We start from the raw sequence: 57,671 nt of genomic DNA on the forward strand, positions 1-57,671 counted from the left end.
TAAAGTCTTCACTGACTCTGATTGTTGGGACTTGCAAGATGTAATTACAGATATTCACAGTGTATACTGTACTGGCTTGTTAAGGGGGATTTGAGGAGGATAGATATTAATATCGCGGACACGTCACATGCTCCTTGTTATTTTAGAGATTATTTTGATTACGATCTAAATCTCGAAAAATCATGAAAACATTGAATCATTAAAGCATTTATTTATATTTTTCTTCATCGATGTGAAATACACTATTTAAAGGCAATTAAGAGAGTTTATTTTGATTTTTTTAAAATTCTAAATAACGGCTTATTATGATTAAGTAATAGTAGGTATACAACATTAACTAGTGCGGATTCGATGTTAAAGGATTACCTAGTTGGACCGATGATTTTCCTATAATTGAGGGATAAAATCTTACAATGTATTTAAAAGCCATCTTAAATTTTCAAAATCACTCAAAAGCCTTACTCCAGCTTCTCTCTAAATTATTAACGCGACTATTTAAATTAATGATTAATGCCAGCTACCCTTAATGCGTTAAGATAGGAGAGGAATTATCCATTAAGAAAGCTTTATGTAAGACATACCCTAAACCGTCGAACACGTAATCGATAAGGGAAACTAAAAGCTCATTGATCCTTTGAATTTCCAATGTTTTTAATGTCAAATTGATTAACTATAATTGGATTATATAAGTTGTGTATACATAGAAAGAAATTTCTGCATGTGTTCGGTGACTTGGCATTGATGAATAGCGCCTTTCCTAATAAAAGTTTTGGAGCTGGAGAAAGCGAACTCAAAATTTTATCCAAACTAAACTGTGAAGGACACAGGTTGTATTTTACAAACATTCACCTGGTGCCAGCACGGTTGACACCAGGGATTTTAAATCAAATTTAAGGTTTTTGGAATTACATGGCAAAAAAAAATTATATTTTTTATGTTATCTCAATTTTATCTAGTCCAAGATGGTAAGAGGTCAAAAAAGACAAATAAAAATTGGAAGATCTGTTAAGTTTATTTTTGATAGGGATAGGTATTAAAACGTTTTTTGAGTAGCTATAATGAGTAGCATCAATGCGGAATCTATGTAATTTAGTTGGTTAATGGTATATATATCAGTAGAAATAGCTATTTTACAGCAGGCATTATTTAAATTTAGGTATTCTGGTTATAGATTCATCTCTGAAATACAATCTTTTTTCTTGGCTGATTCTATCAGGTATTCGATGTTGATGAAGTAAGGATCGCGATCTCTTTGAGCAAATAGTAAAATTTAGTTTAAACAAGGTTAGGGATTACCTATCTATCTTACAAAATATCCACTTCAATGGTTTTTAAAATAGTGAAGTTCTTTGATTTTTCGTTTACCTTGTACAATTCCAATCACTTTGATTTATTGTAAAAGTTGTTTTGTATTTAATCCCAGAGTAATGCTCAGGATATTTAAATGGATCAGTTAGTTATATTATATTTTATCGCAACGAATCTGTAAGAGATAGAGAATTGATATACGTTTGTTCCCATATACCATTCTGCAGAGAATGAAAAATTACCTTTGAAAAATGCATCACTTCAAGTTTGTGATCGACAGATGGAGTTGGAAGGTCAGTTGCCTTTGAAAGAACTTCCCCGTATAGTACTTCGTTAAAAAAAGCTGTTTTTTAGACATTTTCTAGAAAGGGAGAATGGGTACGTTGATTTAAAGGACATGGAAAAGACAATACAGTGCTGATATATCAGCGTTGTAGCCACCCCATGAGCTGTGATATAAACATAGGGCCTGCCCCAGTGGTGGACAGATACAGGAGCGAAGCAGTTTCTAAATTTGTACACCTCTTCTAGTAACTGATGAAAAGATGATCATTGCAGCAATTTGGTAAAGGAAGCATTATTACTTGGCTTATAAATACCTCTAAGGCATGAACAAGAGGGATTTTTGTTAATATTGGAGTAAAGAGAATGGCAGTACAAAAAAGTCGTAAAACACGTTCAAGACGCGGTATGCGTCGTTCGCATGATGCACTCCGCAGCTCAGTGACTCTATCAAAAGATCCAGTAACGGGCGAAATGCATTTGCGTCACCATGTTAGCCCACAAGGTTATTATAAAGGTCGTCAGGTCATAACGCCAAAAGAATCTTACGAATAACCAAGAGTAAGCCCGATGGTAAAGACGATTGCGCTTGACGCTATGGGGGGGACCACGGGCCCAAAGTCATTGTGATTGCTGCATTACATATTTTAGAAAGGCATCCAAATGTCAATCTCATCTTTGTTGGAAAGAAAAATAAATTAGGGCCACTTTTACAAGAAACAGGAAAGTCTTTTGAAACTCGTTGGGAGATTGTTCACGCTAGTGAAGAAATAGCCATGGATGAATCACCTTCTCAAGCATTACGTAGTAAAAAAGATTCTTCCATGCGCGTTGCGATTAATTTAGTTAAAGAAGGAAGAGCGAAAGCTTGTGTAAGTGCAGGCAATACTGGTGCTTTAATGGCGACCGCGCGTTATGTATTAAAAACTCTTCCAGGAATTGATCGACCCGCGATTATCGCTTCTTTTCCTACGAAGAATAAAAATCAAGTACGGGTGCTGGATTTGGGAGCAAATGTCGATTCGGGCCCTGAAAATTTGTACCAATTTGGTGTAATGGGTTCTATTTTGGCTTCTGCAGCGGATAATATTTCAAATCCGAAAGTAGGATTGTTGAATGTCGGTGAAGAAGAAATTAAGGGTAACGAACTAGTAAAAAAAGCAAATGAGCTTTTTGAGAAAAGTAAAGCCATTAGTTATATTGGTTATGTGGAAGGAGATACTATTTTTGATAATGTCGCTGATGTCGTTGTTTGTGACGGATTTGTAGGTAATGCGGTCTTAAAAGCTACTGAAGGCGTGGTAAAAATGATCGCACAATATGTGAAAACGGCTTTTAAAGAAGCCTGGTGGGTAAAATTAGCCTTGCTTCCCGCTTTTCCTATTCTTAGACGCTTGATTAAGCAACTCGATTCCGAGCGCCATAATGGAGCAACATTGTTGGGGCTAAATGGGATTGTAGTTAAAAGTCATGGCAGCGCCAATGTTAACGCGTTTTCTTTTGCTGTGGAAGAAGCGATCTGCGAGGTTGATAAAAATATTCCGCAATTAATTAAGGATAAAGTCAGTAACGTTTTAAAGGAAGATCAATGAATTATTCGCGTATTCAAGGTATCGGCAGTTATATACCTGAACAAATACTAAGTAATGCAGACTTGGAAAAATTAGTCGACACCTCGCATGAATGGATTATGCAGCGGGTTGGTGTCTGTAAGCGTCATATTGTTGCTAACAGTACCGATAATACCACCACGATGGCAGTCGCCGCGTCGCGACGAGCTATTGAAATGGCGGGAATTGATTCAAAAGCTATCGATAAGGTAATCGTTGGCACAGCGACTGCAGAATATTTTTTCCCAGCACTGCTTGCTTAGTCCAGCGGCATTTAAATTTAAGAAACGATATTCCTGCATTCGATTTGAACGCGGCCTGTGCAGGCTTTGTATATGGTTTGAGTGTTGCCGATCAATATATTCGTACAGGTGGAGCCAAAACGGTGCTTGTTATTGGGGTTGATACGTTGTCCAAGGTGGTCGATTGGAAGGATCGCAGCACATGTGTTTTATTCGGTGATGGCGCAGGGGCTGTTATCTTACAGGCAGACAAAAAACCTGGAATTTTAAGAACTATTTTACGTGCCAATGGCAATTACGCTGATTTAATCACTTCAAAAAATACTATGTGGGATCGGAAATTTTCATCTTTCTATCTCAAAATGTATGGCAGTGAAGTATTTAAAACGGCGGTTACCAAATTAGGCGAAATTGTAGATGAAATTATCGAGAAAAGTGGTGTCAAAAAGTCTGATATCGATTGGTTAATTCCCCATCAAGCTAATATGCGTATCATTAAAGCGACAGCTAAACGATTAGATTTACCATTGGAACGCGTTATTTTAACTATCGAAGAACATGGCAATACCTCTGCCGCTTCGATTCCCCTGGCTTTGGATGCTGGATTTCGGGAAGGTAAAGTAAAACGCGGTGAAATGTTATTGCTCGAAGCATTTGGAGCGGGCCTCGCATGGGGAGCGGTGTTATTAACTTTTTGATATAGAGAGACCCAGATGTTGGAATCATTTGCTTTTATATTTCCTGGTCAGGGATCGCAGCAGGTAGGTATGCTATCTGAGCTGGCAGCGCAACCTATAGTTAAAGAGACCTTTCAGGAAGCCTCTGCTTTGCTAGGTTATAATATTTGGGAATTAGCTCAAACAGGACCGAAAGCGAAACTCGATCAGACTGAATTTACTCAACCGGCTTTGCTTGTGGCAGACGTTGCTATTTTCCGTTGTTGGGAAGGATTGGGTGGTAAAAAACCAAAGATGATGGCGGGACATAGTTTGGGCGAGTATGTCGCCTTAGTGTGTGCTGAAGCCTTAGCGTTTGAAGATGCAGTCCTACTGGTGGAAAGTCGAGGGCGCTATATGCAAGAAGCGGTCCCTCTTGGCGGTGGCGCGATGGGCGCCATTATTGGGATGAGCGAATCGCAGGTTGAAGTTGTGTGTGAGCGATCAGAGAAAGGAAAGATTGTGAGACCGGCGAATTTAAATTCTCCAGATCAAGTCGTAATATCCGGTCATGCCGATGCGGTCGATCGTGCTCTTACATTAGCGAAAGCGGAAGGAGCAAAAATAGCGATCAGGATCCCAGTTAGTGCACCTTCCCATTGCCCATTGATGCAACCTGCAGCTGATCGTTTGGCTCAAGATCTCGAAAAAATTACGATTGCTTCACCCGCAATACCGGTTATCCACAACATGGATGCGACCCTCCATTTAAAGCCTGAAGCAATTCGTAAAGCTTTAATCCAGCAATTAATAGGCCCTGTTCGTTGGGTAGAGACCATCCAGGTGATGATAAAACAGGGAATTAAGCTATTCATAGAATGTGGGCCAAATAATAAATTGGCTAGGCTAAATAAACGAATCAATCAGCATACTGAAGTCCTACCGCTAAGAACAATAGAACTGATTTCAGCAATTGTTCGACGTTTAAGCTGATAATGGACGAGTGGTTATAAAGTGTCTGTTCAAGGAAAAATTGTTTTTGTAAGTGGGGCATCCCGAGGTATTGGAGCTTCTATCGCAGTGGAATTGGGTCGTCAAGGGGCAGTAGTTTTGGGTACCGCGACGACAGAGTCAGGAGCAGAGAAAGTGACACAAATGTTAAATAAGGAAGGCGTCCAAGGCAAAGGCTATCTACTGGATGTTTGTGATAAAGAAGCAATAAAAACTACTTTAGCAGCAGTACAAGCAGACTTCGGATCACCGGAAATTTTAGTGAATAATGCTGGCATAACTCGCGATAACATCATGCTCCGAATGAAACCGGAGCAGTGGGATACAGTCATTGAGACGAATCTGAGTGCTATTTTTCATCTGACCAGAACCTGCTTAAAATCAATGATCAAGGCTCGTTTTGGACGAATTATTAATATTAGTTCTGTAGTTGCCGTCACGGGCAATATAGGACAAGCCAATTATGTTGCGGCAAAGGCAGGGATAATTGGCCTTACCAAAGTTACTGCTATGGAGCATGCTGCTTATGGCATTACCGCTAACTGTATAGCTCCAGGGTTTATTGAGACTGAAATGACAGGAAACTTGTCTCAGAAACAGAAAGAAACCATTCTTGTTCGAATACCTATGCAACGGATGGGGTATTCCCAAGAAATCGCCCAAGCAGTGGCTTTTTTAGCTTCTAGAAACGCAGGGTATATCACTGGGGAGACATTGCATATTAATGGTGGAATGTGTATGTTATGACGTTTGAGTTAGGGATTTTTAGGTAGAAAAGGTGTCACACTATACTTGTCTACTATTGTTGAATAGTAGTGACAAAATGTTACTATTGATCAAGTCAATTTTAAGTTAAAAGGGGAGCCAAACATGGCAACAGTTGAAGAACGAGTCAAGAAGATCGTCATTGACCAATTAGGTCTAAGTGTTACCAAGGAAGATCAGGTATCTAATGATGCTTCCTTTGTTGATGATTTAGGGGCAGATTCCTTAGATACTGTAGAATTAGTAATGGCATTGGAAGAAGAATTTGAAACAGAGATCTCTGATGAAGAAGCGGAAAAAATAACAACGATCCAGCAAGCGATCGATTATATTAAGGCGCATTCGGCGAACGTATCAACTGACTAGTTAATGAATTTGGTGATTTTGGAGAAAACGACTTGATTTTAAAGTCGCCTTCCCTTAGTATCCCACAGCAAGCCCTTGGTGGATTGTGGAACAGTAGCCGTGTTGTTTGAGCGGTTTTTCCCGTCAAATTAGCGAATATATTTTCTACATATGCTTTGAGGAGTACGGTGTTAGAGGGCCGACGCGTCGTTATTACTGGCTTGGGAGCAGTCACCCCTCTGGGGAACACTGTTTCTGATACATGGCGTTCGCTTTTGGAAGGCAAGAGCGGCGTGGGGCCAATCACCCGTTTTGATACTTCTGTTTTCCCCACCAAAATAGCAGCTGAGGTAAAGAATTTTAATCCTACCTTAGCGTTAACACCGAAAGAAGCGCGTAAAAATGACATTTTCGTACAATTTGCAGCAGAAGCTTCTCGGCAGGCGCTTGAAAACTCAGGATTAGTGATTGACGATGAAAATACACATCGGGTTGGCGTTGCGATTGGCTCAGGAATTGGTGGTATGCCGTGGATTGAGGAAAGCCATCAAAGACTCTTGGAATCAGATCCTCGAAAAATTTCTCCATTTTTTATTCCTGGTGCCATTATCAACATGGCTCCAGGAATAGTTTCAATAAAATATAATCTTAAAGGACCTAATATTTCGATCGTTACTGCTTGTGCCACTGGTCTTCATAACATCGGACATGCATCGCGAATTATTGCCCATAATGATGCAGACGCAATGATTGCTGGTGGCACTGAAATGGCGACTACACCTTTAGGTATCGGTGGTTTTTCGGCAGTACGCGCTTTATCTTGCCGGAACGATGAGCCGAAAAAAGCGAGCCGACCATGGGATAAAGACCGTGACGGATTTGTGTTAGGAGAGGGGGCAGCTTGTATCGTTCTTGAAGAATTAGAACATGCGAAAAAACGCAATGCGACGATTTATGCTGAAGTGATTGGCTTTGGAATGAGTGGAGACGCTTATCATATAACCGCACCTGATCCGAACGGCGAAGGTTTTCGAGCTTGTATGGAAAATTCTCTTACAGATGCCGGTATTTCGTTAGAGGTTATTGATTATGTCAATGCACATGGTACTTCAACTCCAGCAGCAGATCCTCTCGAAGCTCTGGCAATCAAAAAAACCTTTGGGAATCATGCCTATAAGTTAGCTATCAGTTCTACAAAATCTATGACAGGACATATGCTGGGAGCAGCAGGAGCCATCGAAACGGTCATTTCTGTTTTAGCTATTTTGAATAATGTCGCTCCACCAACTATCAATCTTGAATGTCCAGCTGACGATTGTGATTTGGATTTTGTTCCTAAAGAAGCACGTCAAATGAGAATTGATACAGTGATGTCCAATTCGTTTGGATTTGGCGGAACTAATGGGACCATTATATTAAGAAGAACATAAGCGTGATCTACACTTCAGTATTCTCATTTTTATTTGGTTAGCCCAATTAACAAGAGATGCTCCGCTGTTCAAAACAGGAAAATATCAAAATAACTCTCGAAGCACGACACCGCGGGTTTGCTTGATAATGTTGCAGCAGAAAAGGTAAAACAGAACAGCATTACTTTATTGAGAGTTACATTCCGTCGGATATGAGACTTTACATGTTAAATATACAATCACTAGCTTAACGGGTTAACAAATTACGACCCAATTAGTTTACCTCAATCAGCGCCCGGAAGGATTATTTCCTAATACGTATTTTTTACTTGAGGTGATAGTGACATTAAAATACTCTGTGAATCTTACCAACACATACAAAGCTTTAAATGTCTTAATGACATCAGCGCAAAATTAGCTTATAAAATATTTATCAGGCTTTAATTGTAGCTTTATTAGTAGAAACAGAAACCGTGCTACCCGAGAAGAGTGATCTGAAATTTCTGGCGTTATTGTACGCCGTTTAAAAAGAAAATGCTGTTACAAGTGGCAAGTAGATCCGACGGTCGTATAATACGGTTTGGGTAACCCTGGTCATAGTCGAATTACAAAGAAGATTGAATGACAAATACCACCTACAATACTTTTCCAGCATTATGGATTACCACCAACATCTATTGACATGCTGTTGTTACAAGAATCTATTCTTGCTGCGCTTAATCCGGCAGGAGGTAACGCATTATATTATATGGTTGAGAGGATGATGGGGCCATATTTTTCAAAAACTTATAAAGGCCCCAGGCAAGTGAAAAAATCAGATAAGAAGAAGCTCTCTATAGTACTGCAGTTTTTTGGGTATGATGTCGTATTTAAAATTGACTGGAGAAAGAGATGGAAACTAGACGGGGTCGTTTTATTTCGTTTGAGGGAATTGAAGGGGTTGGGAAAACAATAGCACTTGACTATGTACGCGAAAAACTCGATGCGGCAAGTATTCCTTATATCGTCACGCGAGAACCGGGGGGACACCGATTGCGGAAGCAATTCGTCATATCTTATTGGATCATTATACGGAAATGATGTGCCCTAATACAGAATTGTTGCTGATGTTTGCAGGACGTGCACAGAATATTGCTCAAGTAGTTTTGCCTGCCTTACGAAGAGGGAAGTGGGTATTATCAGATCGTTTTACTGACGCCAGTTTTGCGTATCAAGGTGGCGGACGTGGAATTCCCGTTGCACATATCGAAGCATTAGCTCAGTGGGTACATGGCAATTTAAAACCAGACATAATATTATTGCTGGATGCGCCAGTTTCAGTAGGATTAAGTCGGATTGATAGTCGAGGGGCTAAAGATCGAATTGAAGCTGAAGATTTAGAATTTTTCAAACGTGTACGAGAGAGCTATTTAACAATGGCCAGACGGGAGCCTCAGCGTTTTCGAGTAATTGACGCTGATCAAGAAGTGTCTTTAGTCAAAGAACAGATATCAAGAACGATTAAACCGTTATTAACAATATGTGACGTGAGGAAATGTGATGTATCCTTGGCAACGAAAACAATGGAATGAAGTAAGATCTTCTTATCTACAAGGACGATTACCACATGCACTACTTTTAGTAGGCAATCGTGGTTTAGGTAAAGTTGATTTTGCAAAAAAAGTAGCAGAATTTATACTCTGTGAAAATAAAAAGGAAGTGGCTTGTGGTGATTGTCGCAGCTGTCATTTATTTTGCGCTACTAGTCATCCTGATTTTTTTATTTTGACCCCGCAAGAAAAAAGCAAAATAATTAAGATTAATCAAATTAGGGATCTTATACATGATCTTAATCAAACATCTCACTGTAGCCATTATCAAGTAGCTATTATTCATCCTGCCGAAGCAATGAATCGTGCATCTTCTGATGCTTTTCTGAAAACATTAGAAGAACCTAGTGGGCAGGTATTACTACTTCTAGTCAGCCATCGGATTGGTGTATTATTACCCACTATAATTAGCCGTTGTCAACGGTTAACATTTACTCCATGCGCGCATGATGCTACTGTTCAGTGGTTGCAAAAAAAATAAATAGTGATCTTCCTAAAGCCCTCCAATTGCTAAAAATTACTAATCAGTCTCCCTTATCTGCACTTGAATTAGAGATAACAAATTTTTTGTCACTGCGGGATAATTTGTTTAACTCGATGCTAAATACTATTGAACAATCCGAACATGCTATCAGTGTAGTAAATACTTTATTAAGAGAAAATCCCAAATTAGTTTTGCAGATATTGATAATGATTTTTATGGATGTTCTTCGGCTTCAATTAAATGCTGATGATTTTGTTGTGAATCAAAATCGTTTGCCTATGCTGCAAAAACTAAAGGTAGCATTCTCTTTGGAGAAAGTGCTCTTATTGCTGCAACAGTTGCAAGAAGCATGGCGTCTGGTAGAAAGTGTAGTTGCAATCAATCTACAGTTGTTGTTGGAAGAAGTATTTTTAACTATCGCGATGAATCATAATCATGTTTGTTGATTCTCACTGTCACTTAAATATGCTTGATCTCAAACCCTATGAAGGAGATTTGAGCGTGTTGGTTAAAAAAGCGAAAATTAAAGGTATAGATCATATCCTTTGTGTAGGTACTAATTTAGTACATGCACAAACAATCATTGAAATTGCAGAACGTTTTAAGAACGTATCCGCAAGTGTAGGATTGCATCCTAACGAGAAAGTAAATCATGAACCTACAACGCAGGAAATAATAAAACTAGCAGATCATCCTAAAGTCGTTGCGATTGGAGAAACGGGCTTAGATTATTATTACAATAACAGTGGATTGGAAATAATGCGCGATCGTTTCCGCTCTCATATTCGAGCGGCATTGAAATTGAGAAAACCCCTGATCATTCATTCGCGCAATGCGCCTATCGATACGATTCGAATAATGCAAGAAGAAAATGCTAAAATGGTGCGTGGGGTAATGCACTGTTTTACCGAAAGTTGGAATATAGCCAAACAAGCATTAGAGTTAGGTTTTTATATTTCTTTTTCTGGTATTATTACTTTCAAAAACGCAGCCAATATTGCTGAAGTTGCTGTAAGAACACCGCTCGAGAAAATACTTATTGAAACCGATGCACCTTATTTAACGCCGGTTCCTTATCGTGGTATAAAAAATGAGCCGCAATATGTGCGCTATGTAGCAGAGCGCATTGCTAAATTAAAAAATATTGCAGTTGATGAGATTGCACGAAAAACGACAGAAAATTATTTCAATTTATTTAAATTATCTTATCCAACCAAGTAGCTCCTCTTCAGTGCGAGCATATCGGGACAAAGACGAGTTTTTCTGTTAAAACACCTTTTCCATCCGTGGGATTCGTTTCTGGTAATTCAATTTCACATATTGTCTCTAATAAAATGGCAGCAATTCGATAGAGATCTGCGTTTGTGCTGGGTTATCAATCTTCCAGATAATCACATCCGAGAGTCATGACTGAGCGGGGAATTCGAACTGATACACTGCAGGTTACAAATTTACCAGTTAAGCGTTTTTCCAGAGTCGTGCCATAGACAGCAACGTGGACTTTATGCCACTTCGATGCCGTTCGATGGTTTTTGTCAATCACCTATAGAAAAGTGTGTGTTTTCCGACGCTATTTCAATCTCCTCTTACCGGTTTTTGGCCGTAGAGTAGCGGTGATACCGCAGTTTTCACTATTCGATAAGTAAACAACGAGCTAACCAAAGATGATCTAAAACTGTCAACGGATCTGGGCTTTTACCATTCAGGCCAATCAAGTGATTGGGAATCTTGGGAAGAGCATATAGAAAGCGGGATTTCTCCCAGAGTTGGAAAGAAATAAAAGACAATAATCCACCGGATATACACCACTACCTTCTGTCCAATGGGTTGCTAAACCAGCATAAGCATACACCAGTATAAGCACATAATAGTTGTTGAAAATAAGGATAAAGAAAATTTTTCTGGCGTTAGATCAAGTTTTTGAGATGTGTGGGCGGGTTTGTGACAACGAAGCTAAAAGATCCTAATAGGACGATAAAAACAATTTCAAAGGCGATAAAAGCAGGTGGTGGCATCAAGTTCCAAAAATATACAATCCCCGCGTTCTGTAAAAAGATTGACTGAAGTAAATGCCCTGAGTATCTCCCACAAAAAAACAACAGAAGCAAGAATAAGCATGATTAAATGATTAAAGAATGAATTTGTTACAGGTACGCTTGCCTAAGCGAGTGATCATCAGGAGAAGAGTAATCAGAATGAAAATGTCTAATTGAACATAATTCATAATTCAAGGCTATGCCTTGAATTATGAATTTAATTCTTTAGATATGCTGCTATATTGCTATATGTTCAAAACGAGAGAAGGGTTTTTGAGTTATCATCTTGGGTGTGATAGCAAAGACTTCAATGTTATAGGACTGGCCATTGAAGTAACGGTATTTTCTTATTGTACTTTCGTGTACAAATCCTATTTTTTGAGTGTCGCAACAGATGCAACATTTTCTTTTAGCGTAACGGCTTCGATTCGGTTAATAGGGATATGACGAAAAGAAAAATAGATGACTATTTTAATAGCTTTTGTCATGATGCCCCGGTTCCAGTATTGATGGGAGAGATCGTAGCAAATTTCAGCCTGATAATGTTGATTATTGATGTAGAGACCGATGGCACCAATCATATAGTCATCTTTTTTCGGGCTAGCGTCCAATAAATCCCACACCTATGTTTGAATAAATCTCGACAGCAATGGATCTCAGCCGTTGCTTCAGCTAAATTTCGAGGATTTGAGGCAAGAATATAGCGAGCTACTTCAGGGTGGGTATAATATTCGAAAAAGGCCTCTGTGTCTTTAACTAATTGTTTGCGTAGAAAAAAATCCTCGTCAATGTCCAGGGCAGGAAATTTTTCATTATAGAAAGCATTAATCATGACGAATTTGAATTCGTTCTCATTTTTAAGCTATATATACTGACCCTTAAGGTGTAAGAGTATAACCTAAAAATTAAAAAATTAATTGTAAGGATCTCGATTAGCACCCCTGTTCGCGAGACGAAAAATAGCAGGTCACCTCTACTCATACATATTAACGACCAATACCGATCAAACCGCAGGGGCAATCGTTAATTCGAATATTTTACCGAAAAATTTAATTTATTTTATAATAAGGTAATCTTGTAAATAAAAAAATCATTTTTTTTGAATTTTAAAAGTAAATTTGAGTAATAATCTTGTATCCTGAGTATAGTTGTTGTTATGGTTTAAATAATTAAAATTACTTAATACTAAAAAGAAAAGAAGTTTTCGTGGATAAGAAAATTGTGCGGCGAGCAATTCCTAAATTGCATGATGGATTTAGGCATTTTCATCCTGTTTTACAAAGAATTTATCGGGCGCGAGATATAAACTCTCCTGATGAATTATCAAGAGATTTAAAAAGTTTGTTGCCGTATTCCTCATTATCTAATATTGGCAAGGCAGTCGAGCGCTTGGTAAAAGCGTTAAAAGAACAGCAACATGTTATGATTATCGGCGATTTTGATGCCGATGGTGCAACGAGTACTGCATTAGTAGTCAGCGCATTACGTGCCTTTGGAGTAAAGAATGTTTCTTATTTAGTGCCCAACCGATTTGCGTATGGTTATGGTTTAACCTATGAAATTGTTGACGTTGCCGCGTCTAGTCGGCCAGAGTTAATTATTACAGTTGATAATGGGGTTTCAAGTCATGCTGGCGTAGCTCGTGCTAATCAGTTAGGTATAGATGTTTTAGTAACTGACCATCATCTACCGGGGGAAATATTGCCGCCTGCTCACGCTATTGTTAATCCTAATTGTGAAGGGGATCAATTTCCAAGCAAGTATTTAGCTGGAGTTGGTGTAGCTTTTTATCTTATGCTTGCTTTTCGCGCACAGCTTAAAAAAAATCATTGGTTTGAAGATCATGGTCTTGGTTATCCCAATATGGCTAAATTTTTAGATTTTGTAGCATTAGGCACTGTCGCTGATATCGTACCTCTTGACAAAAATAATCGGATATTGGTTTATCAAGGATTGCAACGTATTCGGTCAGGTCAGGCACACCCAGGGATTTTAGCTCTTCTGGAAGTATCGGGAAGAAAGTACGAAAAAATACGGGCTATAGATTTAAGTTTTATCATCGGTCCACGATTAAATGCAGCAGGTCGATTAGATGATATGAGTTTGGGTGTTGCCTGTTTATTGGCAAATAATAGGGATTTCGCTTTGGATATTGCCTATCAGTTGGATGATTTGAATAAAAAACGTCGAGTTATTGAATCACAAATGAAAAAGGAAGCTTTCGCAGCGATCGATGCATTAAATTTAAATCACAATCTACCTTCCGGGTTATGCTTGTATCACAAAGAATGGCATCAAGGCGTCGTGGGATTAGTCGCTTCGCGAGTGAAAGAGCACGTCCAGCGTCCAACGATTGCTTTTGCAAAAATGAATGACAATATTTTAAAAGGCTCAGCTCGCTCAGTTACCGGACTACATATTCGCAATGTATTGGAAGCAATTGCAATAAAACACGCTGGGTTAATTACTGGATTTGGGGGACATGCAATGGCAGCAGGTTTAAGCTTACCTGCTAGTCGATTTGAGGAATTTCAGCATGTATTTTCTCAAGAAGTTGCAAATCAATTGAGTGAAGATGATCATCGACCGAAATTAATCACTGATGGTGAGCTAACTTCAGATGAGCTGACACTTGACCTAGCGTTACTGATATACAATGCGGGTCCTTGGGGGAAGGATTTCCTGAGCCACTTTTTGATGGACGCTTTAAACTAATTAACCAGCGGGTAGTGGGTCAACGTCATTTAAAGCTGATTTTGCAAGTGCCTGGTGATGATTATTATCTAGATGGCATTTCTTTTAATGCTGATCTTAGGCAATGGCCTAATTTTCAGTGTGACTATGTTCATTTAGCTTATCGTTTGGATATTAATGAGTTTCAAGGTCGTCGAAAATTGCAGTTGTTTATAGAAAATATGAATGCGGTAAGTTGACATTATACCTTTAGTATTGTCTAATGCTCCTCATCGGAGGGGCAATATCTATAAAATCAAAATGTTGGAATAAGTTTCTGACATCATGTCAAAAAGTAGAAGTAAAAAATCAATTGGATGAGTGATTTGATATTCTTCACAACAGAAGAAGAGCAGTTAACTGTACGGGTAGGAGTTAATTTGGGAACTGCTGAAATGGGAAAACACAGAATGGCATTACTCGTGTTTTAATGTCAGCGTCGCAAAAATTACCTGAAGTTTCAACGGATTGGAAACAGCTAGTGGCAAGATTAAATTGTTTGTAGAATTTATAGAGGTTTATTATCATGAGTACTTCAAATAAGAAATTCGATTTTCAGTGCATTGTAAATAATATAAAATCAATAATCAGACCAGAAGTGGCCACTCCTAACCGGGATTCTGATGATCCCATCGGGGTTAAAATTGCTGAATTAAGTGTACTCACTCAACGGTTGAAAAAAGCGCATGAGGAACAAGAAAAAGAATTAATAAAAATGAATCGATTACTTAATGGGTTATTCGAGGATATTGAAACGTTACGCAATCCTCTAGAATCTGAAAAGGGAGAAGCCCAAATAGAAGCTGGATCAGAAATAAAGGAAATACAAGAAGAAGAAAAATAAAATTAGGATGAATGAAAGGCATATTCGGTGTGTAATACGACGGATACACAAAGTCGGTTGTGTTCCGTCAAGTAAGTTAGGATTCGGCTTAATGTCCTGTGATGGATTTTCCTGGTCTGCGCACCAATAGTGATTGAGTCCTAAAAATGAATATTACTTCTGAAGCAAAAAGAGAGTAGCTTGGCGTAATCAAGCCACAGCCCGCCCAATTAACAGGAAAATATCTGCGATAAACGCAGTCCTTGACATTAACATTGTCAGCCATTGTTTTTGAAGTGAAAATATCAAGATTTGGTCTTAAATAAAGTTAATTTTTGAGTTCAGTAACTTTCAACGATTGCTCTATGGAGATCTAATTTGATAAAAATACTATCATCTATTTTTATGGTGAGTGCCTTAACTTCCTTTCTATGAATAATTGTAATCAGCAGTGTAGGGCGAACATGAATCATTTGGTCGGGGGGCAGCACAACGTCAATGAAAGATGTTCGTCAAGATGAATGGTTTCTTTCAAATTTTAAGTGAAGAATTTTTTATAATTTCATATTCGTTAAGATTACACGATATTACGCGAAAATATACAGAAAAAGACCTGATGTATTGTTATAATGCTTTAACAAGCAGGAATTGTTTATACCAGCTTTGCAGAGTTTGTATTACAGTACAGAAGAACAAAACAATCTTAGTATTCAAAGGATAAGGGGCTTCTTAGTTCGGAGTAGATGAAGAGATGTTTTAATCGTAAAATTTTAGAGGGTATCCCGTAGTGTAAACGACGGAATACCCTCTTTAAATGCCAAAACGATTAAAGAGAATACAGATTTAAATTTAGTTAGCTTTATGCAAGAAAGATAACAAATAATTCTAAAAGCGATTGCCTCCTTTAATGTTTAAGTTATGGGCTTGCAGTTGAAAAGTGTTATTTATCAATAATGATTGACATTTAATTCGAGATCGATTTGAAGAAAACGAACTTTTCGATAAGTAACGTCTTCTTAACCTATTAACCTAAAAAGGAGGAGACTGATAAATCCAGAAGTTATATATAAATAAGGATAAGTTAGTCACTTTTTTCCTGATTGGTTATGGAACTAAAATAAAGGATCTGACGCAGATTAAATGCAGATTTGGTGATATGAGAGCTTCAATAGGCAAAATAGCAGCTCCGGTCCTCTATATGAGAAATATTAGCACGGATAAACCGGGCCCCCGAAAATCAAACAACTGTTTACATTTTTTCTAAACACTAAACATTTCTTCTGTCATAGTGGCCAGTTTATTCTTTATTCAATCAAAAAAGATCAAAGATTGGAGTTTAAAGAGACAGCTCGCAGAAAAATACTGGCGCCAGAACCAGACATCAAACACCAGTGGGATTGACGGGGATCTGTACCGAGGGGGGAATCGAACCCCCACAGTGTTGCCACCATCGGATTTTGAGTCCGGCGCGTCTACCAGTTTCGCCACCTCGGCCGATGGAGTAGGCCATGCGGGAATTGTACCTCAATCCCTAAATAAATTCAAAAACTCTAAACGAGTACGGTCGTTTTTGCGGAATGTGCCAAGCATCATGGAAGTCGTCATACCTGAATTTTGTTTTTCAACGCCACGCATGATCATACATAAATGCCTGGCTTCAATGATAACGCCAACACCTTTAGCGTCTGTCGCAGTTAATATTGATTCAGCGATTTGCTTCGTTAAATTTTCTTGCACCTGAAGACGTTTAGCGAACATATCGACGATACGGCCAAGCTTTGAAATGCCGATAATTTTTCCGTTGGGCAGGTAAGCAATATGACACCTGCCAAAAAAGGCAGTAAATGATGCTCACAAAGGGAATAAATCTCAATGTTTTTGACGATGACCATTTCGTCCATATCAGACTGATATATAGCCTCATCAATTAAAGCACTGAGATTCTTCTGGTAACCATTTGTAAGATATTTCAACATTCCTAAAAAACGTTTAGGCGTTTTTTTAGACCCTCACGCTCAGGATTTTCTCCAAGCGATGCAAATAATGTTTGAATATTTTTTTCGAGCATATCATTCGTCATAGATGTGACCCTCAACCGGATGGCTAGCACATTTAATGGCTGCTAAGTAAATGGAGATGGATGTGAAACACTGCCTGCCCTCCGCCGCGGTTGCAATTTAATATTAAACGATAACCATTTTCCGCAATGTTATTCTCTTTTGCTAACTGCGTTGCGATAAACATCATATGCCCCAGAAGTGTTTCATCGTTGGAAGTACTGTCATTAATGGTGCTAATGTGGCGGCGTGGAATAACGAGAATATGTACTGGCGCCTTTGGGTCAACGTCGTGGAAAGCTACAACCTGATCGTCTTCATAAATTAGTTTGCTCCCTTCGCCGCTAGCAATTCTGCAGAATAAACACACCATCAATCTCTCCTAATGCATAATTTAATTCTTAGGGTCAAAGAGTAATGGTATCAACAAAAGAAACATAAGCAAACTCACTTGTTCTAACAATTGATTTCTAATCAGACAATTTTCAAAGAGCTTTCAAAGCGAGTAATCAGCATAAATTCAATTGTTAATCTGCTGTTTAGATGTGCCTTATAAGTTTTGCCGAAAAAAACGGAATGGTAAAGGACGGTAAACGCCATCCCTCCCGTTGAAAATGTTCCAGATTCTGCACACTGACTTCTCTGCTGCTCGCTGCTCCATTGTAACTCATAGAAAATGAAATAAAAACAAAAATAACAATGATAGTCACTCATTCTAAAGTTATCAGCTCTTGCTCTGCTAAAACAGAATCTACTGGTCTTACAAATATGTTTACAGAGCGGTAATTTTAATTTTCTCGAGTTTTACTAAATATAATCCCTGGCCATTTTTCTATCGTAATTTCCAGATTAATACGGGAAGGTGCCAAATAAGTTAAATATCCTCCACCATCGTAAGCCAAATTGCATGATTCTTCTTTTTTAAATGTTTCTAATAGATCCCCATTCTCACAAAAAATCCAACGAGCCGTGAACATATTGACTGTTTTATAAATACATTTTACGTTATATTCATTTTCTAATCGGTAAGCGACGACATCAAATTGCAGCAAACCAATGGCCCCTAAGATCAACTCATTGCTATCAATCAGTCTAAAAAGCTGAGTTGCACCTTCTTCCGATAATTGTGTTAATCCTTTCAATAAGGATTTTTGTTTCAACGGATCTCGGAGTCGCACTAAACGAAAAAGTTCTGGCGCAAAATTGGGAACGCCAGTGAATTTAAAATCTTCTCCTTGCGTAAAAGTATCTCCAATCTGAATAGTGCCGTGATTATGAAGACCAATGATATCTCCAGGCCATGCTCTGTCAGCATTTTCCCGTTTACCCGCCATAAAAATCAATGCATTATTGATTTGAATCTTTTTTCTGAGACGAACATGGTAAACCTTCATCCCTTTTTGATATTGGCCTGATACAATGCGTAAAAATGCTACGCGATCACGATGTGCGGGATCCATATTAGCCTGTATTTTGAAAACAAAACCACTAAATTTTTGTTCCGCAGGCCCAACCAATCGTAAATTCGTTTCTCGCTCTTGTGGTGGCGGCGCATCTTTTATAAAAGCATCCAATAACTCAGCAATACCAAAATTATTTACTGCCGAACCAAAAAAACCGGCGTCAATGTTGCTTTTAAATAATCACTCTGATTGAATTCATGACTTGCACCTTTTAACAATTCAATTTCATTGCGCAATTCGTCAGCTAACTCACCTATTTTTTTATCTAATTCAGGATTGTCGATCCCTTGAATTGTTTCACTCTTACCCATCCGTTCATGTTCTCCAACCCGATAGAAATAAACAGTATCCTCAATAAGATGGTAAATTCCTTTAAAATACTTTCCCATTCCAATAGGCCACGTGACAGGCGCGCAATGAATGTGAAAAATAGATTCAATTTCATCTAATAACTCAATAGCATTACGCACATCCCGATCCATTTTATTAATAAAAGTAGTAATCGGCGTGCTTCGCAAACGGCAAACTTCCATTAATTTAATCGTGCGCGGTTCAACACCTTTAGCTGCATCTATCACCATCAACACAGAGTCAACAGCTGTCAAAGTCCGATAGGTATCTTCGGTAAAATCCTCATGACCAGGAGTATCTAATAAATTAACTAAATAATCTCTATAAGGGAACTGCATTACCGAAGTCGTCACTGAAATTCCCCGCTGCTTTTCCAGTTCCATCCAATCAGATATCGCGTGTCGAGTAGATTTGCGACTTTTGATGGTGCCTGCTAACTGAATGACCCCACCAAAAAACAGTAATTTTTCGGTTAAGGTTGTTTTGCCAGCATCCGGATGTGAAATAATTGCAAAAGTTCGACGCCGTACTGTTTCTTTCGTTAATGACATCAAAACCTTCAATTAACTTATATTAAAAATACAGAGCAGAATAACATAAGCAGCAACACATAACACTGTAGGCATTAACGCCGCTATAACAGGCGGAATTTGATAAACCATCGCAAACGGCCCCAAAAACTGATTTAACATATAAAAAGCAAATCCAATAATCACACCAGTCAAAATTCGAAGCCCCATATTAGCTTTCCTTAACAACCCAAATATAAAAGGCACCCCCAAGCAAGTCATGATATCGGTTGTCAACGGCTGAATAGCGCGTTGCCAAAATACGAATACATATTGACCTGTTTGAAGCCCTGATTCATAGCGATAACGAATGATGCGATATAGCCTTATCACAGATTCCTGCTCCACCATTTTTTGGCCTTGGCGCATAAAATCTGGATTAAATACCACATGCAATAGTAATTGTGCCAAGTGGATTTTTTTAATTTGATTGGCACCGAAACTCAATCGTGTCACATTTTGCAAAACCCAATGCCAATTCACATATTTACCTTTAGGCGCATAATCAGCTGATAACAGTTGATTATTTTTAATTACAAAACGGCTTACATTGCTAATTTCCTGACTAGAATTAACAGCTCCTATGAAAATAAAGGATTCCGCATCCCGCAACCACATAGAACCCAACGACTTATAACCCTTTTCTTTCGCCAGTGCTACAGATTTCATTTCCTCACCACGAGCCTCTAACGGAGGCGCAATAAATTCTCCTACAAAAGTTATAACTACAATCATCGGTAAGGCAGCTTTTACGACGGACCACGCTACTTCGGCGATGGAAATGCCTGCCGTTTGCATTACAATTAATTGACTACTTGAAGCTAACCGCCCTAATCCGATTAAACAGCCTAAAAATCCCGCTATAGGAAACAATTGATATAAATCCGATGGTAACTGTGTCAATACGTAAAGAACAGCTTTTCCAAAATTGAAATGAGCCAATCCAATTTGAGACAATTGCCCAATAAATTCCATAAAAATTTCAACACCTAATAATACAAGCACTACTAATCCCGTCGCCCCAATCACCGCGTGACGAATATACCGATTTAAGAGGCGCACGATTCTTTCCTTACACGAAAGTGCAACCACCATTGCGATTGGAAAAATAGAAAAATAACAGCTACTAGTGCCAATAGACCATGAATCCACCACAATCCAACAACAGCATTAATCACTCCTTTAGCAACCCATGTGCGCCCTAAAAACATTAAATTAGCGTAAATGATATAAATTAAAATGGCAGGCAGCACCTGTGCGAATTTTCCTTTTCGGGGATTTGCTTCGCTCAGCGGAACTACTAACAATGCAAACACTAGAACTGATAAAGGCATGGAAATACGCCATTGCAATTCGGCTGCTGATTTCAGATTTGTTTTAGAAAGTTTCCATAACTTAGTTGTCGGTATAGCCTCAATACGCGCGTCAATGCTGCTTGATGGTGATGTTAGCCGAATACCATATTCATTAAATTTCATTATGTCATAATTCAATTTTCCAGGTCTTCCAATGTAACGGAACCCATTTTTAAACAAAATGAAACGGCCATCACCAGTTTTATCTAATTCACCAGCTTTGTCAGATAAAATGAGATCGAAATAAGCTTGAGGTCCTTTACTAAGATCTGTTTTTGCGAGAAAAACGTGAGTCATTTGTTGTTGATGCTTATTAACACCTCTTGCATAAAAAACCTCTAAAAACCGACCATTGTCGCTGAGCGTCTGAAAACGCCCAGGAATAATTTTCGTTAAAGAAGACTGCATAACCGCGTCGGTTAAAATCTTCCCTTGATACCACTGCATTCTCGGCTCTACCCATAACATAAGCCATGCAACGATAATAGTGACCGCCAACGCAAGTGCCATAATCATTTTCACAATTTTTATACGACTAACCCCACAGGCTCCCAACACCACTAGCTCATGATCCACTGTCATACGCCCTAATGCTAATAATCCTCCCAAAAACAAGCCCAACGGAATCAAATAACCCAATAATAGAGGGACTTGTAATGACATAACCTCCATCACCGCTTTTACTGTAATTTTGCCAGCAGCAGCATCGTTGAGATAATGCACGAATTGGTTCGTAATAAAGATAATTAAGAGAAATAGTGTTGTTGCTAATAAGGTTCCCAAAATTTCTTTGCAAAGGTAACGAAATATAATCACTAACAAGCAATGCCTTTTTATGTTAAAATTAAAAATCTTATCAGAGCACGATCCAATATGGAAAAGACATACGATCCGAAAGTTATCGAAAAGAAATGGTCAGATTATTGGGAACAACATCATCTCAATACACTCGTCGGACAGGACGCCGCCCCCCTTATTGTATTATGCTTCCGCCTCCAAATATCACTGGTACACTTCATATGGGTCACGGGTTTCAACAAACCCTCATGGATACTTTAATCCGCTACCAACGTATGCAGGGAAAACGCACACTGTGGCAAGGGGGGACTGACCATGCTGGGATAGCGACTCAAATGGTAGTAGAGCAACAACTTGCTCAAGAAGGAATGACTCGGCATGATTTGGGTCGACAAGCTTTTATCAAGCGGGTCTGGCAATGGCGAGAACGTTCTGGAAATAGAATCATTGGCCAAATGCGGCGATTAGGGCTTTCGATCGATTGGTCGCGTGAGCGTTTTAGCATGGACGAAGGACTGTCACGAGCGACCACGGAAGCTTTTGTTCGTCTTTACCAGGAAGGACTCATCTATCTAGAAAAACGTCTTGTTAATTGGGACCCAGTTTTACGCACCGCTATCTCGGACCTTGAAGTCATTACTGAAGAGATCGACGGCGAGCTTTGGTATATCCGTTATCCATTAGTGAACGATTCAGGAACACTCACCATAGCGACTACGCGTCCAGAAACTCTACTAGGGGATGTAGCTATTGCCGTTCATCCTGAAGATGAGCGTTACCAAAATTACATTGATAAACAAGCCCATCTCCCTTTAACCGATCTCACCATACCTATTATCGGAGATTCCATGGTCGACCGTGAGTTCGGTACCGGCTGTGTTAAAATTACACCAGCTCACGATTTTCGTGACTACGAAATTGGTCAACGTCATCAATTACCTTTAATCAACATCCTTACTCAGGAAGCCTTCCTAAATGAAAACGTTCCCAAGGCTTATCAAGGATTAGAACGTTTTGAGGCAAGGAAAAAAGTTGTTGCCGACCTTGAGCGTAAAAATTTACTCGCAAAGAAAAAACCTCATCGCATATCAATTCTTCGGGGTGAGCGCTCAGGAGCAATCATCGAACCATTTCTGACCGATCAATGGTTTATAAAAATGGAATCGCTTGCAAAACCTGCCATTGAGGAGGTTATCCAAGGTAAATTAAGATTCATCCCCACAAGTTGGGAAAAAACTTACTTGCAATGGCTAAGCCAAATACAGGATTGGTGTATTAGTCGACAATTATGGTGGGGACATCGCCTACCCGTATGGTACGATGAAGCAAAAAATGTATACGTGGGGCATTCTGAAGAAGAAGTCCGAAAAAAACATCATTTGACGCTGCATGTAAAATTAAAACAAGAGACAGACGTTCTTGATACCTGGTTTTCTGCCAGTATCTGGCCTTTTGCAACATTAGGTTGGCCTGAAAAAACAAAAATATATGAAACCTTTTATCCCACGCCAGCATTAATCACCGGTTTTGATATCATTTTCTTTTGGGTAGCACGCATGGTTATGCTGGGATTAAAATTGACTCACAAAGCTCCTTTTCGTGAGGTGTATATCCACGGTTTAATTCGCGACAGCCAAGGAAAAAAGATGTCAAAATCGAAAGGGAATGTGATTGATCCTATCGACCTTATCGATGGTATTTCACTCAATGCACTCATCGAAAAGCGAACCCGCGCTTTGTTACACCCTAAAATGGCCACAGTTATTGAGAAAATGACGCGCAAAGAATTTCCGAATGGCATGCCGAATTTTGGAACTGATGCATTACGATTTACATTTTGTGCATTAGCGAGCACGGGACGTGATATTAATTTCGATATAGGGCGCATTGAAGGCTATCGTAACTTCTGTAATAAAATCTGGAACGCTGCGCGTTTCGTGCTCATGAATACGGAAGGAAAAGACTTAAATCACGATAAACCGTTGGCTTTTGATATTGCCGATCATTGGATCCGCACGCGGTTACAAAAAACTATTAAAAAAGTCGAAAAATTCTTGGCACAATATCGTTTTGATTTACTTGCTCAAATTCTTTATGAATTTACCTGGCATGAATATTGCGACTGGTATCTTGAATTTGCTAAATGTAAGCTTTATAACGAAAATACCAGCCCCGCGCAATTACGAGGTACTCGAGTAACATTGCTTCAAGTATTAGAAATTTTATTAAGGCTACTTCACCCGATTATACCATTTATTACCGAAGAAATTTGGCATACAATAGCGCCTCTTCTTGGTCTCAATGCTAATAATAGCATTATGTCAGAAAGCTATCCCAAATTTGATAAAGCTAAAATAGATCTTGAAGCAGAAAATGAAGTAGAATGGCTAAAACAGCTTGTTGTCGCTATACGAACATTGCTCGCTGAAACAGGTATTTCTCCAACTCAACAAGTGCCTGTCATTTTAAACAAGGGCGATGAAAAAGATAAAAAACGATTAGTAGAGACAGAATGCTATATAAAAATATTAGCTAATGTGAACTATTTACAATGGGCAAAAAGTGATGAATCTCTTTCAGCCACTGCTTCAGGTGTGATTGATCATCTCGAAGTCCACATTCCAATTGCTGGCTTAATCGAGAAACAAATTGAGCTCGCTCGTTTAATGAAGGAAATTATTAAACTTCGAAGAGAGGAAGAAAAATCGCTACAAAAATTAAAGAACCCTAGTTACGTTGAAAAGGCACCAAAAAAAATAGTCGAGAAAGAACGCCTTTTCCTTGAAACAACAAAAAATATATTAAAGAAATTACAAACGCAATATAGAAAAATCGAAGACTTGTAGTGTTTTACAGTCAAAATCTTAGTTTGTTAACATTTTCATCCTGCAAATTTCTTATTCTTCCGGCTTCCAAATGAAGTGTTATTGCGGCACGGGGCGGACGTTCACATACTTGCTTTACTCTCCACGCATAGTCTCGGTATCGTTGGTTTAACAAGGTTAATGTTGTTGTCTTGCTCTGATATAAGATTCTTTGATACCACTCTCTGTTTTTAAGCTAATCCGGAAACATTATTGTTAATTGGAAACATTCCTCTACCTAAATTGCTGCAACTGCGCTATTCCGATCGGATTTAACTAATTAAGATGAAATCGTGCTTAAAGAAGATACTTATTCATGTTGCAAAAGTATTAAAATTTTTATTCTTATTCCGATTAGTGCGTATTCTCATACTTTTTAGAAAAAATAAATACAGAAGTTAATATGATCGGTAAGATTCATTCAAATACAGGGTAACGTGGCCGCCCCCTCTCATAAACTGTGTTTATTTATTCTTCTATAGTGAGGATGTGCGTTTAAAAAACTATAAAAATTATATCTAGAAAGTTGGTTTACAATTTCAGTAAGTCTCTTAAAACGAGGTGACAAAGGGAATTAAACGACCTTTAGTTCTTGGACAGGATCCATCCACTCCTCATCTCCTGTGGTCAAGCCACGTCAGGCGAGTGACTGACAAAAAATTAATTTAATAATTCTTTACATTCTTTAAAAAGATCAGCTACTAAGGTTTGTTTATAGAAATTAATGAGCTTACAACTTACATTAATAGCCAGAGCAAAAGTAATATTCTGTTCGACCATATGTGCCACCAATACACCATGTCCCAAATTATTCCCGCATTTCAAATGATATCCCCCATTGTTGTAAACGAGTTTTATAAACACCAAGGCTATAGAAATCCCGATCTTGCTTAGGACTCACTGTTGGATCAACTAGCTCATATTGAACATCTACTTAAAGCTGCCTTTTAGATGTGTCCGCTTTAATAAAACGCGTGTCCAACGAAGATTATAATCAGTGGTGCTTTGAGAGAATGGCCGCATCTTCCAGTCCGTTGACATTGTAGGTAGCTATTACACGCACACTTGAACGCGATTATAATTAATCAATTTAGGGAAACGACTAATTCCCGCAGTCGCTACTTCAATCACTAAACCTACGATAATATAATTAATAGCTGAATCATTAAAAGTACCACGAATTGGCAATTGATAACCCAGCTAATAACAAATACTAGATCTGGTAATTAGGTCTAAATAACTTTCTGCCTGCGATATCTTTTGAGACTTTGCCGTAAAATTTTGATAGGAAATAGTTTCATCATAGGGGGTTCAGGAGTTTGATTTAACAATTCACGTAAGATCAATGCATTAATAAGGATCAATCCAAGATCCAGTCCTCAGGGACAACGATATTTATTGCTTAGTAAAGCTAAAAAGCCTCTAAATCTAATATCCCTTTTTCAACGCGTCTCAAAATAATAGTCGCTGTAAACTGCGGATAATTTTCCATTCTGGAAAACATGCTTTGGCGAAAGCGCTATTTGGAATCTTATACCCATATAGTCTGTACAATAACATGATGGGTGCGGCCATTTTTAACAGGACATTAAATTAAATTGGGACTCTTTCTTAAAATCTATCATGACCCATGATAGTGTTAAAAATCTAACACAAGCATTACCATATCCCCACCCCATTTTTAATTGGGGTAATAATTTTCTTGATCCCAAATTTTAAAGCTGCCAAATTTCCTACTTATTATTTCATGTTTAAAACATGAACGGCTTCTTCAGCAAATATATTTTGTAGCTCCTTTCAGCAGCTGAGACTAACCGCAATATCCATCTGATTTTGATAATTTCAGCTACTTTATTCACATATTTTAACCAAAGAAGAAATCAACATTTCATCAATCGCATTGCTTCTTTTAAAGCATTCCATGTCTTTACTTTTAATTTTGGGTCACGCAATAATTCAGCTGGTGCATAGCTAATAATTTTTCGTGAAGAATCAAAATGAGAAAATAATTGAGTTATCCGAGAACCTAATAAAATAATGATACACTTCTTGAGGTCATTTTGGTTTAATAATCCTAGTCTAAGCCCCCTGGAAACTTTTTTTCTAGTTGCTTTAGCAATTTTTTCAACGAGTTCATTTTCAGCATCATCCCGCACTATCGCATCAGCTAATAAGACACCTATCAAACGGTTTTGCAAATTACATAGACTGTAGCAATAATAACTGACCGAATGGAAAGTTTGAGCTCGCCAGACGTCAATGCCCATTAATTTCAAATAGCTATTTTGGCTAATCCGGTAATTATCAATATATTTTTTCATAGCTTTATCAAAATTTAAAACCACTTGACCCGTCTCGCTCTATCGGAGAGACTTTATTCAGATATTAATGTTATGGCATTGCTACAAAAAAATAAACGAAAATGGCTAATTTGGCTTGGTATAGTGATTAACTCATTGTTATTGAGTTTTCTAGGAATAGATTATTTTTGGTGGCGTAATACCGCTCATACGGTTATTTCACAGAAAATCTATCGTAGCGCTCAACTTAGTCCACAACGATTAAAAGAAGTTATTCAAATAAAACACATAAAAACAATCATTAATTTGCGCGGCGCCCAGCCTTGTGAAAAATGGTATTTGAACGAATTAAGACTTACCAAAGCAATGGGAGTCAAATATTTTGATGTCCCACTCCCTTCTTATAGTCTGCCCTCTCAAAAACACTTGGAAAAACTGGTTTCACTTTTACTCTATGCGCCCCAACCTATTCTTGTTCATTGCCTCGGTGGCGCTGATCGCTCAGGACTTGCTTCTGCTGTTGCAATGATTTTAGAGCAAAATGCTCCCATCTCAAAAAGCCAAGAACAATTTTCTATTTGGAATTTTGTTTTTTCAGACAAGAGTGTGGGAAAAGTCACTTTCTCTGATTATTTTCGCTGGTTAGCTCAAAATCAGTTAACTTCTAACCGACAGAATTTTCTTGAGTGGGTATTTTCCAAAGAGCCTTTGGGAATGGCTAATAAAAAACTTTCCCTTTAAAATAGCCAATTAAGGTAGGGAGGACTAGTGCACCCCCTACTTTTTACCCACAATGCGGGGGCTCCCTGCCATAAAATAAAAGATGAGCAGACCACCATCACAGCTACTTTAAATGCCGAAAAAAGCAATTATAAGAAATGATCAAAAATGAGGACAATTGTGGAAAACGGCTTCTCCGCCTTCCCACGTTAGATGCGTTACTATCAAACTAGATATGTATCCTCATCAGCTTTTTATTAGCTGGGTGCAGGGGGCATGTTGAATAGTGACAGTGTGCTTCTTTACTTGTACGCCAAAATGCTAGCGATAATTGAGTTAAAATAATGTACGCCCAGTAAAGTCATCATCTTAAAAACGCAGATCTGATTATCCTTGACACCTTACCTCGGTGTAAGCAGCACACTGTCACCATTGACATAATTGTGAACATGAAGATATTCACTTTCAGTGAATTGTTTTATATCAAATTGATAGCTAATCATCGCAATTATCACAAATAATTGCCATTTTTAAAGTATTGGATTTAAGCATTTTTAGTTGCTTTCCTCACATAATGTCTTTTTGTTAATTTATTTTTCCCAATTCATGTTATGAGAAACCCTTCCTTTAGAAAAACAAAGTAAAGCGATGGCTATTTAGGAATTAGCTTATGGTAGGTAGCACCAGTTTTCGGCCCTACCTTAGTAAGAGTATCACTGATAACAGAACTGGCGCTGGATTTTCTATCTCAATGTACCGATACATTTTTGGTTTTAATATCAACGCCTTTTGTAATTTTTTCCAGCGAGGGTATCACAACAAATTAACTAGCTGTGGCCATTTTGATAATAATTAGCATTGGTATATAAAAAATTTTTTTCATAAAGGTTAAAGGTAATCAAAACGACATACAAAACGACATATGTATTAAATTGAATATTTTAGACCTCAATTTCGGAAGTTATTGTCTATTATTAGCTTTATTTAGAGGGATACTGTTTGGATTAATAGCCCTGAAACCGATTGATTTATTGGAGTATTTATTTAAACTCTGTACATTTTTAATCCCATTTAAGGTTACTTATTCTTTTGGCCAATGAAACAGCAAAGCCGAGATAATTGCTAGGAGTAAAGGATTTCAGACGTTCTTTTTCTCCTGTTGGAAGTGATAATTGTTCAATAAAAACTTTTAATTTTTCTTCATCTACAGTTGTATTGCGAGTCAATTCTTTGAGTTGTTCATATGCTTCTTGAATACGATGACGGCGCATGGTTGTTTGTATCGCTTCGGCTAGTATTTCCCAATGAGAATTGATATCTTCATAGATACGGGTTTTGTTAACACTGATTTTGTTTAATCCTTTACAAAGTGATTCATAGGCAATCAGAGAATAACCAAACACGCTTCCTAAATTTCTTAAAACAGTAGAATCTGTTAAATCACGCTGCCATCGTGAAATAGGTAACTTGTTTATCATATGGTTAGCCAAAGCGTTGGCTAACCCTAAATTACCTTCTGCATTTTCAAAGTCGATCGGGTTGATTTTGTGTGGCATAGTAGAAGAACCAATTTCTGTTTTTTAGCTTTTTGATGAAGATAATTCAAGCTGATATAACTCCATATGTCACGACAGCAATCAATCAAAACAACATTTAATCGAACTAGCGACTGTAATAGCTCGCTGAGTCGATCGTGTGGCTCGATTTGAGTAGTATAGTGATTAGTTTCCAGATCCAACGATTCAATAAAGCGTTGTGTGAAACTAGGCCAATCAAAATCAGGATAGGCGGCATAATGAGCGTTAAAATTACCGACAGCGCCGTTCATTTTTGCCAGCAGTTTACAATGAGCAAAAGACTGATATTGAGCATGTATGCGTGCAACCATATTCGCTAATTCTTTGCCTAAAGTGGTTGGCGTTGCAGGTTGCCCATGGGTGCGGCTTAACAGCGGGAGCTCGGCGTATTTTTCTGCCAATTTTTGTAGTTTCCTACCTATTTTTTTGACAGTAGGAATTAAGACTACCCTGCGGGCTTCATCAATCATAAGCGAATAGGAAAGATTGTTAATATCCTCGGAGGTACAGCCAAAGTGAATAAAAGCAATCAGAAATGAAAAATGTGGTTCTTTTTGTAACTGCTGTTGTAAATAATATTCGACGGCTTTAACATCATGATTAGTAATCATTTCGATTTCTTTAATAGTATTGGCAGCTTGTAAATTATAATTATCGGCAATTCGTTCAAGTTTTTCGCAATCGGAATTGCTTAATTTAGCAATTTCTTTTAATTTTTTCTCATTCGATAAAAAGATAAGCCATTTGATTTCAACAAAAATTCGATATCGAAAAAGACCGTATTCACTCACAATGGGGCGTAGGGCATCAACTTTTTTTATATCGGCCATCAAGAGGTGATAAAGCACTGAGCGGTACTAATTTCATATCACAAATAATACATAAGACATGTACAAAAATCATCAACAGTGCTTAAGTTAATCGCCCCCTATCTGTTATCCGTGCGATACTTCATCAGTGTGTTTTCAGTATTTTTAATCACGGAATGTATTTTTATCCTTAATCGCGTGGTTGAATCACGGAATGAGGAAGTTATAGTAACGATATGATTTTTTCTTTTCATTGAAGTCAATAGTGGTTTTGATAATATTCATTTTCCAAGTGTTTATAGGAGAAACTATTCCCATGATGAAATTTATCGATTTGAATGAGCAATATCTCCTGATTAAGGGAGTTATTGATAAAAACATGCAAACCGTACTAGATCATGGGCAATTCATCGTAGGTCCTGAAGTTCTGGAGTTAGAAAAACGTTTAGCGGAATGGATAGATGTTCGTCATTGTGTGACTGTTTCCAACGGAACGATGGCGTTGTTGATTGCTTTAATGGCGTTGGGGATCGGACCGGGTGATCAAGTAATTACTTCTTCATTTAGCTTTTTTGCAACTGCAGAGACAATAATCTTTTTAGGTGCGGAACCTGTTTTTGTGGATATTGATCTCTTCACTTATAACATTGACCCTTCCAAAATTGAGGCAGCTATCACTAGTCGAACAAAGGCTATCATGCCAGTAAGTTTATTTGGCCAATGCGCTGATTTTACAACCATTAATGCAATTGCTGAGCATCATGGGCTGTTTGTGATTGAAGATGGTGCTCAAAGTTTTGGGGCAACACATCAAGGGAAACAGTCCTGTGGCCTTACGACCGTTGGTTGCACCAGTTTCTTTCCTTCTAAACCTTTAGGATGCTATGGCGATGGGGGTGCCTGTTTTACAAATGATGATGCTCTGGCAGAAGCTATGCGACTTATTCGCAATCATGGTCAAAAAAACCATTATCATCATATCCGCATCGGCCTCAACGCCCGTTTTAATACGCTACAAGCGGCTGTATTATTGGCTAAATTGGAACTTTTCCCCGATGAAGTGAAACGCCGACAAACAGTGGCTGACTGGTATTCGGAGATTCTACAAGAATATTTTGTCATTCCTCATGTAGTCCCAGAGAATGTCAGCATTTTTGCTCAATATACTATCCGTGTTGAAAAAAGAGAAATTATTCGAGTTGCTTTAACCGAAGTCGGAATTCCAACAGCTATCCATTATCCAAAACCGCTGTATGAGCAACCTGCCATTCAGGATTATTTACAAGTATGGGAAGGAAATTATCCGAAAACAGAAATAGCTAGCCAACAAGTACTGAGCTTGCCTTTCCACCCTTATTTAACTAAAGAAACAGTGAGAAAGATTTGTAATGCATTATTGAGTATGGTAAACGCTAAGAGCGACGGATAGTGATTGATGTATTTTCTATATACGAAACCCCGATAAGAAAACGTAGCAGAAGAAAATTTACAAAGTCAGGGAATTTGCAATCGTTTGTATTTATTCAAGTCGATAAATGTCGATTGAGTTGTTATTCAATGCTGTAGCTCATGTTTGTCTTCGTTACCTTTTTCGCTTAAGGGATTGTGTACATTTACTCCGACAGGCAATTTTTTGATTCAGAAATGTCAAAGGCGTTGCCAGAAGCCACCTGCTAGTTAATACTATTTCGATTCCATGATATGAAGCGTAACGGATTTCGTGTCTTGTTTTTATCTATCTCTGTTTTGTTGTATCTCAGTGATTTGCCGAATCTTTTTCTTTTATCATACTTTTTAATGGCAGGTATACTATATTTATGAAACGACTACCGTTTGTTATTTCGATAGTGTCTTCCATATATTCCCTAAAATATAGCGTTAACTTTAGTATTAACTTTGGTATTTCATTTTTACACCAAGCCTTACTACCAATTATTCTCATATCGGTTTTTTCTTATTCTCATCAAGTACAAGCTATCTGATTCAAACGAACTCATTTGCGCCCACAATCACATCGGGATATAATGCCCATTTTGGTCCAAAAATGACAGTGGATAATCGCTCAAACTTAACTTAAAAAAGGTAGTGGTAATGTCGTTAATTTCTACAGAAACTGCGAAAATTGTGAAAGAATATCAGTTAAACCAGAATGATACGGGTTCTCCTGAAGTTCAAATTGCCATTCTCAGTGCTAAAATCGATACAATCACCGAACATTTAAAAAACCACCCACATGATCACCATTCACGCCGAGGCTTGTTGCAGATGGTCAGTAAACGACGTAAGCTTATAAACTATATAAAAAAATGAGTTACAACGATATCATAATCTCATTAAACGATTAGAGTTGCGATCATAAAGGAAAACGATGGATAAAATTAGTAAAACTTTTCAGTACGGTAAACATCAAGTTACATTCGAAACCGGAGAAATTGCCCGACAGGCAACCGGCGCAGTTATTGTCCGGATGGGTGATACTCTGTTATTGGTTATTGTAGTTGCACAAAAGGCAACTGAAGAAGGTCGTGATTTCTTTCCGCTAACAATTAATTATCAAGAAAGAACCTATGCTGCCGGAAAGATTCCAGGCGGTTATTTCAAGCGTGAAGGTCGTCCGACGGAAAAAGAAACCCTCATTTCCCGATTGATTGACCGGCCTTTGCGTCCGCTTTTCCCTAAAGGATTTACTAGTGAAGTTCAAATTGTGACTACCGTGCTTTCGGTAGATCCAGATGTTCCTACTGATATCCCCGCTATTTTAGGCGCTTCAGCGGCGTTAACTGTCGCTGGTATTCCATTCAATGGTCCGTTGGGCGCTGCGCGGGTAGGTTATTTTAAGGGGGATATTTGTTAAATCCTTCCTCAGAAGAGATTAGACAGTCTGAGCTTGATTTAGTAGTCGCAGGGACAAAAGAGGCTGTATTAATGGTGGAGTCAGAAGCAAAAGAGCTGCCGGAAGCCGTAATGGTGGATGCAGTATTGTATGGACATCACGCAATGCAAGCTGCTATACAAGCGATTTCTGAATTTTCGGATGAAGTAGGTACTGTACCCTGGGAATGGCAAGCATCTCCTCTCAATACGAATTTAGAAAACGTGATCGCTGACAAAGTAGAATCAGAACTGAAAGAAGCTTATCGAATTCGGGAAAAGACGGTGCGGCAAACTCGGATTCAAACTATCCGTGAACAGCTATTGACTTATCTGTGGAAAAAGGAACCTGAAGGAGAAAACGCACTTAATTCCCATGAAATAGCTTCTATCTTACACGATCTTAAAAGGCGTATTGTTCGTGATCAAATTTTATCTGGTGAGCAGCGAATTGATGGGCGCGATACTAAAACTGTTCGGCCGATCAGCGTCAAAATCGGCGTACTGCCCCGCTCTCATGGATCGGCTTTGTTTACCCGCGGGGAAACCCAGGCGTTGGCAGTGGCTACGTTAGGTACAGAGCGGGATGCTCAATTGATCGATGATCTTGATGGTGATCACCGGGAAGATTTTATCTTCCACTATAATTTTCCGCCATTTTGTGTAGGTGAAGTAGGCTTTATGAGTGCTCCTAAACGTCGGGAAATTGGCCATGGTCGATTGGCTAAACGCGCCTTGGCTCCTTTAGTGCCTACCCTTGAAGAATTTCCTTATGTAATTCGGGTAGTTTCCGAGATTCTCGAATCAAACGGATCAAGTTCTATGGCAAGTGTTTGCGGCAGTAGTTTAGCATTGATGGATGCTGGCGTGCCAACTAAAGCGCCTGTAGCGGGTATCTCTATGGGACTAATTAAGGAAGGCGATCATTACGCCATTCTATCGGATATTTTGAGCGATGAAGACTACTTAGGAGATATGGATTTTAAAGTAGCAGGTACGGTAAATGGTATCACTGCACTTCAGATGGATATTAAAATAGAAGGTATCAACAAAGAAATTATGGAAAAAGCGCTTGATCAAGCCAAAGAAGGCCGATTACATATTCTCGGAATCATGAATACCGCTATTGATAAGCCCCGTTCGCAAGTATCTCATTTAGCACCGCGCTATATCACGATGAAAATCAATCCTGAAAAGATTCGGGATGTCATTGGAAAAGGCGGGGTGACCATTCGCGAAATTACGGAAGCGACAAATTGTGCGATTGATATTTCGGATGATGGTACGATTAAGATCGCGGCTTATTCTATAGAAGAGGGAGAGGCCGCTAAGCATCGTATTGAAAAGTTAACTGTAGGAGTCGAGCTTGGTAAAACTTACGAAGGACCCATAGTAAAGATTTTAGACTTTGGAGCTGTTGTACAGATTTTACCAAACTGTCAAGGATTGGTTCATATTTCGCAGATTGCTAATGAACGGATAGAAAATATTAGGTATTATATGGAAGAAGGACAAATTGTTCGGGTTAAGGTGATTGAGATTGATCGGCAGGGACGTATTCGCTTAAGTATGAAACAGGCTGATTTAGTCTAGATGGTCTTATAGTATTTGGACAGTTTGCCCTGCAGAAAGTTTTGCTTTTCATAAAGAGAAAAGTGTTGCTTTCTTAGTTGACGATTTTTGTTCTCAATTATTGATCGCTGCCAAGCGGACTACTTTCCACAATAGTCTAGTGATATACAATAACCCACAATAACTCCAATTATGAACGGCCGTAGTTTACGGCGTCATGTTAAGCTTTTCGCTGTCTAATTAGTGTTTTTCTCTACTTTCTAGACGACTTACTTAATTATTTTTTTATTCGATCGGTGAAGATGCAGGAGGTAGGGTCTTTTTAGCTGTTATGTGGGTTCTCTGTCATTTTGCGACTTAATTACGAGATCCAAAACGAACTGTATGTGGGATACTGATATTCTTTCATTAAATTACGGGCAATTACAAATATAAATTGTGACAAATTCATCGATGAGTCGACATTGGGTTGGAATTATCGTGCTTACTACTTTTTGTTCAGGATATTTAGCTTTATTTTATTCTATAACGAGTTTGTCTCAAAAATATCTCTGGAAAAAATTTTGATCTTCGGTTGATAAAATTTGATAATAAAATCAGTATTATTCGTTTAAGTTGTATAACTTTCGAGGCAATTAAAGGTAAAATTAAATGCCATATGGACGCATGATCCTTAGATTTGTCATATGTGCTATGGTTAGTATTCATCATATTTGTACTACAGAATACAGTTGATCGTTTTTCATTTACATTAATCAAACCGCCTTTACTGAAGCACGACCGTTTCCCCCATAAAATAGCTCGTTACTCTCTAGCGCTTGAAGGAAAGTAGAGTGTAATTATTCGCGCTATTAAAATATAAACATAAAAGCTTTACTGTACATAAAGAAGATACACAAAAATTAGAAGTAGTTATTACCACCTGTCCTGAGAACAAAGCGGCAATTACCATAAATAGGCTTATAATAAATACGCACAGTCATGGTAAATGGGAATATATAACATAACAAGTTTGATTGTTGTTAATTTATCCCTTACCAATTGATTCCAGATTGAGGGGCTGTGCAATCGATAGAAGAACTGGGACTCTGTTTTGGAGGCAGTCTGGATCTATAATTTGGAAATCGCTCTTTTTGCAAAAGACGACGGATTGAATGGATGACGGTATCGAATCCTACTACTCTTATATACTCTGATATCAGAATAGGGGAAAATCGTTGCAACATTAATCAAGAATTAGGTTAATGAAAAGATTAACGATCGTTGGTGCACAAATTAATTTACTAGTCGGCGATATTGAAGGCAATGCTCAACTTATCATTGACGCTGCGAACCGTGCTTATCGTGAAAACAAAGCTGATTTAGTTTTATTTCCTGAATTAGCCGTTACGAGCTATCCACCAGAAGATTTATTATTCCGTCCCGCGCTTTATCATCGCGTTCATCAGGCGCTTCACCAAATTGCTGATAATGTTAAACATACGATAGTCATCGTCGGTTATCCTGACTGCATAGAAGATAAATATTATAATAAAGCCGCTGTTATTGCGGATGGGAAAACCATAGCCACTTATACAAAACATGAATTACCCAACTATCTCGTTTTTGATGAAAAGCGTTATTTTACAGCGGGAGACCAATCCTGCGTGATTGATGTTAAAGGTGTTAGAGTCGGTATCTTAATTTGTGAAGATTTATGGTTTAAAAATCCTATCAAACAGGCAATGGCTGCCGGATCTCAATTAATTACCTGTATCAATGCTTCACCTTTTTCGCAAGATAAAGCCCATCATAGACGTAACTTATTAGCCAAACATGCTAAACAATATCATGTTCCAATAATTTATTTAAATTTAATAGGTGGACAAGATGAATTAGTTTTTGACGGAGGGTCAATGGTATTTGATCAGAACGGCATTCATGTTCAGCAAGGCGCCTATTTCAGAGAAGAATTAATGACGGTTGTTTTTGATATTGAACATTCGTTAAAAGTATTGACAACAACGCCCTTGCCTCCCGATCCGCTTAATGAAGAAAGAGTGTATAATGTCCTAGTGCTAGGCGTTCGCGATTATATTAGAAAAAATAATTTTCCAAGTGCTATTGTCGGTTTATCTGGTGGTGTGGATTCCGCTTTAACGGCGTCGATTGCTGTAGATGCTGTCGGCCATGAACGAGTGAGTGGTATACTAATGCCATCCCCTTTTACTTCGAAAATCAGTATAATAGATGCGCAAGCGGAAGCAAAAGCGCTGAACATTCGGACATCAATTATTGATATTAATCTGATATTCAATGCCTGTATTAACACTCTGGCTCCAGAATTTATTGGATTAAAAAAGATATGACGGAAGAGAATTTACAGGCGCGCATCCGCGGCATGCTATTAATGGCTATCTCGAATAAAAGAGGCTCTATTGTTTTAACCACGGGAAATAAAAGCGAAATAGCCGTTGGTTATGCTACTTTATACGGAGATATGGCAGGAGGCTTTGCAGTATTAAAAGACGTTTACAAAACGATGGTATATCGTTTATGTCATTATCGCAATACAATTTTTCCCGTCATTCCAGAACGTGTTTTAACAAGATCCCCTTCGGCCGAACTAGCACCAGGGCAGAAAGACCAAGATGTTTTACCGCCTTATCCAGTGTTAGACGAAATTTTGGAACATTACATAGCTAAAGATGAAGATCTCAGTACTATTGCTGAAGCAGGATTTGATATTGCAGTAGTAAAAAAGTTGTTCAAATGATTAATCGTAATGAACACAAACGTCACCAAGCACCTGTTGGCATTCGAATTACGGAGCGTGCCTTCGGAAAGGACCGGCGCTATCCAATCACATCAAGTTTTTTCAAAGAATGCAATCCATAAACTCGCCAGTTTCCCATTTTTGGATGCACTATATAATCATAAGAGATAGCCGGTGCTAGTAGTTAGGTGAGGATGATTAGGAAATGACAGGCTTAATACCTGGAAAAATTCTTGTTGAAATTGATAAGGAACTACTAAATTTACTGACAAACAAAATAAGCGTTCATTGTTAATAAATTTGCATTTAATAGCATCTTTTTCTGACATAATGATTAATTTATCATCGTCAAAATTAAAGTCTTTAGCCTGGTAAACATAATGATCAGGCAAGGGATGTGCTATCACACAGGCCCCCAACAATTCAAGCTGGCGAAAAAACTTTGTGGATTCCCTAAACCGGCTATAGCATGAACGGTTTTTCCTTTTAATTCATTCAAGCTTATTTCCTTTTCTGGATTATGTAATTGATAGATTTTAAGTGGCCATAATTGTTTTTCAATGACAAAATTAACAGTCCTTAAACGCGATTTTGGCTCTCGTAATGGGCCAGCCGGCAAACAACATTCGTTCCCTAATTGATGATCCGAGTCAAGAATAATAATTTCAATATCTCTCCCCATCGTATAATGTTGCAATCCATCGTCGCTGATAACTATATCGCAATGATAATCTCGCAACAATTGAGTGACAGCAGCAGAACGATTGGAACAAACTACCATAGGACAACTTGTTTTCATCACTAGCAAGAGCGCCTCATCTCCTACAACCCGTGGCTCGCTATCTACTGTCACCGTAACAGGTGATTTCCCCCTTTTCCCACCATACCCACGACTCACCATGCCAGGATTAAAACCGCAATTTTTTAATCGATTTGCCAACCAAATAACAAAAGGTGTTTTACCTGAACCACCAACAGTAATATTTCCAACAACAATAACTAATGCAGGGAATTTATTTATCTTTTTAATGCCAACCCGATATAACCAACGCCGAATGGCAACAATTCCCCGATATAGAAAAGCAAACGGATTTAGAGCATAGCTTAAGAAAGAACGAGTGGGTCGATACCAAAAATACGGGGCCATTGGCACTATTTTTCCCCAAACATGATTATAACCGGCACTTCATAAATTGCATGCGATATAAGTCTGCATAGGCGCCATCTGAAGCAAGCAATTGTTGATGAGTGCCATTTTCAATCAAACGTCCACCTTCTAGCACAATGATTCGATCTGCTTTTTCAATTGTTGATAGCCGATGTGCAATCACAAGCGTCGTGCATCGTTGCATTAAATTATCTAATGCAGCCTGTATATGGCGTTCAGAATGAGTATCTAATGAAGAAGTTGCTTCATCTAAAATAAGTATCGATGCGTTTTTAAATAATGCACGAGCAATAGCGATCCGTTGGCGTTGTCCACCAGAAAGGCGCATCCCATTTTCTCCTAAGACGGTGTCCAATCCATCTGGTAATTGTTCGATAAATTCCATCGCGTGTGCAGCGTGCGCCACCTCGATAATTCGTCTTTTGTCAATCCGTCTTATTTGGCCATAGGCGATGTTATGTAAAATGGTGTCATTAAACAAAGCAGTGTACTGAGACACTAACGAAAATTGACTGCGTAATTCTTCCAAGTGAAAATCTTTAATATTGACGCCATCCAATCTAATTTCACCATTAGACACATCATAAAAACGAGGTAATAGATTAATTAAAGTGGATTTACCTGCGCCTGATCGACCTACAAGCGCAACTGTTTGCCCAGGCTTAATCTTAAAATTAATATCCTGCAATACTGGCTTTTTAGTCTTCCCATAAGCAAAATACACATGGCAATATTCGATAATACCCGTTGCACGTAACAGATGTCTGGTTCCTGTATTCCTTTCTACGTCTTCGTCTAACAAATTGAAAATACTTTCTGCACCAGCGATACCTTTTTGAATATAACTGTTAACCATCGTTAAACGCCGCACTGGGCGAAGCATCATGATCATCGCAGACACTACAGACGCGAAACTTCCTGCCGTGACATGTAACGCAGGTTGAATAGCAAAAAACAAGATGATCGCAATGGGTACGGCAATAAGTAATTGCACCAAAGAAATACTCACACTATTAGTTACAACTACTTTTAATTCACGCTGCTGATTTAACTTGGTTGCGCGATGGAATTTTTCATTTTCATATTTCTGACCACCATAAAGACGAATGACTTTATAAGCTTCTATTCCTTCACTGGCAATATGGGTTACCTCGCCCACTGATTTCTGCACGCTCGTACTTAAGCAACGTAAGCGCGCACTACAAATTTTCATCACCCACGCAATTACTGGTGTCACAACCAAGAAAAACAAAGTTAATTCCCAATTCACCAAAAACATAACCACTAATAAACCGATAACTAGGGAAGATTCTTGTAGAGTAGCCACTAGTGCATTGGAGCTTGCTTGCGCGACCTGTTCGACGTTATAAATTATTGTCGATAGTAAATGACCTGAATTATTTTTATCATAAAATTTAGCAGGCAAGCGCAATAAATGGCTGAATATCGCACGTCGAAAATCCATTACAATATTTCGTGCCACGCGATTAATAAAATAAGTCGATAAAAATCCTGCTATCCCTCGAAACAGGGAAACACAAACAATAATTAAAGGTAAGCAGTGGATAAATTCTTTATCTCGATTAATAAATCCTTTGTTGATGATGGGCTTAATAAGCCAAGCAAAACCGGCATCTGTCAATGAGACCACGACCGTACCAATAATACCAAAAAGAAAAACACTCCAGTATTGTTTAGTTGCTTGAAGTAATCGTTTGTAAGTTTTGACACCTTGTGCTGTGAATGTTTCCATCGCCTCTGCTAAAGATAATGCCGCTGATCAGGGGTTTATGATTATTATTCTATCGTCTAAAGAAAGCTAGATGAAAACGACCCATCTCCGCAGTCGTAACTGTCTCGTTTCTTCATGTCGACATATTAGAGATAATAAAAGAAAGCACACGCCGTCACATAACCATCATCCGACAATAGCAATCAAGGCTTAGGTGCACACCTTCTATAAACAGTGATCAGATGCTTAAAGCGTCACTGCCACTTTCTGGATAACTGCCATAGAGCTGATGATATTGGTCATTATCACTATAACTAAATCATCTATCAACAACATGAATGTCTCCCCACGCTAAGATACCACGACTTCATCGGTACCTGCATCAAATCCACCTATATTTGGATCCACATCTTAAAATTGAACTTAGAATATGGTGTGTCGTTTTGTTCGTCTTCACCACAGCTGATCAACCTTCACTTTCCTCATATCTAAGCTCAAACTACAGTTCTCTTACCCAACGGCATAGGCTATAAAACGAAAAGACCATCTACTTCTTCCCCCGCAATTAACCAAATACGATACGTAAAGCAGTACGACAGCAATCAACGACAATTGCTAAAAAATATAAAAATGCACAACTCATAAAAACAATTTACTTCTACTGCATTTGCAGGCACTTTTTAACAGGTAATTTTCTACTCTGCATACATCGCACAAATATTGCATTTGCTTTAGGATAAAGCTCAACGAAAAATTACGGAAAATAAAATGAAGGATTCCAAAAAAACTATTGGAAGTCAGAAATGCATAACAATTCATCAGAAAGATATAATTAAAGAAAAAATTCAACATATTTAATCGTCAAATAACCGCTAAATAGATAGGATTCGATTTCGAGATTTACTATCGGCTAAATCGTAACAAACTGAGGGATTGCTGTCAATGCAGCAAGAATAAATAGAAAGTTCACAATTTGATTCCATGTTCAAAGCGACTGGATTGGTTAATACAACCAATCTTGGTTTATGAAAATGTAGCATTTCTTTTTGGATTTTGCCACTTAAAAATAAAATTTTCTTCTAACAGCTGAAGTAGCACTAAACCCAGTCTGTGTTACAATGCTTCATTGATAGCTCCTTGCCCCACTGGCTTATTCAGTGGGGCTGTTAAACCGAAAGGGGGATATTTATGCGACATTATGAAATTGTTATTCTGGTCCATCCCGACCAAAGTAATCAGGTATCGGCAATGGTACAACGTTACCAATCGATGATTAAAGAGGGAAATGGGCAAATTCATCGTTTTGAAGATTGGGGGCGTCGACAACTTGCTTATCCTATTGATAAGGTTCGTAAGGCGCATTACCTGTTGATGAATATTGAGTGTGATAAGTCCGTTATTCATGAGCTTGAGAATTCCTTCCGCTATAATGACGCGGTGATTCGCAATTTAATCTTAAAACGCAATAGAGCAATCACCTCACTTTCACCCATCATGCAAAGCGCTGAAAAGGGTAAAAACCCTAGAAAAGAAAAAACAAAAATGCTAGTTGAAGAACCAGCTGAAATACCTGAAGAAGTTTAGAGGAGTGGTTGTTATGTCATATTTTCGTCGTAAAAAATTTTGTGCTTTTAAGGGAATGGAAATCCAGGAAATCGATTACAAAGATCTCGATACATTGAAAGATTACACTATGGAGTCTGGTCGGATAGTTCCAAGCCGTATTACAGGAACCAGCGCTAAATATCAGCGCCAACTATCGCGTGCTATTAAATTGGCCCGTTATTTAGCGTTATTACCATACTGTGACATACACCATTTTTAGCACTCTCTGATTAGCGAAAAATTTTAGAAAATATTATGCCTGATGCCCTCACCGGATGGCTTGTTGCTATTGTTATCATAGGTTAGCTGCTCTGCAAAAAGGATATCAAAGTGTACTGCTGGTTTTAGCTTTTATGTTTTTATTCGCGATCGTTTTTGACAATGCGTCATATAGAATTTTTTAATCACTTTGATTTACTGCTTTTTTAATTTGCCTTAATTTTTATTTTTACGTTAACATGACGATACACCTCTTCCTAGCAGAGGTGTGGGAGATTGCTTTGGGTTAGTGCTTATCAGGAGCAATTATTATTGTCGATATTGCGCGTTTAATTGTTAAATTAAATTACAAATATGTGGGTATTTTAAGTTGCTAATTTAAAATCAATTAGCTGGACACCGACTTATCGTTTAGAAGTTAAATGTCCTGCTAGATTTATGGGTTACCTTGTAATCCGTGGTTTGATATTTATATAATGGGTATTATTAGCTTTGAGTGCTGGTGGTGTGGCAGACTGCTATTTTTTGCAGAGGTAGTGGCAGTTAAATTTACTGGTATAGATCAGTCATGTTGTAGTTGTATTAGCTTATGAGTATGCATTCGTTGTTATTACTAACTTTTTCAATCGGAGATTTAAGCATCATCCATTAATTCATTTGAATGAATTAATGGATGATGCTTAAATCTCTAATGACGTTTTTGCGTAATTGCTTTATCAGGCATCGGCTTATTGACTAGAAGGATATTTATGAATATGAGAGTTATTTTACAGGAAAAAGTGGTCAATCTTGGTAATATTGGTGACCAGGTATCAGTGAAATCGGGCTACGCGCGTAATTTTTTATTGCCTTATGGTAAAGCTGTACCGGCTACGCCTGAATATATTGCTGAGTTTGAAAAACACCGTGTTGAATTAGAAAAAACAGCCGCTGTATTGTTAGAAAAAGCCAAATCTAGAGCTGAAAAACTAGCAGCAAAAACTTTCAAAATTACCGCTAACGCAAGCGAGGAAGGCAAACTTTTTGGTTCAGTGGGACCTCGTGAAATTGCGGAAGCCATTTCAAAAAACGGTGTCAATGTTGAAAAACGAGAAGTTAGTTTACCGGAAGGACCAATCCGACAAGTAGGTGAATACCAGATTTCCATTTATCTTCATATGAATTTTTCAGTTACCGTGAAAATTAAAGTAGTTTCGAATAGTCATTCCATTCTTTCTGTTGAAGAAAATGAAGGAGTTTCACGAGGAGAGCGGTCTAACACACCTGGTAAAACTCCTTGATATTGAGTCCATCTATGTGTCTTCTAACCCATCTATTTAGGGAGAATCAGACAACGTCATCTAAGTGAGTATGTTCTGGCCTTAGAAGATAGAACACAGGAGAAACAATACAAAGCTTTCCTAACTATCGAAGAAAACACTACCCTTAAATCGAATAAGTTAGTGACGTTTTTTAAAAAATCATGCTAGGATGCGAAAAAAGAAATTAACTTTACTGATTATAGGGGGTCAAAGAAGGCTGTTGCTGCGTACAAAAGATTTTCATCCCTTCCTCGAACGAGATAAGATAAATATATAAACGGATAATACATCAGTTAAAGGATTCTATAAGCTTTCGGTCTACTAATATCGCTGAATTTTCCGGTAAATTAATCCATTTATCCACCATAAACAGACTGGTCCTAAGTGTATGAACGATTTATTCGCTTTTTTAAAGAAAAAGGACGAGATACCACTGCTAGTAAATCTTCATTTTCATTATGAATAGATGTAGCTGATTTGTACCAGTAGCGGCACAGTGAAGTAGTTTCTTATTTAATCACACAAGAAGTCACATAAGGAAGGTTTTACAGATTCAACTGACAACAAATGGAGCAAGATGTTCTCTTCGGTACTTATTTAATAAGAAATCTTAAGCGCTAAGTGTGTATTGATTGTAGCGAAATTAACAGAAGAAGAGTTATCCTGGCGACTGTTTCTCTCAGAGAAAGGAAAATCTGGTCATTTTCGGATTTCATCATTATTTTTCATGACTTTCATTTTTTTCTCTATTATCATACGCGAGTGAACTCAGTAAATTCTTAGTGATTCTTCTCACTGCTCAATAGGAATACCATAGTAATCCAATGTCGTCACGTCGAAAAATACAAGATTTATATCCTAAAGTGCCGCCTCATTCTCAGGAGGCGGAACAATCAGTACTAGGGGCTTTGATGTTAGACAAGCGCGCCTGGGATTGTATTGCGGATCGCATCAGTGTAAAGGATTTTTACCGATCGGATCATCAATTAATTTTTGAAACAATGACTCAACTAATCGATCAGCATATACCATTAGATTTATTGACAATTTCAGAAGCGCTAAAGACAAGAGATGAGTTGAGTGCGGCTGGGGGGAAGCTTATCTCTATGAATTAGCTAAAAACACGCCTAGCGCTGCTAACATCACTGCTTACGCTGATATCGTCCGTGAGCGAGCTATGCTGCGTCAATTGATTGAGGTGGGTACTGATATTACTCACGATGCTTTTAACCCAGATGGTCGTGACATTAAAGAGCTTTTAGATAAAGCAGAACAACGAGTTTTTAATATTGCTGAGAGTCGTACACGAGGCTTTGGTCCAGTAGCCATCAGCACCTTGCTTTCGAAAGTCACCGAAAAGATTGATATGCTGTATCATTCTGATAAAGCAATCACTGGCCTTTCTACTGGCTTCTTCGATTTAGATAAATTAACTTCCGGCTTACAGCCCGGCGATTTAGTAGTAATAGCAGGACGTCCTTCAATGGGTAAAACTATATTGGTGATGAATATCACCGAGCACGCCGCGATAAAAAGCAATGTGCCTGTACTGGTTTTTAGTATGGAAATGCCTGCTGAAGCGTTAGTAATGCGTATGTTGTCTTCACTTGGTAGCATCGACCAACACAAAGTGCGTACTGGCCAATTAAAAGATGATGATTGGCCAAGAATCGTTCACGCTATTGAGATGCTTTCAGAAACAAAACTATTCATCGACGACACGCCAGCACTAACTCCCGGAGAAATTCGTTCTCGCGCGAGACGCTTAGCGCGCGAACATGGATGCCTGGGATTAATTGCCGTAGATTATTTGCAATTGATGCATATTCCAGGAACCAAAGAAAATCGTAGCACTGAAATCTCAGAAATTTCCCGTTCCTTAAAAGCTTTAGCAAAAGAGTTAAGCATCCCTATCATTGTTCTATCCCAACTTAACCGAAGCCTTGAATCCAGAACCGATAAACGTCCGGTGATGTCAGATTTGCGCGAATGTGTGAGTGGAGATACATTGGTTTGCTTAGCGAATGGTCAGCGAATACCGATACGAGATCTTGTTGGTCAAAGTCCAGAAGTCATTGCAGTAGATGATAAAGGCAAATTAGTTCCTGCAAAAAGCGAAATTATATGGAAGGTAGGGAAACGTCCAATTTATGAGATTAAGTTAGCCGGTGGGCATTACATCAAAGCAACAAACGAACACCGACTTTTGACATCCAAAGATTGGAAATGTGTCAAAGATTTTAGGTTAGGAGATCGTCTTGCGATTGCTCGTCGTTTTCCAGAACCAGAAAGGGGAGAAGAGCGTTTGGATAATCAACTTATTTTGCTGAACCATATGACTGGAATCAGGAATTGTATCCAGCATCAGCCTCTTCAATACGTATCCACATTTCAAAACAACCTTAAAAAAGAATATATTACTCTTGTCACTTTCGAAGTTCTTTCTTTAAAAAATCAAAAAATTATACTGTTATTAAAGCATTCGTTGGAAACAGATAGCACTATTAGTTGTTGGAGAGAGAAAAGAAAAGCAATTATTCATTATACTGTCAATAGTAGTAAATTAGCTTTTGATATCCCAGCGTTATTATTGCAATTGAGTATCGTAGCGCACATTGTAACAATGCAAAATAAAAATTATTGTCCTATTTTTACGATTACAATTATGGGTGCGAAAGGTTTTAAAAAATCCTGCGAGAAATAGGTGCCTTTAGTCAGATGGCCGCTTTTATCTGGGCAGCTGCTTTAAGAGGAGCTTCATATGGTGGGGATTCTTCTCAGTTCCAATTTACTCTCTTGAAAACTAGTATGATGAGCATGATGAAATATACGGTGTTATTAAAAGATGATTACTTATTTCAGCATTGTCAAAGTGATTTACTTTGGGATCGAATTGTCTCTATAGAGAGTAAAGGAGTAGAAGAAGTTTATGACTTAACTGTGCCAGGATATGCATCCTGGCTTGCAGGCGGACTTGTTTCTCACAATTCAGGTGCCATTGAGCAGGATGCAGATTTAATCGCTTTTATTTATCGGGACGAAGTTTATTATAGTGATTCGGCGGATAAAGGAAAGGCAGAAATTATTATTGCTAAGCATCGGAATGGGCCGACTGGTAAAATTATATTAACGTTTCGTGGGCAATATATGCGGTTTGATAATTTTTCTCCTGAAACAGTTTCACCACGAATACCGTTTGGCGGAACGAGAGCATGACGCGTGCAATCGCCTCTATTAATTTAATGGCATTAAAACACAATTTTTCCCTTATAAAAAAGGTAGCACCGAGCCAATTTATTTGGGCAATGATAAAAAGCAATGGTTATGGCCATGGGCTATTGCGGGTTGCAAAAATACTATCAGAGGCAGACGCATTTGGTGTTGCCTGTATGGAAGAAGCTATGACATTGCGTGAAGCAGGCATTAAAACGCCCATTGTAGTGATGAGAGGTTTTAGCAACGAGAGAGAGTTATTAGAATTTGTTCATTATCATTTGTCTGCCGTTATCCATCAGCCAGATCAAGTCCGTCTTTTAGAAATACATCATTTAGTTTCGCCATTATCCGTATGGCTAAAAATTGATAGCGGCATGCACCGACTGGGTTTTTCAATAGAAGAGATTTCTTCTGTTTATCAGCGTTTGCAAAAATCTATTTCGGTGTGGAAGCCAATCGGATTGATGACACATTTGGCTGATGCCGACAATATCGATCATTCTTTCACAGAATCTCAAATTAACCAATTTTTTACCGTCACAGAAAATATGGAAGGTCCTAGGAGTATTGTTAATTCAGCGGGATTACTTTCGTACCCCAATGCTTTGGTTGATTGGGTGCGACCTGGTATTCTACTTTACGGTATTTCACCATTCAGTTCCGAAAACGGTATGGAAAGAAATTTGCGGCCAGTGATGACGTTATCAGCAACAATACTGGCAATCAAACAATGTCGCAAAGATGATATTGTCGGTTATGGATGCGCATGGCGCTGCCCAGAAGCTATGCCTATTGGTATTGTAGAAATTGGCTATGGTGATGGCTATCCACGTCATGCGCCAAATGGAACGCCTACTTTATTAAATGAAAAAGTGTGCCCCTTGATCGGACGTGTCTCGATGGATATGATTGCAATTGATTTACGTTCTCAACCTAATTCGCAGATAGGAGATAAAGTCATTTTGTGGGGAGATGAGTTACCTGTAGAAAGAATTGCCGAAAAGGCAGGTACCATTGGTTATGAATTGCTGTGTAATATCACTCAGCGGGTGCGATTCATTAAGGTAGAAGATGAATCTAACGATTGATATAGGAAAAATTCGCTGGAAATGTCGTCGTGGTATGCTGGAGCTGGATATTATTTTGGAAAATTTTTATGAGCAGCAATTTCAAATGTTAACTGACGAAGAAAAAATTTTGTTTAGCCAGTTACTGGATGAACCAGATCCGTTGCTTTATAATTGGTTACTACGTCATGATATTGTCCATGACTCGAAATTTGACATTATCCTAGGCAGGATCCTGTCTAATAGACAGGAGAACGGGCTAGCTTTATAAGCTTCATAAGCTAATTCAATTAGTTGAGAATGGGCTTTGTGTTAAATACAATTTCTATTTCTTCTATGAGATGTTTAGAAATATAAGTATTTATATCGAATAGATTTTCAGTATACGAGACATAAAGCAAGTGAGTAATTGATCGTTAAGTGTTTGTTAATTATTCCTTATTTTATTGAAAATGCTTTCTATCAACCGAAGTAATGCAATTCCTTCCCGCACTTCTACCTATTATTGGAACCTCCATCTATTTGAATCTAATTTGTTAACAAAAGTTGGCGATAAGTTTTACTTGAAGCGATGGCTTAAAAATGGCTATGGAATTATGTCTCACGACGATCTCTCCCTGTTGTTTCAAGCAAAAATACCCTTTCCCCAGCTTAAATAGAAAGAGGGTGCAAAATAAAAAATGTTCGGCTGTGATTTCTCGACTATTGATTTAAAAATTTTTCAATACCGGTTTTCCTTCGATTGAAAAATATCCCTTTCTGCAAATCACAGAGATACAGAATTCATCTTCAGAGTAATCATTAATAAATGTCCGGCCCCCACCCTATCGATATTCTATCGATAGGGACCCATTGGGCTTTAGCTGAGAAATAATGCAATTTCTTCTATAATTCTCTGTTTTCTGACATAATTATCGTAACTTAATTAAACCTGAAAATCTTTCTCGTTAGCACACTCTCTGATTAATTCTGTTATCCCTCTTTTTTCTTATAGGATCTTTCCCCTCTGCCGCATCAATGAGCTATCTGTAAAACTATTCTATCGATATTATTTATGGGACAATAGAAAAAGATTAGAATGTCGAGTTATACCGCAATGAGAGAGGATCAACATTCTGGATAGACAGTACTGAGCAATAGTGATATTTGTAAAGCAAATGTCTGGAAATACGTTTGGAAAAGTGTTTACAGTGACGACGGCTGGGGAAAGTCATGGGCTAGCATTGGTAGCTATTGTGGATGGTTGTCCGCCCGGATTAGTGTTGTCAGAACCAGATATCCAACCTGATATCGATCGGCGTAAAACGGGCAAGTCCCGTTTTACCTCTCAACGACGAGAAACTGATTGTATAAAAATATTATCTGGTGTTTTTAATGGCAAAACAACTGGTACGCCAATTGCTCTTTCGATTGCAAATACTAATCAACGGCCGTGTGATTATTCAGCAATAAAAGGTTTATTTCGTCCTGGGCATGGGGATTATACCTATACTAAAAAATATGGCATTCGCGATTATCGGGGTGGTGGGCGGGCTTCAGCACGTGAAACAGTCATGCGCGTAGCAGCTGGGGCAATTGCAAAAAAATATTTGCAGGAAAAGGTCCGCATCACTATTCAAGGGTACACTGCAGCTTTAGGTCCCATTAAAGCAGAAAAATTGATTTAGCGATTGCTGAGCAAAATCCTTTTTTTCCCAGATCGAGAAAAATTCCGCTACTAGAGCAATTAATTACAGGATTATATCGTGAGGGTGACTCCATTGGGGCTCGTGTTAATGTTATTGCAAAAGGTGTTCCAGCAGGTTTGGGCGAGCCTGTGTTTGATAAATTAGATGCTGAAATCGCTTCAGCTATGATGGGGATTAATGCGGTGAAAGGCGTTGAAATTGGAGAAGGTTTTTCGGTGGTTGAGCAAAAAGGCTCAGCTCATCGGGACGAAATTCGTCAAGAGGGATTTTTATCTAACCGAGCTGGTGGTATATTAGCAGGAATTTCATCGGGACAAGATATTTTGGTGAGTCTCGCTTTTAAGCCAACTTCAAGCATTCGTGTGCCTGGCAAGACCCTAGATATTAAAGGTAACGAAGTGGAAGTAGTTACGACCGGCCGCCATGACTACTGCGTAGGCCTTCGCGCGGTGCCCATTGCTGAGGCAATGTTAGCATTAGTTTTAATGGATCACTATTTGCGACACAAGGCACAGAATTTTTGAAAATGTCATTCAGTTTTTTCTGTTGCTAACCTTGAATGGCCTATATGGAATATGAGGTGTAAAATGACGATAGCCTATAATGTGGCAGTGATTGGAGCGACAGGGATAGTGGGGGAGATGATTTTACAGCTCTTATATGAGCGCCAATTCCCGGTGGGCAACATTTATCCGTTGGCAAGTGAGCGTTCGGAAGGAAGAAGCGTTTTTTTGGAGAGAAGCGTAAAAAAGTAAGTAGCCTCGCTAATTTTGATTTTTCTAGAGTACAGTTAGCTTTCTTTTCAGCAGGTGCAGAGCGATCAGCTAAATACACGCCTCGTGCTGTCGAAGCTGGTTGCGTTATTGTTGATAATACTTCGTACTTTCGCTATGACCCAGATATTCCTTTAGTAGTACCGGAAGTTAATGGGTCTTCCTTGGAAAACTACCGTAATCGTAGTATTGTCGCTAACCCTAATTGTTCGACGATTCAAATGGTCGTTGTGTTAAAACCTATCTATGATGCAGTAGGTATTTTGCGAATCAATGTGGCAACTTATCAGTCAGTCTCAGGGGCTGGTCGTGGAGCGATTAAGGAATTAGCAGAACAAACAACACATTTCTTGAATGGCCAGCCTATAGAATCGTCAGCTTTCCCTCTGCAAATCGCATTTAATGCCATTCCCCAAATTGATGTCTTTCAAGAGAATGGTTACACCAAAGAAGAAATGAAAATGGTGTGGGAAACACAAAAAATACTTGGTGATTCCGACATAGTTGTTAACCCCACAGCGGTACGTATACCTGTTTTTCTTGGACACTCTGAAGCCGTGCATATCGAAACGCGTGATCCCATTAGCGTAGAAGAGGCGAAGGAGCGCTTATCCCGTGCCCCAGGTGTTATTTTGATTGATGAAAATAATGCTTACCCGACAGCAATAAGTCATGCAGCAAATACTGATGCTGTTTTTGTAGGCCGCATTCGTCAAGATATCTCACATCCTAACGGATTAAATTTGTGGATTGTGGCAGACAATATTCGAAAAGGAGCAGCACTCAATGCCGTACAAATTGCAGAGATGCTCATTAATGAGAATTTTTATGCGGATAGTACGTTTCATTAATCATTTCTACTATATTTCTCTTTTTTAAGGTTATGATGGAAAACATCCGAAATATCGCCATTATCGCTCACGTTGATCATGGAAAAACCACTCTCGTGGACCAGCTTTTTCAGCAATCTGGGACACTGGGTGGTCGTACTCAGCCCATAGAACGGGCGATGGATTCTAATGAACTAGAACGGGAGCGCGGGATTACGATTTTGGCTAAAAATACGGCTATTCGATGGTTAGATTATCGTATCAATATCGTGGACACACCGGGGCATGCGGATTTTGGAGGAGAAGTTGAGCGAATTTTGCCTATGGTAGATTCTGTTTTATTGCTCGTCGATGCAGTGGAAGGACCGATGCCGCAAACGCGATTTGTGACACAAAAAGCATTCTCCTGGGGATTAAAACCCATTGTTGTTGTGAATAAGATTGATCGTCCTGGTGCTCGACCTAATTCGGTAATTGAGCAGGTTTTTGATCTATTCATCAGTTTAGATGCGACGGATGAACAACTAGATTTTCCTATCATCTATGCATCGGCGTTAAAAGGCTACGCCACTTTAAATTTATCTGATTCTTGCTCTGATATGACGCCCCTTTTTGAGACCATTGTCTCCAAAGTGGCGCCACCCAATGTCGATTTAAATGGCCCTTTCCAAATGCAAATTTCGTCTTTAGATTATTCGAGTTACGTGGGAACAATTGGTATTGGTCGCATTCAGCGAGGCACTATTCAACCCAATACACCGGTCGTTATTATTGATCGCGAAGGGAAAAGACGTTCTGGTCGGGTATTGCAATTGTTGAGATTTTTAGGGCTACAGAGAGTGGATATTGAATCAGCTGAAGCAGGTGACATTGTTGCTGTAACTGGCATGGAGGATATTCGAATTTCTGACACTTTGTGTGATTCTCATCAAGCGGAAGCCTTGCCGCCCCTGACTGTCGATGAACCTACTGTTAGAATCACTTTCCAAGTGAACAGTTCGCCGTTTTCGGGAAAAGAAGGGAAATTTTTGACGAGTCGTCAGATTAAAGAAAGATTACAGAAAGAATCAATCGCTAATTTAGCATTAAAAGTAATGACAGGTCATAATGCTAATAAATTCATCGTATCTGGCCGTGGTGAGCTGCATTTGTCTATTTTAATTGAAAATATGCGTCGTGAAGGCTATGAATTTTCCGTCTCCTGCCCTGAGGTTGTTCGTAAGATTATCGATGATGTCGTGTGTGAGCCTTTTGAAAATTTAGTTGTGGATATTAAAGAAAAATTCCAAGGAGATATTATCCAGGCGTTAGCAAAACGCAAAGGCAATTTAAAAAACATGTTTGCTGATGGAAAAGGACGAGCGCGCTTAAATTACGTGATTCCAACACGCGGATTAATCGGTTTCCGTGCTCAATTTTTGATGTTCACCTCGGGATCAGGGATCATGCATCATGCGTTTGATCATTATGGACCGATAATTGAAAAATCTTTTCGAACCCGTAATCGAGGTGTTCTCATTTCGAGCAGTCATGGCGTGGCTACTGCCTACGCTTTATGGAATTTACAAGCAAAAGGTAATTTATTTATTAGTCCTCAACAAGCTGTTTATGAAGGAATGATTGTCGGTCAACACGCGCGTGACAATGATTTGGTGATCAATGTTTGCCGCGAAAAACAGCTTACCAACATTCGTGCTGCTGGTGGTGACGAAAATATTATTTTGACGCCTCCCGTTATATTCAGCTTAGAACAAGCATTGCAATTTATTGCTGATGATGAATTAGTGGAAATCACTCCAAAATCCATCCGTTTGCGAAAGAAATCACTAAAAGAAGATGAGCGTCGTCGGATAGGGAAACAAAATAACTTCCTTTCAACAATGGTAACATGAGGCTCATTTATCCAACGAATGGCGGAATAAAATCAAATTTATAGAGTTTTCATATGGATTTAATGTTTCTCTCTTATACTCCTTAAGTTATGAGCAATGAAGAGAATAGGAGATAAAACTTAGTTGCATTAGTTGCAATGCCTTTTATAACTGTGTGTTCTTTCTGTAGGGAAAAAGCTCAGCAGAGAGATCCCCTTCCTTTTATCGTTAAATTTAGCAGCAACCTTATGATCCATTAATAGTCAATTTTCATTCTGGGCGAGAGGATAGGGTAGCCAATCAGCGAAGGTGACTTTATTCCAAGATATTTGATTAAAGATATTTTGGAAGAGGATTCTGAAAAAAGACAGATCAGTTATCCTGCGGTGTTTCTTCCACTTCTGTGATGTAAACAGTTGAAAAATTTTCTGAATACTACTGAATACTAATTTATTGGACTATTTATTACGCGATTAGTCATCGGTAAATTATGTGGGATGGTAGAAAAATTAGTGAAAAAATCATTGCAGTATGAAGAAATATAAATTCTCGGTAAATGATTAAGAAAAAAATTAAAATATATTTAAGAAGTGATTGAACAGCTTCTTTGCTTGATAAATAAAGCGTATCGAGGTTATTCTTTACAACTATGTTAGCCAATCAAAAATTTCTTATCGGTGTAACAGGTGCTATTGCTGCTTACAAAAGCGTGGAGTTAGTTCGTCGACTGTGCAATGAGGGAGCTTCTGTTCGTGTCGTGATGACCGAATCAGCAAAAGCTTTCGTCGCCCCATTAACTTTCCAAACAGTTTCAGGATATCCAGTAGTTAGCGATTTGTTTGTTTCTACGAGTGCTTCAGGAATGGTACATATCGATTTGGCGCGATGGTGTGATTTTGTACTGGTTGCGCCTGCTAGCGCGAATTTCATTTCACGTTTAGTGCATGGGCGAACCGATGATTTATTGACAACGCTTTGCTTAGCGACGCAAGCACCAGTTGCCGTAGCGCCATCAATGAATCAACAAATGTGGCGTAATAAAATTATCCAAGTAAACGTTAATCGATTACGTGAATATGGCATTCATGTTTTTGGACCAGCTATTGGTGCGCAGGCATGTGGAGAATGTGGACCTGGTCGATTTCTAGAGCCTCAGGAATTGATTGATCAATTGAAAATTACTTGCATGGAAAAAGTTCTACTGGGAAAACGCATATTAATTACTGCGGGACCTACCCAAGAAGCGATTGATCCCGTGCGTTACTTAACAAATCATAGTTCCGGGAAAATGGGTTATGCTTTAGCTGAGGTAGCTGCTGCGATGGGAGCGGAAATTACATTAATCAGTGGGCCGACTCAATTAATGACTTCTACAAAAATTAATCGCGTAAATGTTACGTCAACAATTCAAATGTTTGATGCGGTTATGAACCGTATCACTAACTGTGATGTTTTTATTAGTGCAGCAGCAGTGAGTGATTACCGTGCTAAAGATCAGGCTTCTCAAAAAATAAAAAAATTAGAAAAAAATATGACGCTGGATTTGGTGCGTAATCCAGATATTATTTCATCGGTAGGAAAGCTGTCTAAAAATATTTTTATCGTCGGATTCGCCTTAGAAACCGATAATTATCTTATGAATGCGAAAATTAAATTACGCCAAAAAAATATGGATATGCTTGTACTGAATGGTGAGAGTGCGTTAAACAGTGATGAAAATGTAGTAACAGTTATTGATCGTTTAGAGCAAATAAAAAATTTTTCGGCGTCAAAGACATTTATCGCAATTGAATTGATGAAGCTCTTGAGTCAGAAGCTATTTTTTAAAAAGTCCTATGATTAACATGTTTATGGTGGTAAGGAAAGGATAAGAAAATCCTAGCCATTTAAATTAAGCTTTCCTATGACCTGATCTGTGCGCCATGTGGGGCAGCGCTACTTTAGATTTTATACTTTCCGTACAGGAATGATGGATTAAATGGTTGTTGCTTGTGTGTGGTGATTAGCTGCAGTATATGATCAGGAATAGAGAGGTAGGGGAATTTGGCAAGCTGCGAAGATAATGACGTGGTTGCTTTTTTAATAGGGAATTGAAGCTACTTGAGGTGTCGGTGAAATTTAGTTTTAGTATATTTTGGAATGATATTAATGACAAGAAGTTCTCGATGAAACAATATTGTTGTTATGTTTTATTAAGTATTATACTGACTTCAATAGTTAGTTCGGCTGTCGCGCGTATCGGGAACAGAAATATAATACGTGTATAATCTTTTCAAGAAGCTGATAGTAAACTGTCAACTGCTATTACCTTTTTTGAAAAACTGGTTACTTTGAGTGGAAAGTTCTGTTGTGCCGTTTAACCTAGCTTTAATTTTAATAATAAACGGAGAAAGCTCAAAACGACGATGAGGAATGCGATATGAAAGAATGGTATGTGACATGGGAAGTGCTGATGAGAATCCCAACCAAAATTAATCTTACTCGTACTTATTTGTAATGGAAAACCATCAAGCCCTGTAAGAAGCATTAAAGAAAATCCTTCAATTGTGAATGAAACCGAGCATAAAAATACAAAGAGGCAGGTGAATTGTTGAAAGAGCTTTCGATTAGGTTTTAGCGTATGCCAAGAATTGCTTTAGGAGTCCGCTATGATGGATCATCTTATCACGGTTGGCAGGTGCAGGATGGATTGAGCACGGTTCAACAGCAAGTAGAAAGAGCATTATCAGTGGTGGCTAATCAGCCGATAATGGTCGTATGTGCAGGGCGGACAGACGCCGGAGTACATGCTAGTGGCCAGGTTCTCCATTTTGATACAGTGGCTTATCGAAGTGATCACGCTTGGATATTTGGTAGTAATAATAATCTTCCATACGATATTAGCATTATATGGGCTAAGGAGGTAGATAAGGGTTTTCATGCTCGTTATAGAGCACTTACCAGGCGTTATCGTTATGTAATTTATAATCATGAGATTAGGCCGGCTATTCTACGTAGGGCGATTAGCTGGTATTTTCGGCCGTTAGATGAAAAACGTATGCAGGTGGCCGCTCAATTTTTATTAGGGGAACATGATTTTAGTTCTTTTCAAGGGGCAGGTTGCCAATCTAAGACGCCGATACGTACTATTTTTCAGATTGAAATTTTTCGAATTCGGCGTATGGTAGTAATTGAGATTCAGGCAAATGCCTTCTTATTTCGCATGGTACGCAACATTGCAGGAGCTTTGGTAGCTATCGGTAGTGGTGAAAAAGAGCCAAAATGGGCAGAGTCTGTTTTGAAAGCGAGAGATCGACAACAAATAGGGGCAGCTGTGTCTCCGAATGGACTCTATTTAGTAGAAGTCAGTTATCCTACTGTATTTAAGATACCCAAAATACCTTTGGGGCCATTTTTTTTACCATAATTTTTTACATTAAGGTTTACTAAAAATGAATTGGTTTACGAAATTGTTACCAAAAATCTCAACACTCAAGAAAAAAGGAGTACCGGAGGGAGTATGGGAGAAATGCCCCTCTTGTGCTGCTGTTCTTTATCGAGCGGAATTAGAGCGTGGTTTGGAAGTTTGTTCTAAATGTGATTATCACATTCGAATTAATGCACGCAAACGAATCGCACAAATTTTGGATGAGGGGGAGCAAGAGGAGTTAGCTCAGGAAGTTATCCCTGTCGATCCTTTAAAGTTTCGTGATTCAAAAAAATATAAGGACCGTCTAAGTGCAGCACAAAAAACCTCGGGTGAGAAAGAGGCGCTTGTTATTTTTAAAGGGAAAATTTTTGGTATTCCTGTTATGGTAGCTGCATTTAATTTTGATTTTATTGGAGGATCGATGGGTGTTGCTGTTGGAGAGCGCTTTACGGTAGGTGTTCAAACAGCTATGGATGAAAAATTGCCTTTTATTTGTTTTTCGACAAGCGGTGGGGCACGGATGCAGGAAGGTTTATTTTCATTGTTTCAGATGGCTAAAACCAGTGCGGTGTTAGCGCGTTTAGCTGAGTGCCAAATCCCTTATGTTTCGGTGTTGACAGATCCAACCATGGGTGGAGTGTCAGCTAGTTTAGCGACACTTGGGGATATCATTATTGCTGAGCCTAAAGCGTTAATTGGTTTTTCAGGGCCTCGTGTTATTGAGCAGACCATTCGCCAAACTTTACCAGAGGGTTTCCAGCGCAGTGAATTTTTACTAGAGCATGGAGCTATTGATATGGTTGTTGATCGCCGCAAACTTAAACAAATGATTGCTTCTTTGATTGCGAAATTGATCCATCAAACTTTACCTGATCTTCTTTCAAAAGAAGTTGCGTTGTAGAAGAAAAAGTTGCCTCCTATCTTTTTTCTATTGAGTTTGAGTTCTAAAACATATAGATTCTAGCTAATGAAAGAGTGGCTTTCTTACATCAGTAAGCTGCATTCGCGGGAAATTGATTTAGGATTGTCGCGAATTGTTACGCTTGCAGAAAAACTATCATTGAGAGATTTTTCGTGTCCAGTAATAACAGTGGCAGGAACGAATGGTAAAGGATCAGTAATTAAATTTTTAGAAAGCATTTATTTAGCTGCAGGATATAGGGTAGCCGCATATACATCTCCTCATTTGCTGCAATTTAATGAACGGTTGCGTATTAATGGTTATTCAGTATCTGATGAAGAATTGGTTGACGCGTTTTCTTTTGTCGAAAATAATCGCGATAATCAACCCCTCAGTTTTTTCGAATTTACGACTTTGGCGATTTTTTATATATGTAAAAAACAACCATTAGATGTTTTGTTATTAGAAATAGGATTGGGTGGTCGTTTGGATGCAGTAAATATTGTGGAACCTAATGTGGCTGTCATTAGCAATATT

General features: G+C 38.5%; 29 protein-coding genes, 1 tRNA gene and 17 pseudogenes (1 of these 47 only partly in view). 33 read left to right on the top strand and 14 right to left on the bottom strand.

Annotated features, from left to right (window positions below):
- Positions 1–1,956 precede the first annotated feature (1,956 nt).
- The 11 genes and pseudogenes from rpmF (at position 1,957) to LG660_RS00290 (ending at position 10,922) form a co-directional block, all read left to right on the top strand.
- Complete coding sequence (gene rpmF, locus LG660_RS00240) at positions 1,957–2,145, top strand: 50S ribosomal protein L32 (RefSeq protein WP_258267442.1); 189 nt, start codon at positions 1,957–1,959, stop codon at positions 2,143–2,145.
- Positions 2,146–2,160: 15 nt separating this feature from the next.
- Positions 2,161–3,182: pseudogene (gene plsX / locus LG660_RS00245) on the top strand (phosphate acyltransferase PlsX).
- A pseudogene (locus LG660_RS00250) lies at positions 3,179–4,140 on the top strand (beta-ketoacyl-ACP synthase III). Before plsX ends, LG660_RS00250 begins: the two co-directional pseudogenes overlap by 4 nt.
- Positions 4,141–4,155: 15 nt before the next feature.
- Positions 4,156–5,091, top strand: coding sequence for an ACP S-malonyltransferase (gene fabD, locus LG660_RS00255; protein WP_258267443.1), 936 nt, complete (start codon positions 4,156–4,158; stop codon positions 5,089–5,091).
- A 21-nt stretch (positions 5,092–5,112) separates the two neighbouring features.
- Complete coding sequence (gene fabG, locus LG660_RS00260) at positions 5,113–5,856, top strand: 3-oxoacyl-ACP reductase FabG (protein ID WP_258267444.1); 744 nt, start codon at positions 5,113–5,115, stop codon at positions 5,854–5,856.
- Positions 5,857–5,979: 123 nt separating this feature from the next.
- Positions 5,980–6,240 carry an acyl carrier protein gene (gene acpP, locus LG660_RS00265; protein ID WP_258267445.1) on the top strand — a complete coding sequence of 87 codons (261 nt, stop codon included), beginning with the start codon at positions 5,980–5,982 and terminating at the stop codon, positions 6,238–6,240.
- Between the two features lie 167 nt (positions 6,241–6,407).
- A complete protein-coding gene (fabF, locus tag LG660_RS00270) occupies positions 6,408–7,649 on the top strand; it encodes a beta-ketoacyl-ACP synthase II (RefSeq protein ID WP_258267446.1) in 1,242 nt (413 codons plus the stop codon).
- Between the two features lie 870 nt (positions 7,650–8,519).
- Positions 8,520–9,199, top strand: a pseudogene (tmk, locus tag LG660_RS00275) (dTMP kinase).
- A complete protein-coding gene (holB, locus tag LG660_RS00280) occupies positions 9,168–9,698 on the top strand; it encodes a DNA polymerase III subunit delta' (RefSeq protein ID WP_258267447.1) in 531 nt (176 codons plus the stop codon). Before tmk ends, holB begins: the two are co-directional and overlap by 32 nt.
- Positions 9,680–10,147 carry a DNA polymerase III subunit delta' C-terminal domain-containing protein gene (locus LG660_RS00285; RefSeq protein ID WP_258267448.1) on the top strand — a complete coding sequence of 156 codons (468 nt, stop codon included), beginning with the start codon at positions 9,680–9,682 and terminating at the stop codon, positions 10,145–10,147. The genes holB and LG660_RS00285 overlap by 19 nt, the downstream gene beginning before the upstream one ends.
- A complete protein-coding gene (locus LG660_RS00290; protein WP_258267449.1) occupies positions 10,137–10,922 on the top strand; it encodes a TatD family hydrolase in 786 nt (261 codons plus the stop codon). The genes LG660_RS00285 and LG660_RS00290 overlap by 11 nt, the downstream gene beginning before the upstream one ends.
- Before the next feature lie 154 nt (positions 10,923–11,076).
- On the opposite strand, the gene LG660_RS00295 is transcribed toward LG660_RS00290, so the two are convergent.
- Together LG660_RS00295 and LG660_RS00300 are read right to left on the bottom strand one after the other, a co-directional pair.
- Complete coding sequence (locus LG660_RS00295) at positions 11,077–11,244, bottom strand: hypothetical protein (RefSeq protein ID WP_258267450.1); 168 nt, start codon at positions 11,242–11,244, stop codon at positions 11,077–11,079.
- Between the two features lie 864 nt (positions 11,245–12,108).
- Positions 12,109–12,348: a GNAT family N-acetyltransferase gene (locus LG660_RS00300; RefSeq protein ID WP_258267451.1), complete on the bottom strand. Its 240-nt coding sequence runs from the start codon at positions 12,346–12,348 to the stop codon at positions 12,109–12,111.
- Positions 12,349–12,943: 595 nt separating this feature from the next.
- On the opposite strand from LG660_RS00300, the pseudogene recJ reads away from it, so the two are divergent.
- Both recJ and LG660_RS00310 read left to right on the top strand, forming a co-directional pair.
- A pseudogene (gene recJ, locus LG660_RS00305) lies at positions 12,944–14,670 on the top strand (single-stranded-DNA-specific exonuclease RecJ).
- A 326-nt stretch (positions 14,671–14,996) separates the two neighbouring features.
- Positions 14,997–15,314 carry a hypothetical protein gene (locus LG660_RS00310; RefSeq protein WP_258267452.1) on the top strand — a complete coding sequence of 106 codons (318 nt, stop codon included), beginning with the start codon at positions 14,997–14,999 and terminating at the stop codon, positions 15,312–15,314.
- A gap of 1,388 nt (positions 15,315–16,702) precedes the next feature.
- On the opposite strand, the gene LG660_RS00315 is transcribed toward LG660_RS00310, so the two are convergent.
- The 6 genes and pseudogenes from LG660_RS00315 to lptF all read right to left on the bottom strand — a co-directional run bounded on the left by LG660_RS00315 (position 16,703) and on the right by lptF (position 21,904).
- A tRNA-Leu gene (locus LG660_RS00315) sits at positions 16,703–16,788 on the bottom strand.
- Between the two features lie 29 nt (positions 16,789–16,817).
- A pseudogene (gene folE, locus LG660_RS00320) lies at positions 16,818–17,269 on the bottom strand (GTP cyclohydrolase I FolE).
- A gap of 136 nt (positions 17,270–17,405) precedes the next feature.
- Positions 17,406–17,726 carry a histidine triad nucleotide-binding protein gene (locus tag LG660_RS00325; protein ID WP_444861383.1) on the bottom strand — a complete coding sequence of 107 codons (321 nt, stop codon included), beginning with the start codon at positions 17,724–17,726 and terminating at the stop codon, positions 17,406–17,408.
- Between the two features lie 412 nt (positions 17,727–18,138).
- Positions 18,139–19,715: pseudogene (locus tag LG660_RS00330) on the bottom strand (peptide chain release factor 3).
- A 12-nt stretch (positions 19,716–19,727) separates the two neighbouring features.
- A complete protein-coding gene (lptG, locus tag LG660_RS00335; RefSeq protein WP_258267454.1) occupies positions 19,728–20,795 on the bottom strand; it encodes an LPS export ABC transporter permease LptG in 1,068 nt (355 codons plus the stop codon).
- Positions 20,783–21,904 (bottom strand): LPS export ABC transporter permease LptF, encoded by a 1,122-nt coding sequence (lptF, locus tag LG660_RS00340; protein WP_258267455.1) that lies wholly within the window; start codon positions 21,902–21,904, stop codon positions 20,783–20,785. Before lptF ends, lptG begins: the two co-directional genes overlap by 13 nt.
- 57 nt (positions 21,905–21,961) lie before the next feature.
- On the opposite strand from lptF, the pseudogene LG660_RS00345 reads away from it, so the two are divergent.
- Positions 21,962–24,732, top strand: a pseudogene (locus LG660_RS00345) (valine--tRNA ligase).
- A gap of 678 nt (positions 24,733–25,410) precedes the next feature.
- Here the strand turns inward: LG660_RS00345 and LG660_RS00350 are convergent.
- The 3 genes from LG660_RS00350 to LG660_RS00360 all read right to left on the bottom strand — a co-directional run bounded on the left by LG660_RS00350 (position 25,411) and on the right by LG660_RS00360 (position 27,071).
- The gene (locus tag LG660_RS00350) at positions 25,411–25,575 is read right to left on the bottom strand and encodes a hypothetical protein (protein WP_258267457.1); all 165 of its coding nucleotides are present in this window, start codon (positions 25,573–25,575) and stop codon (positions 25,411–25,413) included.
- Positions 25,576–25,803: 228 nt separating this feature from the next.
- Positions 25,804–25,938, bottom strand: coding sequence for a hypothetical protein (locus tag LG660_RS00355; protein WP_258267458.1), 135 nt, complete (start codon positions 25,936–25,938; stop codon positions 25,804–25,806).
- Between the two features lie 692 nt (positions 25,939–26,630).
- The gene (locus LG660_RS00360; RefSeq protein ID WP_258267459.1) at positions 26,631–27,071 is read right to left on the bottom strand and encodes a hypothetical protein; all 441 of its coding nucleotides are present in this window, start codon (positions 27,069–27,071) and stop codon (positions 26,631–26,633) included.
- 72 nt (positions 27,072–27,143) lie between these two features.
- On the opposite strand from LG660_RS00360, the gene LG660_RS00365 reads away from it, so the two are divergent.
- Positions 27,144–27,791, top strand: coding sequence for a phosphatase domain-containing putative toxin (locus LG660_RS00365; protein WP_258267460.1), 648 nt, complete (start codon positions 27,144–27,146; stop codon positions 27,789–27,791).
- A 1,040-nt stretch (positions 27,792–28,831) separates the two neighbouring features.
- Here LG660_RS00365 and purB read toward each other — a convergent pair.
- A pseudogene (purB, locus tag LG660_RS00370) lies at positions 28,832–30,214 on the bottom strand (adenylosuccinate lyase).
- Between the two features lie 261 nt (positions 30,215–30,475).
- Here purB and LG660_RS00375 point away from each other — a divergent pair.
- The 4 genes and pseudogenes from LG660_RS00375 (at position 30,476) to LG660_RS00390 (ending at position 37,476) form a co-directional block, all read left to right on the top strand.
- Positions 30,476–31,585 (top strand): DegT/DnrJ/EryC1/StrS family aminotransferase, encoded by a 1,110-nt coding sequence (locus LG660_RS00375; RefSeq protein WP_258267753.1) that lies wholly within the window; start codon positions 30,476–30,478, stop codon positions 31,583–31,585.
- A gap of 662 nt (positions 31,586–32,247) precedes the next feature.
- Positions 32,248–32,515: pseudogene (rpsO, locus tag LG660_RS00380) on the top strand (30S ribosomal protein S15).
- 9 nt (positions 32,516–32,524) lie between these two features.
- A pseudogene (gene pnp, locus LG660_RS00385) lies at positions 32,525–34,620 on the top strand (polyribonucleotide nucleotidyltransferase).
- A 1,223-nt stretch (positions 34,621–35,843) separates the two neighbouring features.
- Positions 35,844–37,476, top strand: a pseudogene (locus tag LG660_RS00390) (NAD+ synthase).
- Positions 37,477–37,512: 36 nt separating this feature from the next.
- Here the strand turns inward: LG660_RS00390 and lpxK are convergent.
- Together lpxK and msbA are read right to left on the bottom strand one after the other, a co-directional pair.
- Positions 37,513–38,501, bottom strand: a pseudogene (lpxK, locus tag LG660_RS00395) (tetraacyldisaccharide 4'-kinase).
- A gap of 25 nt (positions 38,502–38,526) precedes the next feature.
- Positions 38,527–40,275 (bottom strand): lipid A export permease/ATP-binding protein MsbA, encoded by a 1,749-nt coding sequence (msbA, locus tag LG660_RS00400; RefSeq protein ID WP_258267461.1) that lies wholly within the window; start codon positions 40,273–40,275, stop codon positions 38,527–38,529.
- A gap of 1,167 nt (positions 40,276–41,442) precedes the next feature.
- Here msbA and rpsF point away from each other — a divergent pair.
- From rpsF to folC, 14 genes and pseudogenes are all read left to right on the top strand, one after another.
- A complete protein-coding gene (rpsF, locus tag LG660_RS00405) occupies positions 41,443–41,838 on the top strand; it encodes a 30S ribosomal protein S6 (protein WP_258267462.1) in 396 nt (131 codons plus the stop codon).
- A gap of 13 nt (positions 41,839–41,851) precedes the next feature.
- The gene (gene rpsR / locus LG660_RS00410) at positions 41,852–42,079 is read left to right on the top strand and encodes a 30S ribosomal protein S18 (RefSeq protein ID WP_258267463.1); all 228 of its coding nucleotides are present in this window, start codon (positions 41,852–41,854) and stop codon (positions 42,077–42,079) included.
- A gap of 748 nt (positions 42,080–42,827) precedes the next feature.
- Positions 42,828–43,286: pseudogene (gene rplI / locus LG660_RS00415) on the top strand (50S ribosomal protein L9); the annotation flags it as partial.
- A 917-nt stretch (positions 43,287–44,203) separates the two neighbouring features.
- Positions 44,204–46,083: pseudogene (gene dnaB, locus LG660_RS00420) on the top strand (replicative DNA helicase).
- Between the two features lie 143 nt (positions 46,084–46,226).
- A pseudogene (locus LG660_RS00425) lies at positions 46,227–46,595 on the top strand (DnaB-like helicase C-terminal domain-containing protein); the annotation flags it as partial.
- Positions 46,592–47,683 carry an alanine racemase gene (gene alr, locus LG660_RS00430; protein ID WP_258267464.1) on the top strand — a complete coding sequence of 364 codons (1,092 nt, stop codon included), beginning with the start codon at positions 46,592–46,594 and terminating at the stop codon, positions 47,681–47,683. The pseudogene LG660_RS00425 and the gene alr, both read left to right, overlap by 4 nt.
- The gene (locus LG660_RS00435; RefSeq protein WP_258267465.1) at positions 47,667–47,933 is read left to right on the top strand and encodes an FAD assembly factor SdhE; all 267 of its coding nucleotides are present in this window, start codon (positions 47,667–47,669) and stop codon (positions 47,931–47,933) included. The genes alr and LG660_RS00435 overlap by 17 nt, the downstream gene beginning before the upstream one ends.
- 886 nt (positions 47,934–48,819) lie before the next feature.
- Positions 48,820–49,874 (top strand): annotated as a pseudogene (gene aroC / locus LG660_RS00440) (chorismate synthase).
- Positions 49,875–49,937: 63 nt separating this feature from the next.
- A pseudogene (locus LG660_RS00445) lies at positions 49,938–50,974 on the top strand (aspartate-semialdehyde dehydrogenase).
- 32 nt (positions 50,975–51,006) lie between these two features.
- The gene (typA, locus tag LG660_RS00450; RefSeq protein WP_258267466.1) at positions 51,007–52,845 is read left to right on the top strand and encodes a translational GTPase TypA; all 1,839 of its coding nucleotides are present in this window, start codon (positions 51,007–51,009) and stop codon (positions 52,843–52,845) included.
- A 628-nt stretch (positions 52,846–53,473) separates the two neighbouring features.
- Entirely contained in the window at positions 53,474–54,667 is a 1,194-nt protein-coding gene (gene coaBC / locus LG660_RS00455) for a bifunctional phosphopantothenoylcysteine decarboxylase/phosphopantothenate--cysteine ligase CoaBC (protein WP_258267467.1), read from the top strand.
- Between the two features lie 777 nt (positions 54,668–55,444).
- A complete protein-coding gene (truA, locus tag LG660_RS00460; RefSeq protein ID WP_258267468.1) occupies positions 55,445–56,230 on the top strand; it encodes a tRNA pseudouridine(38-40) synthase TruA in 786 nt (261 codons plus the stop codon).
- A 25-nt stretch (positions 56,231–56,255) separates the two neighbouring features.
- Positions 56,256–57,134 (top strand): acetyl-CoA carboxylase, carboxyltransferase subunit beta, encoded by an 879-nt coding sequence (accD, locus tag LG660_RS00465; protein WP_258267469.1) that lies wholly within the window; start codon positions 56,256–56,258, stop codon positions 57,132–57,134.
- A gap of 66 nt (positions 57,135–57,200) precedes the next feature.
- Positions 57,201–57,671 carry the start of a bifunctional tetrahydrofolate synthase/dihydrofolate synthase gene (folC, locus tag LG660_RS00470; protein WP_258267470.1) on the top strand. Its footprint extends 798 nt past the window's final position, so 471 of the gene's 1,269 nt are visible here — the first part of the coding sequence; its start codon is at positions 57,201–57,203; its stop codon lies beyond the right edge, outside the window.

Origin of the sequence: Coxiella-like endosymbiont, assembly GCF_024730665.1 — a bacterium.
In the GTDB taxonomy this organism is placed as follows: domain Bacteria; phylum Pseudomonadota; class Gammaproteobacteria; order Coxiellales; family Coxiellaceae; genus Coxiella.

Coding starts and splice junctions, on each gene's coding strand:
- LG660_RS00310 (WP_258267452.1), top strand. CDS start 14,997: ATGAGTACTTCAAATAAGAAATTCGATTTTCAGTGCATTGTAAATAAT.
- truA (WP_258267468.1), top strand. CDS start 55,445: ATGCCAAGAATTGCTTTAGGAGTCCGCTATGATGGATCATCTTATCAC.
- LG660_RS00360 (WP_258267459.1), bottom strand. CDS start 27,071: ATGAAAAAATATATTGATAATTACCGGATTAGCCAAAATAGCTATTTG.
- alr (WP_258267464.1), top strand. CDS start 46,592: ATGACGCGTGCAATCGCCTCTATTAATTTAATGGCATTAAAACACAAT.
- typA (WP_258267466.1), top strand. CDS start 51,007: ATGATGGAAAACATCCGAAATATCGCCATTATCGCTCACGTTGATCAT.
- LG660_RS00365 (WP_258267460.1), top strand. CDS start 27,144: ATGGCATTGCTACAAAAAAATAAACGAAAATGGCTAATTTGGCTTGGT.
- acpP (WP_258267445.1), top strand. CDS start 5,980: ATGGCAACAGTTGAAGAACGAGTCAAGAAGATCGTCATTGACCAATTA.
- msbA (WP_258267461.1), bottom strand. CDS start 40,275: ATGGAAACATTCACAGCACAAGGTGTCAAAACTTACAAACGATTACTT.
- LG660_RS00435 (WP_258267465.1), top strand. CDS start 47,667: ATGAATCTAACGATTGATATAGGAAAAATTCGCTGGAAATGTCGTCGT.
- rpmF (WP_258267442.1), top strand. CDS start 1,957: ATGGCAGTACAAAAAAGTCGTAAAACACGTTCAAGACGCGGTATGCGT.
- LG660_RS00375 (WP_258267753.1), top strand. CDS start 30,476: ATGAAATTTATCGATTTGAATGAGCAATATCTCCTGATTAAGGGAGTT.
- holB (WP_258267447.1), top strand. CDS start 9,168: ATGTATCCTTGGCAACGAAAACAATGGAATGAAGTAAGATCTTCTTAT.
- coaBC (WP_258267467.1), top strand. CDS start 53,474: ATGTTAGCCAATCAAAAATTTCTTATCGGTGTAACAGGTGCTATTGCT.
- LG660_RS00290 (WP_258267449.1), top strand. CDS start 10,137: ATGTTTGTTGATTCTCACTGTCACTTAAATATGCTTGATCTCAAACCC.
- fabD (WP_258267443.1), top strand. CDS start 4,156: ATGTTGGAATCATTTGCTTTTATATTTCCTGGTCAGGGATCGCAGCAG.
- rpsR (WP_258267463.1), top strand. CDS start 41,852: ATGTCATATTTTCGTCGTAAAAAATTTTGTGCTTTTAAGGGAATGGAA.
- rpsF (WP_258267462.1), top strand. CDS start 41,443: ATGCGACATTATGAAATTGTTATTCTGGTCCATCCCGACCAAAGTAAT.
- accD (WP_258267469.1), top strand. CDS start 56,256: ATGAATTGGTTTACGAAATTGTTACCAAAAATCTCAACACTCAAGAAA.